Here is a 54,718-nt window from a genome sequence, read left to right as displayed (position 1 = left end):
CTCCTGGCCGTCCCGCCCGACGGCACGTACTACGGCGACTGGGGCACGCGGCTGCGCGCGAAGGCGTTCCCGGACGGCTTCCCGCCCCCGCAGCCTGCCAGCCCGGCCCAGCGTGCGCTGCTGGATCTGATCGCACGGCACTGCTTCGGGCCGGCCGCCCCGCCCGTCTGGTTCGGCAGCGATGTCCGGGCGGCGCTGAGCGAGCTCGTCCCCGGCGGTGCGGTCCTCCTCCGCGCGGCAGCCGCACGCTCTGGGACGGTGCTCCCCTGACCGGCGGGCAGGTCGCCGGCACCGCACCTGGGATGGCGCCGGAACGCGGTGTGGCGATCTGCCCTGAGGCGTCGTCGCAGTTCCTGCGCCGACGGGGTGTTCATCGGTGCGGAAGTGGGCAGTTGCAGGCGTATGAGGACTGCACTGCGTAACGTCCGCGTGTTCGACGGCAGGCAACTTCTCCGGCCCGGCACGGTGTTGCTCGACGGCGACCGCATCGGATCCGACCCCGAGGGGGTCACGGCCGTCGTCGACGGCGCGGGGGCGGTGCTCCTGCCCGGGCTGACCGATGCCCACCTGCACCTCAACGGGCGGTCCGCGCTCGAACGGCTGGTGCGCTTCGGGGTGACCACCGCCCTGGACATGGCCAGCGCCCCGCCGGAGTTCATCGACTCGTTGCGCGCGGTCCGGGGGCTCACCGACATCCGCAGCGCCGGCACCGCCGCGCTCGCTCCGGGCAGCGTCCACTCGCACATCCCGGAGATCGGCCGGCGCGGCCTGATCCGTTCCGCCGGCGAAGCGGAGCGGTTCGTGACCGAACGGTTCGCCGAGGGCTCCAACTACCTGAAGATTCTGATCAATCTGCCCGGGCCAGGCCCCGACCGGGCCACCGTCGACGCGCTCGTCGCCACCGCGCACAGGCTCGGGCGGCTCGTCGTGGCACACGCGTTGTCCTACGAGGCCGCGGAGGTGGCGCAGGCGGCCGGGGTCGACGCGCTCACCCACACGCCGCTGGACCGGCCACTGGACGACGCCGCGGCGGACCGGATGGCGGCCGCGGGCCGGACGCTGATCCCCACGCTCACCATGATGGAGGCGCTGACGGCGACGTCGACGCCCGCGCAGATGCTGGCGCAGTGGGCGACGCCCGGCGCGAGTTACGACAACGCGCGGGCGAGCGTCGCGGCGGCGTACCGGGCCGGTGTAGCGATCCTGGCCGGCACCGACACCAACACCGACGTCGAGTCCGCGGGGAACTTCAGCTTCGGCGACTCCCTGCACCACGAGCTGGAGCTGCTCGTCGACGCTGGTCTCAGCAACCTCGACGCGCTGCGCGCCGCGACGGTCCTGCCCGCCGAACGCTTCGGCCTCACCGACCGGGGCGCCGTCGCGCCCGGCCGCCGGGCCGACCTGGTCCTCGTCGACGGCGACCCGCTGCAGGACATCCGCGCCATCCGGTCGATCAGCCGCGTCTGGTGCGGCGGCGTCGAGCACACCCCTGCCCGCCTGGCCAGACAGTCGTAGCGACCAACTCCATGTCCGAGGCCCGGACAGTCGCGCGTCAGCCGATGACGAGCCGGGCCACCATCACCGTGTCCGCGCCGTCGGGTGTCGTGCTCAGCCCGAACGCCTTGAGCGGGATCCCGAACGCCTCGCCGCCGACGTGGAAGAGCGCGGCCGTCGCCTGCGGGTCCGCGCCGGTCATCGCGGTGCGGAACAGCGGGTCGTCGGCGAGGACGCCCGTCGCGCTGCCGGCGAACGGCCCGGTCCGCATGACGACGTGGGCGTCGCGAGCGGTGACCGTGACGTGGGACCACGCGGCAAGCTTGGCGGTGGCGGACTGGGTCTGTGCCGCCGCGGCGGCGTCGGCGAGCTCGAAGTCGACGAGCATGCCCGGCGGGTCCATGAAGGCGTTCGAGATACTCGGCTGAGGACCGGCGGTGGCGTAGGCGACGGACTTCGCGCCGGCGGCGGCCTGGGCGACCGCGTCGAGGTTGCGCTGGGCCTCGTGGGCCTCGATGGCAGGGCCGTCACTCACGTTCAGGAGGCCGCGCATGTCGCCCAGGTAGCCCGTGTAGATGGTGCCGTAACCGGGGACCATTGAGGCCGTGCCGATGGACTCCGCGTCGCTGGGCAGCGGCGGCAGGCCGGCCCCGTCGAGCAGGCCTTGCATCGAGGAGACCGCAGCGGGAAACAGGATCCACGTCGGGTTGGCGCCGAGGTAGCCGAGGTTGCCGGGCACGACGCCCGCTGCGGTCACGCCGGCGGGCAGCTGACCGAGGCGGCCGGCCGCGGCGGGGGGCCCGGCGGCGAAGTACGGCAGGTCGTGCGCGCCGATGAGGCGGCCCCGCACCTCGATGCCGCCGCCCTCCGCGCGGGCGCCGACGAGGAGCCGGCCGTTGGCGGCGGGCAGCGGATGCTTCGGGTCGTTGAAGAGCCGGGGCAGGCCGACGTCGTCGGCGTCGAGTCCGTAGGAACGCACGTCGCGACCGAAGTCGAACCACCCGAGCACCGGCAGGTCCTCGGGCATACCGGCGCGGGCACCGGCGAACACCGGGTCCGCCGCGAGGGACGGGGCCTTCGCGGCCGCATCGGCGACAGCCTGGGACCCCTTCCCGGCGAACGCGATCAGCGCGTAGTCGTCACGGATGACGATGCCGGCCGCGTCGGGGCCCTTCGCGCGCACGGTGGAGAGGGCCTTGTCCTTGTCCTTCAGCAGCGTGACGAGGAGCGTCGCGGGACCGGAGGGGGACGTCCAGCGCGCGATCCCGAAACGGTCGCCGAGCCAGGGGGCGGCCTCGTCGAGGGTGATCGACGCACCGGACCCGGCAAGCAGGGCCCGCTGGACGCCGGTGAAGGAGTTGCGGGCGCCGGACGCCTTGCCCAGCAGGCCGTCGAACGCCAGCCGCTGCTGCACGCCCGGCCGCAGGTCGAACCGTGCGAACGACGCCACGTCGGCGGGCACCACCTGCTCCGGCAGCATCCCGGACGGCTTCTCCCAGTTCTGGGTCGCCGCGAAGGCACCGCCGCCAGCGAAAGCGGCGAGGACCATGACGGCGGCAACCACCGCTGCGGTACGGCGACGGCGCCGCGAACCATCCACCGTGGCCAGGCTCAACGGCTGCTCGGTGCCCACTCCAGCGAGGGCGACCGGATCGCTCGCGACGGCGGCCTCTACCTCACCGACCGGGTCGCTCTCGGCCACCGGCGCGGCCGGCTCGACGGCATCGGGCCGCGCGGCGGGACCCGACGGCTCGGAAGGAGCAGAGACCGCGGACGGACGGTCGACCCTGACCTCAGGATCGGCACCCCGGTCGCTCTCGGTGGACGATGCAGTCTCGCTGTGCTCGGACAAAGACGAACCCCCGCTAGATGTGGACGCGCGCATCGTAGCGGGGCTGTTGATCCAGGTGCTCCCGGACTACCCGCGCGGTGCCGATCGCATGATCTCGTGGACGGCTGCGGTGAGTCTTGCCCGCACGTCGTCGGAGCTCCAGGCCCGCTTGGACATGGCGTGGAAGCGCAGCTCGACGTAGAGGTTGCCGGTGACGCAGGCGAGCTTCGCATCCACCAGGCCGCCGCCCTCCAGGAGCCGCCGGGTGAAGAACGCCGCGTCGCCGAGATCGGCGATGACGTCGCCGACGAAGCCGTCCCGGTTGCCGAAGTCCGCACCCGCTCTGTTGTACAGCTCCACGGCGTCCTCGACGGCGACGAACACCCGGAGTTCGTTCTCGCCCAGCTCGCCCGCGAGCGAGATGGTGCAGGTGTATCCCAGCTGTTGCCTGCCGCTGACCGGGCCGGCCTGCTCACCCATGTCGCCGATGATCAGGGCGCAGACGTCCTTCGGCTGGCTGTAGTCGCCCTGCGCGGCAATCCCGGGCAGGCTGTCACGGAACACGTAGACGGCCACGACCCCGGCCACGCCGGTGCACAGCACCGCGACCAGGCCGATGATGCCGATGATGAGGCCTGCGCGCGGGCCTCGCCGTTGCGGCCCAGGGAGCGGTGCGGTCATGATCACGGAGTATCGCGGCCGGCTTCCCGCAAGGCAACCAGGTGAGCGTTACGGGCTGATCAGCGTGAGCGTGAGTGTGCTGGTGTAGGTGCCGGTCGGGGCGGTGTCCGGGATCCACAGCGCCATCGCCGCCGACACGTTCTGGGTGCCCAGGCCGCTGCCGGCGGGGGCGCTGGCGAGGGTGTTGCCGGGATCGGCGAGTCCGTTGCTGGTGGCCACCTGCATGCGTGGGATGACGACGGGTCCGGCGGCGGGGGTGCCTTCGGCGTCGCTCGTGGAGGTGACGAGTTCGGGTATCCAGCCGAGGTTGGCGCCGGAGACGGTGGTCGCGCCGGCGACGAAGTCGGTTGCCTGGCCGGTGAGTGTCCAGCCGGGCTGGTCGGGTCGGGTGTCGGAGACGGCGATGCCGGTGAGGTTGCCGGTGAACACCCAGGCGTGGCGGTGTCCGGTCGGGTCGGTGGCCTGCGCGGGGTGGCCACCGGGCGCACCGGGATCGGTCTGCAGCAGGTGCACGGCGGTGCCACCGGCCACCTGCAGCGCGACCGCGCCCTGGTAGGGGGCCGTCTGGTTGTCCCCGTTGATGAGCACTCCGGCCGTGACCGGGCAGGACGTGGCGCTGGCCAGGTCGACCGCCGGATCGGCGTCCCGGAGCCGGCGGATCTGGTCGAATCCGGCCCGCACCAGGTTCTCCGGCAGGTGCGCGTAGCCCTGCACATCCAGGGTGCGCTGGCCGTCGCAGAGCCCGTACGCCAGGAAGTCGGCGAGCGTCTGACGCTTACTGGTGTTCATCCGGCTGTCCTGGTTGTTGGTGCCGGTCGGGATGATCGCGTACGAGTACGACGACAGTGGGTACGCCCGTGGGTCCGGCGCGGTGTAGACCTGGCTCAGGTTGGCCGTGAGGTAGGTGGGCGAGCTGGGGTCGACATCGATCGTGGCGCGGGTCAGCGCGGCCGTGACGTTGTCGTCCGTCGGCGCGGTGAACTGGCCGGCCGCGTTCTGCAGGTTCGCGACGGGGTAGTTCGCGGCCAGGGCGTAGGAGTACTCGTCGTAGCCGATCGCGCCGTTGCTGGAGGCGGCGCTGACGGCGTTCATCACGCCGTCCGAGCCGTTCCGGGCGATCATCCGGCCCTGGACCGGCGGGAAGTACGAGGTCGCCCGCGACAGGCCGGAGAACGCGCTCCAGTCCGCCGGGAACTGACCGGCCAGGTACGCCGTGAGCTGCCACGTCGCGCCGGAGCCCTCCGCGTGCACGACCGGGATGATGTCCAGCGACGGCAGCACCCGACCGCCGTTGTCGGCGGTGACGGCGGGGTCGTTCCAGTTGGTGATCTGGTTCGTGAAGATCTTGGCGAGGGTCCGTCCGGAGAGCCGCAGGTCGCGCACCAGCGTGCCGTTGACGCGGATCTGGTACGGCAACGACGTGCCGCCCGCCACGATCGGCAGGTACGCGAAGGGCCGGCCCTGGCTCGAGTCAATCTGACCGGTCACCGGATCGGTGCCCTGGAACGGGATGTCGCTGACCGCGAAGTCCACCGCGGCCGCCGCGAAGTCCTTGCGCCCCGTCGACGAGCCGGTCGCCGTGTAGTCGACCTGAAGCCCCTGCCGGGCGCTGTCGGCGACCCACTGGTTGATCCCGTTCGCGGCCCACGAGGAGCCCGTTGCCTGGATGCGGGCGTGGTTCGCGGCCCACGCCGGTGGGCTCGCCGCGCCGCCCGCCGCCACCAGCACCATCGTCACGACACCTGTAACCAGCCGCCTGCGACCCATGTGGTCCCCCTCCACCTCAGAAGGGATTGGACCGGGATCGCGCGTCGGGATCGCGCCCCGGCGGCGAACGCCCGGCGAACGCCGGACACCGGCTGCCGGCGAGACGCCCGTCAGGGTGGGGGCGGCACCACGCGGAAGTCCGTGACGAACGCCGTGATCCGCCCGTCGTCCGTGCGGCCGACGTAGGTCGCGTACCTGCCGTCACCCCACCCGGCACCGACGACGTACACGTTGGCACCGGTCGGCTCGTCGACGACCGCGGCAACGACGGCTTCGATCGGGTCCTCCGGGACCTGCGCCGGGATGAACGCCTCGTCCAGCTGGTCGTAGTCCCATTCGTTCACCGCGTCGATCGCGACCTGGTCGGCCAGCGTCGCAGTACCGGCGCCGACCGCGTAACCGAAGAAGTCGTCGTCGCCGAGCGAGGCCGGATCCTGACCCGGCAGCAGCGCCATGGTCCACGACGCGGTCGGCGCGTCCGCCACCACCAGTTGCAGCGCGGCGATCCGGCGATCCTCGGTGCCGTCCCGGCGCACCACCGCAACCCAGGCCCTCAACGCGTAGCGGCCCGGCGCCACCTCCTCGACGAACGGCGTCGTGTGCGGGATCAGCGGGTCGCAGCCCACGACCCGGCCGGTCGGCAGGACCACCGCACCGAGATCGACGGGCTCGACGACATAGGCGATCCCGTCACGCTCCACGCGGTACCCAGCGGTCAGCAACACACGCAGATCCGGCACGTACGGCACGCGGACAGCGTACCGGCGGAAGATCGACTGAGGTCAGACCGGTGCGTGGCTCAGCGTTGCGACGTATCCCGGGACGACGACGGTCAGGTCGCCGGCCGCGAAGAGCGGGGCCAGCGTGTCCCGGCACCAGTCACGGGCCTCCACGGCGCTGTCGACGTTGACGCCGCTGACGGTGTACCGCAGATAGTCCTCGAAGGTCGTCGGCAGGTGGAGCTCGATCCCGGTGTGGTCCAGCAGGCGCAGTCCGCAGGCAGCCAGGGGCAACTCGCGCGGGTCGAGCGGCCGCCAGCCGGCGGGCCAGGGGAACCGCTGCTCGAAGGCGGCGAACCAGTCCGCCAGCGCGTCGCCGCTCGCCGAGCGCCGGCCCTCGGAGAAGTCGTACAGCAGGAATGTCCCGCCGGGTGCCAGCACCCGCGCTATCTCGCGCAGCGCCGGCGGGAGGTCGGCGTAGTTGAGCGAGCCCGCCGCCGTGACCAGGTCGAACACGCCCGTCCCGAACGGCAGCTGCTCGGCCGTGCCGACGACGAACCGGGCCCGCGGCGCGACGGTCCCGCTGTGGGCGAGCATCGCCGGGACGGGCTCCAGCCCGATCACGTGCTGGGCAACCGATGCCAGCGCGGCGGTGGACAGGCCCGCCCCGCATCCGACGTCGAGCGCCCGGTGGGCGGGGCGGTCGAGGCGGGCTGCTCGCAGGATGTGCTGGTGGACCGGCGGCCGGTCGAACGCGTACGCGGCCGCGAGCCGCTCGCTGTCGTAGACACTCGCCACCGCGACGCCTCCCCTACGTCGTAGGGTACGGCGTGACCTCGATCGAGCGGCCCCGCACGGCCGAGCAATGGCGGGCGTACCTTGCCGGTTACAGCGCAGACTTCCTCCGCGTCGCCGACCCCGAGCGGCTGGAAGGGCTCGGGGAGGAGCGGCGGGCCGGTGGGTGGCTCGGGTTCGCCGGGGCGGGCGAGGACGCGCTCGCCGCTGTCGAGGCGCGGCTCGGGGTGACGCTCCCGCCGGGGTACCGGGCGTTTCTCGCGGCGTCCGACGGGTGGCTCGAGCCGGGGCCGTTCGTGTGGACGATGCGGACCACTGCCGACGTCGGGTGGCTGCGAGACCTCGAGCCCGACATGTGCGCCGTGGGTGACGAGGACGACGAGCTGATGGCGCGGGCGTTGCTGGTGTCCGCCGACGCGGACGCCTGCTACTGGCTGCTCGACCCCTCGGACGTCGACGGCGACGGCGAGTGGGCGGCGCACGTCTGGGCCTCGTGGTATCCGGGTCTCGGCGACCGGTACGACTCGTTCGCCGACCTGGTCGCGGCCGAGCGGGAGTCGTTCGAGGAGCTCAACGCCCGCGAGGGACGGGCGGTCGAGCCCGACGGTGCGGCCGCGCTCGTCGCCGAGGGGCGGCGGATGGCGCTGCTGGGCGAGGCCGAGGCGGCGGGCGAGCTGTTCGAGGCGGCGGCGCGCAAGGGTTCCGGAGCGGGCCAGTACCTGGCTGTCGTGGTCGCCGCGTTCCTGCGGCCCGATGTGCAGCACAGGATCCGCAACGACGTGCTCGCGCACCCGCACGTCATCGAGGCGGTCGGTGCCGGTCGGGTACGGGCTGAGCTCGCGCCGCTGTTCCTGCAGCGCGAGTCCGGCGCCTGGGCCCGGCGGATGGTCGACGAGGCACTCGGGGACGCCGGGGACGCGGTGGTCCCGCCGGAGCCGCCCGAGTTCGACCGGGCCCGCGACCTGGTGCGCCGGGGCGACCCCGAGTCGGCATGGGCGATCCTGGCCGAGGCGGTGCCTCGGTGGCACAGCGACGACCCGCTGCGCATCACGCCGTTGGAACTGCTCACCGATCCGGTGCTGGGTCCGCTCGTCACCCCGCAGCGGGCCGCCTGGATCGCCACCACCCCGAAAGGCGGTCACCAGTGATGAAGGAGCCTCAGGCGGAGGAACCCGGGACCGACGCCCAGGCCGGTCCAGCCTGATGCCGCTACCGACCGAGCTGCGAACCCGCCTGGAGGACCCGGACTTCTGGCGGGCCTACTGCTTCGACGTCGGCGCCGACGACGCAGCCGACGAAGACGAGGAGCCCGACGTCGAGGTCGTGCCGTTGGGCGCGGTGTTCCCGGTCGGTGGCGGCTACGCGCTCGTGCTCGACTTCGACACCGGGTTCGGCATCGTCCGCTTGGGGATGCGCACCCCGGACAGCGCGTCGACGTTGGAGCTCGGCTGGGACGACCAGGCACACTGGCATCCCGACGCGCTGCGCTGGACCGAGCTCGACCTGATCGCCCGCGCCGCCGCCGTCGTCGACCCCACGCTGCGGCATCCCGGCCCGGTCCTGGCCCTCGCCGCGCGGTTCGTCGTGCTCGACCACGGCGACGACCTGGACGCGATCACGCCGTTGATGGACGCCGCGTTCGGGTCGCCACCCCCGCCCCGCGTGGAGACCGACCCGATGACACCGACACTGCCCATCGACTTCGGCCCGCCGGTGCCGGTCGCGGTGTGGTGGCCCCGCACCCGGGCCTGGCTGCACCGGGTCGACGGGCGGCACAGCGGCGTGGCATGGCGCCAGGAGGCCGGGACCTGGACCGTCGACCAGGACGACTCGGTCGACGTGGACCGCTACCTGTACACCCTGCGCCGACCGGATGGCGAGTTTCCGTTCGCTGCCTGGCGGGACCTGCTGACCGCCGCCGAAACCACGCTCGCGACCGGTGACCTGCCCGCCGCGAGCGGTCCGGCCGAGCAGTGCTGGATCGACGAGGAGCGTGCCGGGCTGCCGCGCGGGTCCCTCGTCGCGGCACGCTTCGGCGTCAGCCCGCTGCGCGACTCCCGGCTGCACCGGCTCCGGCTCGAACTTCCCGTGGGAGGCCATGCCTATGCGGTGCGCGTCGACCTGCACCGGACGCTGCGCGAGGCCGACCTCGGCTGGGCGGAGACGAGTGGCTCGACGCCGGCGCCCGGAGGCGGGCAGGCCATGACCATCAGCATCGGCGTCGTCGACAGCGTCGAGGCCGGCGTCGCGCTGATCCAGCAGGTGCTGCGGCGGCACCGAACCGGCCCGGAAGCCCGGCTCACCTTCCATCGCGAGCCGATCCCGCTGGACCTCTTGGTACATTCCGCGGATGCCGATCAAGGCCAACTCCGGCGGCTCAGCGCTCCCGGCCGAAACGGCGGGTGACGTCGCGGCGCTGGTGGAGCTGCTCGGGCGGAGTACGTGCGGCACCCATCGGCAACCGCCGTCGTGTGGCACTACCTCTCACTCCGGCTCGCAGACGTCCCCGCAATGCCGGTCTGGCCGGCGGAGCGGGTACACCTCGCGGGCCCGAAAGGCTCCGTGGGCTGGGTGTTGTCGGCGGCGACCGACCCGGACGGCCGCTGGCACGACGAGCGCGTCACCTACGACCGGCCGCCCGATGACGACGAACCGGACGTCTCGGGTATGACCGCTGCTGTGGTGCTCCGGCCGTACGACGACGAGCTCGTCTACGCCAACGGCCACGTCCTGTCGACACCTGACGTCTTCGGCGTGGCCGGCGGCCCGGCGATCGGCCTCTACCCGAACCCGCACTGCCGCTCGTGCGACCGGTTGATGTTCCACGTCACGACGGTGAAGCACACCATCCGCGAGCACGGCCACGGCTGGCGCAGCCTGTGCCTCTGCGAGGACTGCCGGATCACGACCTGCACCGCGACGAACTGGAACTGATGGCCGGTGGATGACCGGGAGGCCCGACGGGAGGTGCTGCGGCTGCTGCCGCAGGCGCAACGAGCACCTGAGCAGGCGTTTCCGGGCGGTGCCGGCGACCGGGAACTCGCCGACCTGCAGCGGCGCCTCGGCGGTCCGCTGCCCGCGGTGCTCACCGACTGGCTACGGGTATGCAAAGGCGAGGCGATCTGCGCCGGCGGCGTGTACGGCGCCCGACCCGACCAGCCGTTCCTCGACATCGCCGAACGCGTGGCGCCGTTCCCGCAGTGGCGGGATCTCGGCTGGCTCCCCGTGGCCGGCGACGGCTGCGGCAACGTCTACGTGCTCCTGACCCGCGGAGACCTTGCCGGTCAGGTCGCCTTCGTCGACACGATGTCCGACCCAGGCAGCATCGAGTCCATCACCGCGGACAGCCTCTGGACGTTCCTGCGTTGGCTGCTGATCCGCGGCTGACCTCGACGGGGGCTGCCTCGACCGCCTCACGCTGTTGCTGGGCCCCGCTCGACGCGGTGGGCGATGCCGTGCTCGGCCGCGGTGGCGGCGATGTGCTGCAACGCGGTGATGTGACCGCCCAGTGCGGAGCGGCCGGTGGTGCTCAGCCGGATCCAGGTGCGCGGACGCTTGCCGACGTAGCCCTTGTCGACCTCGACGAACTCCAGGTTGGCAAGCGTCGTGACCTGCTTGGACAGAGCCGAGTCGGACAGCCCGACGGTGTCGCGGACGAAGCCGAACTCGGCCCAATCGGTGGCCGCCAACAAGGACACGATCGAGAAGCGGGTTGGATCGAGCAGCGTCTGCTGCAGTCCCTCAGTTCAGCGGCGGCCGGCGAGGACGTCGCGGGCGATGGCGTCGCGGCGGGCTGTCTCCTGTTCCTGGGCTTTGCGTTCTTCGGCTTCGCGGATGTCGTACGCCGCGCGGGCGGCCGCGATCTCGTTCTGGTGCCCCTCGGTCCAGTCGACGAGCGCGCGGATCGTTGCGTGCAGGGTCGCGCCGAGCGGCGTCAGCTCGTAGTCGACCCGCGGTGGGACGACGGCGTGGACCGTGCGGTGCACCAGGCCGTCGCGTTCCAACTGGCGCAGGGTGCGCGCGAGCATGCGCTGGCTGACCCCGTCGACCGCGCGACGCAGCTCGGTGAAGCGCAGGCTGCGCCGGTCGAGCAGGGCGATCACGAGCAGTGACCACTTGTCGGCGATCCGGTCGAGGATCTGCCGGACCTCGCAGTCCTCCCTGGTGTCCCACTGGCGGACGTCGTAGTCCTCGGTATCCCGGCAGTAACCGGGTGACTGGGAAGTGCCTTCTTCCATACCTCCCGATGGTGCCCAACGATGCCGTTAGTTACAAGAAGGAACCGGCAGGCCTCGCGGATACCGGTTCGGTAGGAGGGGAATTCCTGATGTTCACACCGCGCGCGTGGGGCGTGCTGTTCGTGTTGTGCGGCGCGATCTTCCTCGAAGGCATCGACGTTGCGATGGTCAACATCGCGCTGCCGGAGATCCGGGCCGACCTCGGGCTGTCGACGGGGGCACTCAGCGGCGTGGTCAGCGCCTACGTCCTCGGCTACGGCGGCTTCATGCTGCTCGGCGGGCGGGCCGCCGACCTGCTCGGCCACCGGCGCATGTTCCTGCTCTGGCTGGTCGTCTTCCTGCTCTTCTCCGGGATCGGCGGCGTGGCGACCACCGGCTGGATGCTGCTGCTGGCCCGGTTCGTCACCGGGGTCGCGGCGGCGTTCATGACACCGGCCGGCCTGGCGCTGATCACCAGCAACTTCCCGGCCGGGCCGCAACGGACGAAGGCGCTCGGCGTCTACGCCGGTGCGGCGGCCGGCGGGTTCTCCCTCGGCCTGGTCGCCGGGGGGCTGCTCACGTCGATCGGCTGGCGGTGGGTCTTCTTCGCACCGGTCATCGTGGCCGCGCTGACCCTGATGGCAGCCGTACCCCTGCTGAAGGAGCACAACGGCGACGCCGTCGCGTTCCGATGGATGCGCTTCGACCTTGCCGGCGCGGTGTCCAGCACCGCCGCGATGCTCCTGACCGTCTACGGCGTGATCCGCCTCGAGCGCCCCGGCGACGGCACGGCCGTGACGGTGGCCGTGTTCGCGGCCGCGCTCGCGTCGCTGCTGACGTTCATCACGGTCGAGCGGCGGTCGGCGGCACCGCTGGTGCGCCTGGGCGTCCTGCGGTCGGCTCCCCTGGTGCGGGCGAACCTCGTCGCCCTGCTGTTTCTGGCGGCATTCGCCGGGTTTCAGTTCCTGATGACGCTGTACCTGCAGGAACTGCGCGGCTGGACGACCCTGCAGACCGGTCTCGCGCTGCTGGTCGTCGCGCTCGACACGGTGCTCGCGCCGACCCTGACACCCAGACTCGTCGAGCGGTTCGGCAACGTGCGGGTCCTGTTCGGCGGCCTGGTGTCGGCGGCGCTCGCGTACGCCGCGTTCCTGCCGGTCGGCCTCGACTGGACGTACGCGATGATGCTTCCCACGCTGATCCTGCTCGGGTTGGGCTTCTCGCTGGCCTACGGGCCGCTGACCATGGCCGCCACCGACGACGTCGACGAGGACGAGCACGGCCTCGCCGCCGGCCTGCTGTACACGGCCCTACAGTTCGGCACGGCGCTCGGCCTGTCCGCGGTGACGGCGGTGAGCGTGGCCGCCCTGGACGGCGGATCCGGCGCCTTCACCGGCGACCCGGGGCTCGCCGCGGTGCGGGTGGCGTTGTGGGTCCCGCTGGCCGCGACGGTGGCAGCCGTGGCAGTGACCGCCTTCGGCCTCCGGGCACGTCAACCCGTTGCAACCAGGTCGGCCACGGTGGTCGGATCGGGATCGCGCCGTTCGTAGGTCGACCACCGACGCCGGCTGCAGGTCCGTGCCCGCGGGTGAGGATGACGACGGACGTACGGTAACTCCCGTGACCTTCGTCGTGGAGCTCGTAGACAGGTGTACTCCCGACGTGGTCGACGCGTTCTGCCGGTATGAGCCGCGCCTGTCGAGCCGGCCGAGCCCGCTGAAACCGGAGGTGCTGGCCAGGATGGTCGAATCGCACGCGTATCAGCTGCTGGTCGCCCGGAACGATGGCGTCATCCGCGCGACGCTCACGGCTGCGGTGTACCAAGCTCTCCGCGGCGTCACGGCCCGCATCGACGACGTCGTGGCCGAACAGGACCAGGAGGGTCAGGCGGCTGCGGTCGCCCTGGTCGAGGAAGCCATCCGGCGCGCGGGGGTGGGCGGTGCCGACAGCGTCCAGCTTGTCTCCAAGCCGGCGCTGCCGGTGGCGAACGGCACCTACGAGCGACTCGGGTTCGTCCAGGAAGGCCCTGGGCTCTACCGCCGTGCGATACCAGGGCGATCGTGAGCAGGCGACCACGAGTGCACGTGGTTGTCGGATCGGGGTCGTGCTGTTCGTAGTTGAGGTGAGAGTCGCCCACAACGGGCACCCATACCCGCGGAGGAGCACATCATGACTGTCACCTATACCTTCGATGTCTTCTGTACCCTCGACGGCTTCGGCTCCTACGACAGCAACGGCGACTGGGGCGGCTACTGGGGTAAGCAGGGGCCCGAGTTCCTCGACCGCCGCCTCGCCCAGTTCAACGAGGAGCAGCGGCTGGTCATCGGGGCCGACACGTTCCGGGAGTTCGTGCACTTCCTCGGGCCGGCCTCCGAGGAGTCGCCGTTGAGCGACCCGATCAACGCCCGGATGAAGACCATGCCGACCACGGTGATCTCCTCCACGCTGCGCGGGCCCCTCGACTGGCCGGACGCGACCCTCGCCAGCGGCGACGCCGTCGACATCGTCGCCCGCCTCAAGAAGGAGTCGACGGTGCCGCTGCGCTCGCACGGCAGCCTCCAGCTGAACCGCGCGTTGATGGCCGCCGGCCTGGTCGACCGCGTCCAGGTCACCATCTTCCCGGTGATCAGCGGCCGGACCGGCACCGACCCGATCTTCGGCGGAGCGGCCGACTTCGACCTCGAACTGCTCGAGAGCCGGACGCTCGACGGCCGTACCCAGGAGCTCATCTACCGACCGACGCTGCATGACTGAACCCGTCCGCGGGTATCAGGTGGCGTGGATCGTCACTTCGTCAAGGCGCTGCTCTACGCCTGGGACCGGCCCGAGTTTCGGGCCGGTCTGCGGCAGCTCATCGACCTCGACGAGGTGACCCGCCTGCTCGCCGCGCTCTCCGTCGAGGACCACGACCACGAGGTCGAACTGCGGGCCATGGACCTGCTCCGTTCGGCCCTGGACACGGCGGAGATCCGGCGGGCGACGCTGCTGCTCGTCGAGGACGACGACGTGCGGCACCACCTCGCGGCGGGCATCACCGGCGGCATGGCCGACCGCCCGGACCTGGCCCGGTCGATCCGTGCCGCGCTGGACGACCCGGAGGTCCGCACCGAACTGCGCGCCGCCCTCGAGTCCGCGCCGCTGCGCGCGGTCATCTGGAAGGTGGCCGAGAACCAGTTCCAGGGGCGGCGTTGGGCGTTGATCCGTGCCGCCGCGGTCCTGTTGGTACGCCACCGCCACGCCCGCCGTCTCGCCTTTGCCCTGCGCCGCCACGGCATGCTCCGCGCACTGCGTAGTTAGGTTTCCCGCTGTCCGGCGTACCAGACCGCCGCGCCGTAGAGGACGCCGCCGAGGAGGAAGTACGCGTCGATCGTTCGGGCGGACCACAGCGTGTACGCCGACGGTTCGGATGATCCACGGAACGGCATCGTCCGAACACCTGGTGTCACTTCGACGCCCGGTGTGGATGGATGAATGCCGGTGGTACTCCTGCCCGGATGGGAGACGCATGACGGAGTTGCTGCGGGTAGTCGGCTCGGTCGCCGGCCTTGCAGGGATCGGGTTCGGGGCGCTGCTGCTCATCTACCGTGACTTCGTCCGGCAGTTCCTGCAGCGCCGCGCGTTTCGGACGCTGTCCGCGACCCAGGCCACCACGCTGCTCATCGCGGTCGTGGTGCTGACGTTCGCCATCGCCGTCGCCGGCGTCTTCGCCGGCCTGGTGCCCAACGCCGGCCCGGTCACGTTCCTGATCCTCATCGGCCTGTTGCTCTGCTTCACCGTCGTTGTGCTGGTGCTGATCGGGCCGCAGCGCGAGGGGCGCGCCGCGCCGGCCGTCGTCCCACGTGCGGACGACCTGGAGCGGTTGATCGATCGGGGTGCCCTCGACGCCGCCGAGCAGGACCTTGGCCGTCTGTTCAGCGCCGGCCACGACGAGCCACCGGTGTGGTACTGGCGGGCCCGGATCGCGGCGGCCCGGGACAATCTGCCGGTCGCGCTCGCGTACGCCGACGAGGCACTGAAACGCGAGCCGCACCACGTCGCCGCCAGTGCGCTGAAGGTCCGCCTGCTGCTGCTGAGCCCGGGCCGGGGCGATCGTACCCGCGCCAAGCGCCTGGCCGAATCCTTGCGCGGTGTCGATGGCCGGCTCGACAGCTGGCTGGACCTCGTGACCGCCTCCGGCCTGTTCCGTCCCGGCGTGACCACCGCCGCCGAGATCGACGCCCGCTGCCCGCTCCCGGCCGAGCTCCGGCTCCCGGTTCCGACCGCTCAGGATGGTTGATCCCGTGTCCGATGACCAATCCGCGCTCGCCCTGCTCGTGCTGTCCGGCCGGGCAGGCAGCCCCGGATCTGACGCCGCCCTGGCGATGTGCAACGACCGCGCCGCCGTCGCCGGCGTGACCATCTCGCGGGTGGTGGCACTTGACGTGTCCGACCCACGTTGGATGGAGGCCGACAGGGTGTCGTATGTGTTCGGAGGTCAACCGTTCCCGGCCGTCGTGGTCTACTTCGATCCGCTGGTTACGGTGGTGCCCGACCAGCTGCGGCTGATCCTCCGCAGTTGGGTCAACGCGGGCTCGCACCTGCTGGTCCCGTTCGGCAAGCTCTCGGCCAACGAGGTGCGCCAGCGGCTGCTGGGCGACAGCCTCCCCGTGCCGCCGGGCCTTCCACCCGCGCTACTCACGGCGATACCCGACCCCGACGACGCGGATATTGACCTGCTCCCGCCGAGTCCGCCCCGGCAACGGCGGCTGCACAGGATCGCTCCACCGCCGCCCATGGCTCCTCCGCCGTCTCTGCCGCCCGTGGATCCTCCGCCGCCTCCGCCGCTGCCTATGGCTCCTCCGCCGGTGTACGACCGCCGGGCAGTCAGCCCGCAGCCGCTGCGCATCGCACCTGGTCCGGCCGATCGGATCTGGGGCAACCAGATGGCGGTTGGCTCCAGGCAGGCCCAGTCGGCGGCGCCGAGCTGGGAGCCGATGCGGGAGCCGCGGAGCGGGCCGTTGCCGCACGACGGGCTGTTCGTGCGGCGGAACAACGCGTTCGGCACGCGGTCGACGGTGAGCATTCGCGACCTCATCAACAACGGCGTGCTCATCGAGCAGACGCAGGTCCGCTTCGACGACTTCGTCAGCGACGACGGCGGCGTACCGCTGCCGCTGCCCGGGCAGGCGCTCTCCGTCAGTTACGGGGCCACGCCGGTCGCCGGGGACGCCAAGGCCGAGCCGGCCAGCACGCACTTCGTGGAGATCGCGCTGCGGGCCGGCGACGAGCCGCCGGCCGGCCGAGGGCTGCAGGAGCAGTTGCCGGTGAACTTCGTGTTCGTCGTCGACGTCAGCGCGTCGATGGGCGGGCAGAAGCTGGACATGGTCAAGATGGCGGTGCGGGAGCTGTACCGCAAGCTGCGCCCGGACGACATCCTCGGCATCGTGACGTTCTCCACCAGCGCGGCCACCGTGCTGCCGGCCACCCCTCGGCGGCTGCTCTCCGAGGAGGACTTCGCGGCGCGGGTCGGCGGGATGCGCGCGAGCGGGGGCACCGACCTGAACCTGGGCCTGCAGTACGGCATCGCCGAGATCCGCCGGCATCACGACGACGGCGGCCACGGCGCGGTCAGCTGCGTGTACCTGTTCTCCGACGGGGAGCCCAACTCGGGCGAGTCGAACTGGATCAACATCCGGCACAACGCCGCCGGGCAGCTTCGCGGCGACGTGACGCTGTCGTGCTTCGGGTTCGGCACGGACGCGCGGATGGGGGAACTGGATGCGCTCGCCGGGCTCGCCGGCGGGCACTCGACGTTCGTGACGGATCCGATGGACGTGCGCCTCAGCCTCGACGAGGACCTGCAGCGGCGGGACCTGCTCGCCGCGATGAACATCCAGCTGCGCATCGACCTGGACCCCGACGTCACGCTGTGGCGGGTCTACGGCCACGATCTCGTCGACGAACCCGCCGCCCGTCAGGCGATCCTGCGCGACGCCGACGACCTGCGGGAACGGGCCCGTGACCGCTACGGCGTCAGCCCGGTCCAGCATCTCATCGACACCGAGGGCGGAGTGCGCATCTTCGCACCCGACCTGGCGTTCGGCGAGACGTACTGGGTCGTGCTCGAGGTCCAGATCCCGCCGGGCGGCGACGCGTCGTTCGGCGACGCCACCGTCCAGTACGCCGACACCGTGGCGCACGAGCCGGTCCGCCGGTCGCTGCAGCTGTCCGGCAGCGGTTCGCTCACCGCCGAGACGGTGCTGGCACACGGCATCGGTCTCTGGACGAGCGAGGTGACCTTCGCCGCGCTCGACGACCTGCACGCCAGCGACCGCGCGACGGCAACGACGCGCATCCAACGGCACATCGACAGTCTGCGGATGGTGCACCGGACGGTTCCGCTGCCGCAGTTCCGCGACGATCAGGTGACGCTGACGAAGTTCCTGTCCCTGGCGGGGAACCTCGGCCGGGTACAGATGACCAGTGACAGCGGCGGCCAGTACATGATCCACAGCATGAGCGAGTTCGGCCGGGTCCGCAGTGGTCTCCTGCGTGGCACCTCCACCGTCTGAACGATCCCAGGGTGACATCCGGAACTTCGTTCCGATCATCCGACATTGGCGCATCCGATTCGGCGACCCGTTCGCCTGAAGGGATGGAATCCCCGGCAGCCCGTTGACCGGTGTTTGATCGCTGTGCGAATGTCCGTCCGAGTACGCGTCCGGCGAGAGGTGGGCTTCGCTTCCCATGGGCGGCCATCGCGGATCAGGCCGCCGCGCTTTGTGCATCGGCCTGGCCGACTTCGGCCGTTATGAGGGCGAGCCGCCCGCAAACGCTTTGCCGGCGCTGCCGTTCGCGCATATCCGGACGCGGGACGTCGCCCGATCACTGGCGAGGCTCGGCTACGACTGCGATGTCGTCGCGCCGGAAGCCCTGCCGGATTCGAACGCGGTCGGCGGCCAGGTGCGGGCCGCCATCACCGGCGGAGCAGCCGCCGACGTCCTCGTCGTGTACGTCGTCAGTCACGGCCATCTGGCGGCCAGCGGCGTGTACGTCATCGGTCCCGACGGCGAGTACGAGGAATCGACCAATGTAGCGGGATGGGTCGCGGCCATCGAGGACTTCCCGCACAAGCCCCGGCCGACGACGCTGTTCCTGGTGGACACCTGCCACGCGGGTGCGGCGGCGCGGCTCGAGTGGTTGCGGGCCGCCGGCCAAGGAACGCGTGCCTGGGTGATCGCGGCAACGTCGGGCGAAGGGCTCGCCTATGACGGCATCTTCAGCGTCGCCGCGGGCCGGGTGCTGCAGCAGATCGGCGACGGCGAGATCGACTTCTATCCGGCCCAGGATTACGTGCCGTTCGGGCATGTTGTGGAGCACATCCGTCGCGAGGTGGCCCGGCTGGGCGGTGCCGCTCAGACGGTCTGCAGCACGCCGGTGGACGGCAGCCCGTCACCGCCGTTCTTCCCGAACCGCCGCCCGCCGCTGGCCGGATCGCTGAGCCCGGCACGACGCAACGCGGACCGTGCCGCGCTGCCGTTCCTGGACCTCGACGTGGCGCTGGACCCGGCGCACTTCCTCGACCGGGCATCGGGCCTGCGAGCCGTCGACGACCGGATCTCCGCCGGTTGCTTCACCGGCCGCAGCAACCAGCTGCTGCACCTGAACCGCTGGCTGGCCGGCGGAACGGGCTCGATCTGTGTCGTGACCGGCGGCCCCGGCTCCGGCAAGTCGGCGCTGCTCGGCATCGTGGTCTGCGCCGGGCACGGTCACCTGCGGGAGGAGACTCGGCCGCTGTGGGAGCACCTCGGCGAGCTCGCGCCGCACCGCGTCGCCGACATGGCGGCGATCCATCTGCGAGAACGGACCGTCGCCGAGACGGTGGCCTCGCTGGTCCGCCAGCTCGGCCTGTCGGCATCGGTGACCACGGCCCCGGACGCCGTCGACGCGGTCCTGCGGCGAGCGGCCGCCCCGCTGATCGTCGTGGACGCGCTGGATGAGGCCGTGGGCCAGCTGGGGATCATCGAGGACCTGCTCCTGCCGCTCGCGCGGAGCCGCCGGCCCGATGGCCGCCAGGGCTGCCGGCTGCTGGTGGGCATGCGGCCCTGGGACCAGTTCGCGCCGCTGCGCGATCTGGCCGCCGACAGCGACGGGCTCCTCGATCTGGACCGGATCCCGATCGACGAGCTCCGGACGGACCTGGCGGTCTACCTCGACGACGTCCTGGCGTTCGCGCCCGCGTACGGCTCGAACCAGGTCCGCGCGCTGCGGCGGGAGCTGGCGCAGCACGTCGCCGCCGCGCTGACCGATGCGGACCGGGACCGGGGCGGTGAGTTCCTGTCGGCCGCGATGTTCGCCAACTGGCTCGTGCAGCACCATCCCGACGGCATCGGCCAGGCCGGCATCGCCGCGGTCGCGGCCCGGGTCCCGCGCGGCGTCCCGGAAATGCTGGAGATGGACCTGTCCGACCGGACGGACGAGCCGTGGCTGCGCCCGGTCCTGGTCGCCATCGCGCACGCCCAGGGCGCGGGCATGCCGGCCAGCGTGATCCGCCGGCTCGCCCCGATCTACACCGACTCGGCAGAGCAGGTCGACCACCTGACCGCCGGCGAGTTCGACGTCGTGCTGAAGCAGGTCCGGTTCTATCTGCGGTCGAGCCCGGACGACGACGGCACGACGCTGTACCGGATCTTCCACCAGGGCCTCATCGATCAACTGCGGCGGGACGACGACTCTCTCGACGCGCTGGTCGACCGGTTGCTGGTCGGCGCGCCGCAGGACGAGTCCGGCGCCCGGCGGTGGGACGCGGCCGAGCCTTACGTGCGCCGGCACCTGGCTCGCCACGCCGTCGACGCGGGCCGGCTCGACGAGCTCCTGGACCAGGGACCCACGGAGCTGGAGCCGCTGTTCAACTCCGCCCGGACCGCTCGCGCCGCATCCGTCGCCGCCGTCACCCGCGAATCGGCTCGGTGGGGCGCGTCGCCCGAGCGCGCGGCGTCGTGGCGCGACGCCCAAGCGATCAACGCCGTGCGCTACGGTCAGCCGCAACTCGCTCGCCGGCTGAGCAGGGTCGCCAACCTGCCGCGGCCTGTGTGGTGGCCGCAGTGGTCGACCGGCAGCGAGGTGTCCCCGGCGGCCCGCGCGGTGTTCACGAACCCCGACGGGGTCGTGACGAGCGTGGATGTCGCGCAAGTGGAGGGCCATCCGGTGGCCGTGGCCGGGACGGACAGCGGCTGGATCAGAGTGTGGGACATGCGCACCGCGCAACTCGTGTCCTCGATACAAGTGAGCATACCGAGCATCGGCCGGTTGGTCTGCGGACACGTTGACGGTCGGCCGGTTGCGGTCGCGAGCGGCACAGCGGGACTGGTCGTCATCCACGACCTGACCGATGGACGGCCGCTCATCGAAGTGAACGCCACGTCGTACTACCGATCGCCGTGCATCGCGCTGGCCCAGGTCCAGGGGCGTCCGGTGCTGGTCGTCGGCTATCGCGGCGCTGCCGTGGTCTGGGACATCCGCAGTCGAGAGCGAACCGACCTGCGACTCGGCAACGACGCGCGCATCGTCACGGCGATCAGCTGTCTGACGTTGGCCGGCGTACCCATCGCGGTGGTGGCATCAGAAGGCCGCCAAACTTCGCAAGGGACGATCAGCAAATGGGATTTGCGCACGTGCAGCCGGATCGGCGACGAGTTCGATATTGATGAGGTCAAGGACATCACCTGTGCCGAACTCAACGGTCGGCAGGTCGTCATCTGCTGCAGCCACGACCGGGTATGGATGTGGGATCTCCATGACAACCGGCCGACCGGGCCGGCGGGAACCGGCCATAGGGGCTCACTCGAGTGTCTGGCGTACACCTATCTCGACGGAGTTCCGGTCGCCATCACCGGCGACAGCTACGCGGTCCGGCTGTGGGACGTGGCGGCAGGAAAGCAGATCACCGCGGCGATGACGGGCCACGTCGGCGCAGTTTCGGCGGTGGCGGCGGCACAGCTCGACGGATTCCCCATCGCGGTCAGTGCCGGTGACCGGACCGTGCGTCTGTGGAGTACATCGCCGACCGAGACGGACCAGTCGGTCCGCGTGGGACATGAGCGTCCGCTGCGTGCCGTCGCCGTCGTCCCCGGGCCGGACGCAGGGACGGCCGTCACAGCCGGCGTAGACCGAAGGATTCACCGGTGGAGCCTGGACATCGGTCTCCCGGTGGGTGATTTGCTCCCGGACCACGACTCAACCGTCCGGGCGATGACCAGCACCCGGTTCGAAGGCAAGCCAGTCCTCGTCACGGGCTCGGAGGACAACTCTTTACGGGTGTGGGACCTCCAGTCCGGTGTGATGACCGGACAGCTGGCGGGCATCGGCGGACTGGTGCGCGCGGTGACCTGTGTTCACCACAGCGGGCGGACGCTGGTTGCTGCCGCAGTCGGCGACACGATCGGAATCTTGGATCTGGCCACCCTTCGCCTCGCCGGCTCGTCGCTGCGCGGTCATAGAAGCTGGATTCACGCCCTGTTGTGCGTCGAACTCCCGGACGGGCCGATCGTCGTCTCCGGCAGCGACGACGGCACAGTCCGGCTCTGGGACATTGCCACCCGCAGCCAGATCGGCGAGCCGCTCACCGGCCACCGAGGCGTGGTGAACGCGCTCGCCGGCGTGGTCATCAACGGTCGGCAGATGATCCTCAGCGGCGGCACCGACGGAACGGCCCGGCTCTGGGACATCCGGCCGGACCAGATGCGGGAGGTCCGTGTCGTGGCACAGCACAAATCGGCGATCTACGCGGTCGCGAGCACCACGCTGGCCGGTCGGCCCGTCGCGGTGATCGGCGACAACGGACTGTGGACCTACCATCTGGACCGGCCCGGACCGGCCAACGTGTTCTCGCTGCCGCACCAGGTGCGGGCCGTCACCGCGACCGACACCGGCGACATCGTCGTGGCGTACGGCAACGAGGTCGCCCTGTTCACGAAGGAGCAGCGCGAATGAGCATGACCATCCTCGGCGTCCACGGGGTGGGCAACCACCAGCCGGGCGTCGACCCGGACCAGGCCGCGGCCACCATCGCCGGATGGTGGACCGCAGCCCTCGGCGACATTCCGGCCAAGACGGTCATGGCGTACTACGCGCACCGTCTCCGACCGTCGCGCGTCGCTCAGGGCGGCGCCGACGAGCCGGACTCCGAACTGGAGCCGGACATCTACGCCTGGGCGCGGGAGCTCGGCTGGCCGGACCGGACCCCGCAGGGCATGGTCACCGCACCGATCCGCGCCGTCGTGAGCTGGGTGGCCACCACGTACGGCCTGGACCAGCGGCTGACCCAGATGTTCGTCGAGCGGTTCTTTCGCGAGCTCCACCGCTACTTCACCGACGCGGAGCGGCGGGACGCCATCGTGACCGGCGTCGCCGATCTCGTCGATCAGCATCAACCCCGTGTCGTCGTCGCCCATTCGTTGGGCTCGGTCGTGGCGTACGAAGCATTGTGGCGGCGCGACGGCCACCCGATCGACCTGTTCATCACCATCGGCTCGCCGCTCGCCATGCCCAGCGTGGTCCACGACCGGCTGGTCGTCCGCGACGGCGGGCACCGCCGTCCACCCAGGGTGCGCCGCTGGCTCAACATCGCCGACCCAGGGGACGTCGTGGCCATTCCGCGGCATGGGCTCGGCCAGAGCTTCGCCGGCGTCGAAGCCGACATCACGACCGCGATCCACGCGTTCGACTTCCACCGCGCCACCAACTACCTGCGATCCGCTAAGGTTCGCGAACCCATTGCCGCGTGCGGCTGAATCGGTGGGCCGTACACTTCGGCAGCCGACGCCGGGGAGGAGATCGTATGCAGGACGCGATGGAGATCGCCGAGCCTGACGAGGACGGCTCGGACGTCGACCCGGCGGCGACCGTTCTGGCGGAGGTGCTCCCGGGTATTGCCGTGGTCTTCGGCAAGGTGCCGCCGGAGCTCCAGCTCGACCTGATCGATTTCGGGCTCGTGCCGGCCGGTGACCGTGAGCAGATCTCCGCCTTCCTCGCCTCGATCGGCAACACGGCGACCGTGACCGGCAACCTCGGCAACGCGTTCGCCAGCGTGCAGGGGCTGTACCGGATCAGCGACGCGACCCAGGCCATGCTGAGAGCCGGCGCGACGCTTGCCGTCAAGGACGGCGCGAACCTCGGCGCGGTGATGGTGCCCGGTCGGATCGTCGGGCAGGCCCGCTGGATCCCGTTGTCCCGGGTGAGCGCGGCGCAGAGCGCGGCTGCGATCGGGCCGGCGCTGGCCATGGTCGCCCTGCAGATGCTGTTGAACGAGGTGGCGGGCCTCGTCAAGACCAACGTCGCGATGACCGGCCAGGTGCTCACGACCATCCGTCACGGGCAGTGGGCCGAGCTGACGGCGCTCGTCGCCACCATCGATCACGTGGTCGACCAGGCGCGCGAGGTCGGGTCGGTCCCGACGTCGCTGTGGGACACCGTCGCGGGGAAGAAGACGGAGCTGCGCACGCAGGTCGACCTGTACCAGTTGAACGTCGGCGCGCACATCCGGCAGCTGCATCAGCTCGACGCGCGTGGCCGCCGCGAATATCTCGAGTCGAACGCCGAGGCGATCGTGTTCGACGCGAACGCCCTGCTGTCCTCGGTCAAGGCGTGGACCGGTTATCAGGCGCTGCATGCCGCGCGGGCGAGAGCCGCCGCTGCCGATGACGCGGGCGAGGCCCTGCTGGTCGACTCCATCGCGCGGCACACCGGCAAGGAGCTGGACACCGCGCTCGCCGAGACGACGAGTCTCGTCGACGCGCTGACCCGGGAGCTGCGCATCATCGCCGAGCTCCCCGGACGCGACACGCTGACACTGCCGGGGATGCGGAAGGACTCGACCGCGGCCCGCCAGACCTCCGCCCGGCTGCTCGAGGCGATCGAGCCGCTCGCCGACGCGCTGCATCCGCCGGCCCCGCCGCTCGTGGCGCCGGACGTGGTCTGCGCGCCGAAGTCACTGGTGCTGGAGCCGTACCTGCGCATCCTGCGCTGGTTCCTCGACGACGGCGAGACCATCCGCGTCCTCGGATTCCCGGAGCAGGTCGAAGGACCGGGGACGATCTCGGCGATCTTCAGCGGGGCCAAGGACATGCTGGGGGGATCCAAGGACAGGACGCTGGTCGTCGTCACGGATCGCCGCGTCATCGCGACCGGCACGAACGCGTTCCTCGAGCAGGCCGAGATCCGCCAGGACATCCCGGTCGACCTGGTGCGCTACGTCCGGGCGGCAACCACGCAGGACAAGAACGGGCGTCTGGCGATCGACCTCATCACCCGCGACGAGAACATCCGCTGGCTGTTCCCGGCCGACATCGACGGTACGCAGGTGGACGCGCTCGCCGCCGTGCTGGCCGAGTCGATGACGATCCCGGACGCCGAACGCGACGAGTTGCAGCGACGGCGCCAGCCCAAAGCGCTGACCGGCGCAGAAGCCACCTGAAAAACGCACGCTCAACCTGTTCGCCGCGGGAGGCGTCTTACCTTCCATGGACGATGACGGGTTCCGGGCGTTCGTCACGGCGCAGTGGGAGCCGCTGACCCGCACCGCGTACCTGCTGACCGGGGACCGGGGCGCCGCCGAGGATCTCGTGCAGTCGGTGCTGGAGAAGTCGCACCGGCGGTGGGGGCGGATCGTGCGGTCCGACGCCCCTGAGATCTACGTGCGCCGGGCCATGGTCAACACCGCGATCTCGTGGCGGCGGCGCAGGAGGGTCGTCGAGGTGCCGTTGCTGGCGGCCGACGCGGCGCCGGCGGCGGACCAGTACGACCGGGCGGACACCAGGCAGCAGCTGCTGGTGGCGTTGCGGAAGCTGCCCCCGCGGACCCGGGCCATCCTCGTGCTGCGCTACTTCGAGGACCTCAGCGAGGCCGACATCGCCCAGGTGCTCGGCTGCTCGACCGGGTCGGTGAAGAGCCAGGCGTCGCGAGGACTGGCCCGGTTGCGCGACCACGTCGACCCGTACCCGGGGAACGCCCCGGCCCGCCTGCAGGGAGAAACGGCATGACCGAGCATGTTGCGGCCGCTCTGCGCGCGGCCCTGACCGACGAGGCCGCCAAGGCCATCACGGCGGAGGACCCGTGGCCGCGGTTCGCCGCCCGGGAGACCCGCCACCGGCGGCAGCGCCGGATCCGCCGGTCCGCCGTCGCCGGGCTGCTCCTGGTCGCGGTCGGCATCCAGAGCAACGTGGTGCCGCTGCCGGGCTGGATGCCGGGCGTCGCGGTCGCCGCCGCCCCGTCGCGGCTGTCGGCGGGCCCGCCCAGAGGCGGCCTCGCCGGTGACGTCGCCTGGCAGGACGGGCTGCGGCGGCAGGTCAAGGACATGCAGGACCCGGAGGGGTGGTGGCGGGTCGGTGACCGGGGCACGATCCGCGTCGTGTACGCCGGCGACGTCCCCGGCATGCGCCTCGCGCTGGTCCTGGTGCCGCTGCACTTCGGGGTGATCAGGAGCTGGACGCTGGTCTGGTACGCGGGACCGACCGGCGCCGCGCCCGAGCAGATGGAGCAGCACTCGAACACGAACGCGGACACTCCGGTCGCGACGCTGCTGCACGGCTCGGCCGACCGTGGCGGTGTGGCGGTCGTCGTCGGACCTCCGGGGTCGACGGTGACGATCAGCGGCGGCGCCACGTACTCCGCGGCGGGCACCGTGGACCGCAAGCTCCTCGCGACCTCCGCCGACGGCAGCGGCGTGGCCGTGGCCGAGCTGCCGGCCGGCGGACCGCCGCGGCTCGCGACCCGGATCACCGTCGACGGCGCCGTCTCCTTCGAGGGCGGCCTGGACGGCGGCTGGTCGGGCCGCTTCGGCAGCGGAACGGATCCGAGCCCCGAGATGCTCGACGCCGCTGCCCGCGACGCGCGGGGGCCGGGCCTGGACCGGGACAGGTTCCTCAGGTTCGCATCGACGGCGCTGAACGACAGCCGCCTCGAGGTCGAGGACGTGACCCTCAGGCTGCTGTGGACCGGCACCGTCAACGGCCAACCCGCCGCCCTGCTGAGCGTCCAACCGCACGGTGGTGGTGTCATCGTGTACGCCATGCACGGCGGCGTCGACTGGCTGCGGTTCGACCTGCGGCTGCTCCTGCCCGCCGCCGGCGCCTTCGAGCGGCCGATCGGGTGGCGGCTGCGCGCCGAGGGCAAGGACACCCAGACCGACCAGGTCGTCGTGGTGGCACCGCCGGGCGCCGCGTCGGTCACCGTCACTGCCGGTGGCAGCTCCCCCGCGCCGGTGCCACTGGACGCGTCCGGAGCCGGCACGACCACCGTCCCACCGGGCAACCCAGCCGTCGTCACCGCGTACACCTCCGGCGGCGTGACGATCGCGAGCACTCCCCTGCACGTCCTGGACACCGACATGGGCCAGCTGCCGGGCGACACGCCGGGGACCAGGGTCGTCGGATGACCGCCGTTATCCGGGCGGCTGACGCACCAGCTCGGCGACCACGGTCGCCCGGCGGACGGACTCGCGCAGCTCGTCGTGGAAGTCCGCCCGGCGCTGCCGCACCTCTGGGGTGCCCGCGTCCAGGAGCCCGCGGTGCCGGGCCAGCTGCAGCGCCGGTTTGAACAGCTCCAGCGACACCGACTCCTCGCTGGCCAGCCGCCCCTGCAACGCCCACTGCCGGCCGACGCGCAGGCACTCGTCGAGGAACCGGGACTCGTCGAACGTCTCGTCCTCCCAGGCGGCGAGCCGGTCGGCCACCAGGTGGTAGGCGTCCAGGAACGGCCGCAGCACCAGCGGGGCGACCAGCGGCCGGCCCTGTTGCAGCCACTGGCGTGCGTCGTCCGGCGTGAACTCGCGCAACGTGTCGGCGTCGCCCGGCTCGATGATGGCCAGCTCCAGCCCCATCTGCTCGGCGAAGGCGCGGCGACTGGCGAAGAAGAAGTCGAACTTCAGCAGGTCCCGCAGCCGCAGCGCCTCCCCGGTCGCCGTCTCCAGGCCGTCCGGGCCGCCTTCGGCCGCGGCGACCAGGGCCAGCTCCCCGATCGCCCGGTCGACCAGCAGGTGGATCGCGGTGTTGCGGTAGAACGCGGCCACCAGGTGCTGACCCGGGCCGATCACCCACACCGGCTCGGTGCCGCCGTCGTAGCTCGTCAGCACCCCCGAGGCGACCAGCTCCCGCAGCGTGCGGCCGACCGTGTCCCGGTCGGTGAGGTCCGCCGCCCCCGCCACCGGCCAGCGCCGGGATGCGATGTAGGTCGCCATCGGCGCGACGGTCTGCAACACCCCGTCCAGGGTCAGCGCCCGGTCGGCGGCCAGCATCGCGAGGCAGACGACGGCGGTGACGGTGACCGGGGTCGCCTGGTTGATGCGGTGCGACGCGTCCAGGGCGATCCGCTCGACGACGTGCCGCCCCTGCTGGTCGTCGCGCAGCTCGGCCATCCGCTCGCGCAGCGGGACGGGCTCACCGAAGTCCAGGTATGCCCGGCCCAGCCGGTGCTTCTGCAGCCGGGCGAAGTTGACCAGCCAGCGCACGTCCTCGGGCCGTTTCCGCGCCCCGCGCGCCTCCGCGGTCATCGCGCCGACCTCGTGCAGCTGCTCGTAGACGATGGACACCGGCACGATGAGCGCCTCGGTGTCCGGGGCGGCGTCGATCGCGTCCACCACGTAGCGCAGGATGCCGTAGGTCGGCGGACGCAGCTTGCCCGTGCGGGTCCGGCCACCCTCGATGGACCAGCTGAGGTTCTGCCGGTTGCGGATCAGTTGGCCGATGTACGCGCGCAGCGTCAGCCTGTAGACCGGCAGGTCCTGCGTCGACCGGCGGATGTAGACGATCCCCGAGCGGCGCGCGAGATGGTTGACGGGAAAGAAGCTCAGGTTGGCCCCGCCCAGCGTGAACGCCGGGCTGAGCCCGTGCCGCTCCAACGCCACCGGCACCGCCGCACCGTCCAGGTAGGACCGGTGGGAGAACAGGAACAACAGCGAGTACTTCTGGTCCAGCCCCTGCAGTCGGCGCGCGGCCTCCTCGTCCACGAGCAGCTCGTGCGCGCGGAACATCCACGTCGTGAACTTCGACCAGGTGCGCATCGCCTGCGCGCTGTGCATCGCGCCCATCTCGCGCAGGTAGCCGGCGGCCTCGGCGGTCACCTCGCCCCGGTCCCGCCCGAGCGAACCCGCCAGCTCGGCCAGCCGTCCGGCGAAGCCGTCGTCGGCGAGCAGCTGGGCCACCTCAGGGGTGTCCGATGACATCGACCACCTCGCTGTCGAGCAGTGTGCCGTCGCCAGTCTGCTGGCACGGACCGGATTCCGTCAAACACCACGCCGGCAACGCCGCCGGCCGCGCCGTGCGATCATCGGCGCATGCAGCTCTTCGGCAACCGGATCACCGCTCCGAAGGCCCTGATGATCCGGGAGATCATGGTCAACGACAGCTGCGTCGTGGTCACGCTCGACCGCGCGCTCTTCCTCCGCGCCGGCGAGCAGCTCTGGTTCGAGGGCACCCAGCCGGTGGTCGAGCGCCTCGACGGCTCGAGGGTCCGGCCGCCGCGGACATGGTGCACCGTCACGTGGGCGTACAAACTCCTGTAACGCCGGTTCTGCGAGATCACGTGGGTCGGCTGGACCTCGACCTGAGCCATGGCCTGAGCCGCCATGGCCGGCTCAGCACCAAACCGACGACGAACACCCCCGTGAGGCCGGCGAGGAATTGACCGTCTCCCCGAAGCTCTCGGTGTCGTCGAGCTGGTAGATCTGCCCGGGGGTCCCGACGTCCCGGGCGCGCAGCGTCTCCCCGGCCTTCGCACCCTTCGGCAGCCCTCCGACCAACCGCTGGCGGCTGTCGACGACGGTGCCGTCATCGCTGACGAAGTCGCCGTACCACCCACACCGCTGCTTCGGTGGCTCGAACCGGTTGCATCCCTTGAACTCGGTGAGCGTGAGGGTTCCGGTCCGGCCACCGCCGTGCGTCGCCTGCCACGACGGCACAACCGACGCCATCAGGACGAGCATGCCGATCGCGCCGAACACCAGGAAACAGATCCCCACGAAGAGCCGAAGGGCCGGCGGCGAGTACCAGCGCACCAGCACCGAACGGGCGGCGGCTACGTGGTGACCCGCAGGGTGTTGAGGGACGGGTCGGCGGCGTAGGCGATCCTGACGCCGGCGAGGCGGGCGTGGTTGAGGGCGGCGAGGGCGTCGGCGGTGATCTGCTCGCCGGGGGCGAGGACCGGGATGCCGGGTGGGTACGGTGCGATGAGCTCGGCGCAGACCCGTCCGACGGCCCGGTCGATCGGGACCGTCTCGGCGGTGGCGAAGAACGCCTGCCGCGGTGGCATCGCGACGACCGGTTCGACCCGGTACGCGGCCGGGCCGATGACCGGTCGTGGTGTGCCGCGGTGTCGCCGGATCGAGTCGGTCAGGGCCGTGGTCAGGCGGGTAAGAGAGTCCGGGGTGTCGGCGAGCGAGACGACGGCGACGAGGACGTCGCGATCGGCGGACTCGACCGGAAGGCCGGCGGCCAGGAGGTCCTGCTCGACGCGGTTGCCGTCGGCGCCGGTGCCGAACAGGAGCAGGGTCAGTTTGAGCGGGTCGACCGCGGTGCCGTCGAGGACGGTGAGGCCGTCGATGCCGCGGAGCCGGTCGCGCGCCTCTCGGGTGGCGGTGATGGCGTCGCCGAGCAGGGCGTGGCCGTCGCGGTCGAGCAGTGCGCGGGCGGCGTCGATGCTGGCGAGGACGGCGCCCGCGGGGCTGGTGGTCGCGGTCGCCTCCACCCCGGCGTCGAGGCGGGCCGGGTCGACGCGGTCGGTGCGGGCCAGCACGAGCGCCGCCTGGCTCCAGGCCGGCAGCGTCTTGTGGGCGCTGGTCACCATCACGTCGGCGCCGAGCTGGAGCGGGTGTCGGGGCAGCGCGGGATGGAAGCCGAAGTGGGCGGCCCACGCCGCGTCGACGACCAGGGGCACACCGAAGTCGTGCGCCGCGTCGGCCAGGCCGGCGATGTCACCGACCGTGCCGACGTAGGACGGGTCACCGACGAACACCGCCCGCACGCCGGGGTTGGCGGACAGGGCACGCCGGACGGTCGCGGGTGCGACGCCCAGTGGGAGGCCGGTGGCGGGGTCGACGTCGGGGCGCACCCACACGGGGGTCAGGCCGGCGAGCACGAGCCCGAGCAGGAGCGAACGGTGCAGGGTGCGGCTCACGACGACCCGGTCGCCGTCGCCGGCCAGCGCCAGGGCGACGGCCTGGTTGGCGTGGGTCGCGCCGCCGGTGGAGAAGCGGCAGAAGTCGGCACCCCACAGCCGCGCCGCGCGGGCCTCGGCGTCGGTGAGGACGCCGGCGCTGAGTTTCATGGTGTCGAGGCCGGCGTAGAGCGGGACGTCACCGGCGACCACGTCGCCGACGAGGTCGCTGCGCTGCTTGTGGCCGGGGATGGTGAACGGTGTCGGCGGGTGCTCGGTGAAGCGCAGCCAGGCATCGAGCAGCGGCGCGTCGCCGCGGAGCCCGCGCGGGTCAGTCGCCATCGGGCCGCCAGCCGGGAAGGACCGTTGTCAGTGCGGTGGGGAGGACCGTTGTCAGTGCGGCGGCAAGGGCCCGCACCTGGCGCAGGTCGACCCACTCGTCGACGGCGTGCAGCCCACCGCCGGACGGTCCGCACACCAGGGTGGGGCAGAGCCGCTGCCACAGCGGTGCTTCCATCCAATAGGGCGCATCGAAGGTCGGTCCGGTGCCGAGCGCGTCGCCGAGCCGGCGGGACAGGTCGGCGGCCGGCCCCGCGTCGTCGAGCCGCCAGCCGTCGCGGTGGGCGACCAGTTCGGCGGTGGCGTCCCAGTCAGGCTGGAGCAGGGCGCGCACCTCGTCCAGCGCCGCGGCGCTCGACCGGCCCGCGGGTGTGCGCAGCTCGACCAGGCACTCGGCGTGGTCGGGCACCACGAACGGTGACCCACCGCCACGTACGACCGTCACCATCAGGTCGCCGCCGACGGCCCGTACCGCAGCCGCGTGTTCGTCGACCGCGTGCAGCAGCCGACCGAGGTGGGTGACGGCGTTGACGCCGAGGTCCGCCTGCGAGCTGTGCGCGGCGCGACCCGTGAAGGTCACCCGCACAACCGCGAACCCGCGCAGCGACCTGGTCAGGGCGAGGTCGGTCGGCTCCGCGATCAGGCACGCGTCGGGCCGGACCCCGAGCCCGGGGAGCGCGGCGATCACGGCCTCGCTGCCCAGGCTCGCGTCCTCCTCGTCGGCCACCAACGCGAGCACCGGGCGGACCGGTGCCTTCTTCGCCGCGACCAGATACTCCGCGGCGGCGACGATCGCCGCGACGCCGCCCTTCATGTCCGCGGCGCCGCGGCCGTGGAGCCGGTCCCCGTCGCGCCGGGGCGTGAACGGCGCCGGCATCCCGGCCACCCCCACGGTGTCGAGGTGGCCGTTCAGCACGACCGTCGGCCACTGCGCCGGTCCCGGCGGTACGGCTATCAGGCTGGGGCGATCCTCGTGGCCGGGTGCCGTCACCACCGTGGTGGCGAAGCCCGATTTGTGCAGCCGTGCGCGGAGGTGCTCGACGATCTCCGCCTCGCCCGCGGCGCCCGGAACCAGGCCCGGGTTGACGCTGTCGATGCCCACGAGGTCGGACAGCAGGTGCAGCGCTTCGGCGGCCACGTCTCGCATGATCCGAGCGTAGCCAAGGTCGGGATGTCAGGTCGTCGGCGGCTCGAGGTCGATCTCGAGGCGGTCGCCGCGCTCCGCCGCCGCCACGTCCGGGTGGAACGGTCCGAGGGCGCGGCGGAGCCCGTCGAGCGAGTTGGCCATCAGTCGCGCGGCCGGCTCGGTGTCGCCGAGGTCCTTGGCCAGGTTGACCCTGAAACGCAGCACATCCGGGTGCTCCCCGCCCGCCCTGGCCTCGTGCCCGCCACCCATGACCATCCGGAACCGGTCGAACGCCGTTTCCGACAACTGGCGGGCGGCGGCGTGCTCGCCGGCCAGGGCGAGGTCGGTCGCCACGGCGGCGGCGGCGCACAGGGTCACCGGGTGGTCCGGGCCCAGCACGAGGTCGAGATCGCCCCGGCACCGCTCGTCGATCGCCCTGGCCTGGTCGGGATCACCGGCCGCGCGGTAGATGACGGCCTCGTTGACCTCGGCGATGAGGGTCAGCGGATGCCGCGTGCCGTAGTGGCTGCGGTACAGGTCCACGGCCTCGCCGATCTGCTCGCCGGCCACGTTGACGTCGCCGAGTTGGCGCAGGGCGTTGGCGAGGCTGACCTGCGCGGCGAGGGTGTACTCGTGGTACGGCCCGAAACGTTGCGTGGTCAGCGCGCTGGTCTCTCGCAGGCTGTCGAACGCGGCGGCCGATTGTCCCGTCTTGCGCAGCAGTACCCCCCGGAGGCAGCGCGCTGCCAGCACGGCGCCGTGGCGCGGAGCGAGGGTGTTCTGCAGCGTCGGTAGCCCGCGCTCGACCAGGTCCAGGCCGTCCTGATACGCGCCGAGGTCGAGCAGGTCACGGGCGACCTGCAGCTGCGCCACCAGCGTTCGCCAGCCGGCGGAGCCCATGTCGGCCCGCGCGTCGGCGATCTCCTGGTCGATGCGCAGCGCCTCGGCGAAGTCGCCGACCAGGCGATGATCGGTGGCCAGGCCGGCCATCGCGCGCAGCGTGTACTGGTCGCGCGGACCGAACACCTCGACGAACCTCTCGACGGACTCCCGGTCGAACCGCAGCGCCTCGTGGTACAGGCCGGAGATGCGCAGGTCGTGGCCGATCTGGATGCCGGTGATGAGCGTGAATTCGTGCCCAGGACCGAGGGTCGGGCTGTCCCGCATCCGGTTGAAGATGTCGATGGTGAGCTCCGCGGCCGCACTGCTGTCGCCCAGCGCCCGGCGGGCCTCGGCGAGGCGCGCCTGCGCCCGAAGCGTCAGCGGGTCGTCCGGACCGAGGCGGGCGTCGGCGCTCCATGCCTGCGCTGTCCGCTGCGCAAGATATCGGCTGTTCTCGTAGTCACCGATGAGGAACAGGTAGCGGATGTGGTCGAGGACGACCTGCCGCGCATGCATGTCGTCCGCGTTGATCAGGTCGGCGGGCTCGATGTGCGGGCCGAGGGCCGCCTGCCGGGCGAAATCACCGATCTCGTCGGGGTCGCCGGGGTTTGCGGCGGCCAGGAGCAGCCGCACGTTGCGCAGTGTTGCCTCGCTCGTCTCCGGGGTCATCTGGTCTCGCATCACCCGCCGGATCAGGCCGTGGACCTGGATGCGCTGGCTCGCGTCGACCTTCACCAGCCCATACCGGTTCAGCTCCCGGATCGCACGGTTCATCGGGATCAGCTCGCCCAGCAGGGACCTGAGCGGCTCGGTGAGCCCAGGCCGCTGACCGGACCGCAGGAGGGAGACCGCGACTGGTTCGCTGCCGAGGAAGGCGAACAGTTCCAGCAGCTGCGCCGTCGCGGGCGTATCGGACCGCAATCGCTCGGCGGCGAGCGCGACGAAGGCGGCGACCGTCAGCGGATAGCTCGCGGGTTTGCCCTCGGACAACAGCTGGTCCACTCGGCCGTCGAGCAGTTCGATGTATTCCCGCACCGGCATGGCGGTCGCCGTGAGCCAGGCCGCCGCCTGTTCCAGGGCAAGCGGCAGGTCGCCGAGCTTCTCGGCGAGTTCGCCGGCCTCGGCCGCGCTGAAGCTGTTGGTGCCATTGTTGCGGCGGGTGCGCCTGTGGAGCAGTTCGATGCTTTCGGCCCGATCGAGGACGTCGACCTCGATGGCCGTGCCGATCGATGCCCAATCCTGGTTGCGGCTCGTGATCAGGACGTGGCCACCGACGGACGGAATGAACTGGTCCAAGACGGCCGGATCATCGGCGTTGTCGTAGACGAGCAGCCAGGCCAGGTGCTCGTCGGCCAACGCGTCGAGCACCGTGCGGGCGTCACGCTGCAGGTCCTCCGATCTGGGCAGGCCGAGTCGCTGGGCCAGCTCGCCGAGCGAGTGGAGCACCGTCGCGGTCTGCTCGGCCGGAATCCACCAGACGATGTCGTACTCGTCGAGGTGGCGGTAGACGTACTCGACGACGACCTGGGTCTTGCCCACGCCACCCATGCCGTGCAGGGTGTGCGGGAGGATGGACGCCCGGCTGCCGATGCGCAGCGCGTCTTCCATCCGGGCGAGGACGGCGTGGCGGCCGGTGAAGTTGCGGGAGCGCACCGGGAGACCGCCGATGATCGGGGCGCTCAAGTCAGAGCCCAAGCGGGCGGGCGGCGTCGGCGGTGTGCGCGCCGTGGCTGATGAAGAACCGCACCAAGCTCCCTTCACTGTGCCGCGTCCTGCTCCTTCCGAGCCTGCCGACGACGGGGGTGGACGTCAATACGCCGATCGAACCGACGCCCGGCCCGCCACGGACGTCGATTCCGGCTGAGGTCGCGTCACCGCTGGTGATCCGCACCGGCAACCTCCCGGGACGTTCGCGCACGCGCGGCAAGCACCGCGACCGGGATCAGCATGATCAGCCAGCCCTGCCAGCCGCTGAGCCCCGTCAACCAGCCGTCAATCCTCGGCTCGGCCGCTTTGTCGGCGACCACGACCTGCACGAACCCGAAGACGACGGTGTTGTTGACCGCGTGTCCTACCACCGCGGGCCAGATCGACCCGGCGGCCAGCCGCAGCCACCCGAGCACCATTACGAAGAACACACAGAAGATCGTGAACGGCAGCAGGGAGCGCAGCGCGCCCCCGCTCATTGAGAACCACGGCCCGACGTAGAACGGCAGGTGCCACACTCCGCAGATCACGCCGATCAGGACGAGTGCGGGCCACGTGCCCATCCGCTCGCGAAGCCGGTTCAGCAGATAGCCACGCCAGCCCCACTCTTCGCAGAACGCCAGCGGCAGGATCAACGCGAACTGCGCCAGGTTGGCGGCGAAAGCCTGCCCGATCAGTTCCCACGGGACACCGGCCTGACCGACGGTCTCCGGGCCGTAGACGTCGCGCAGCGCCGACAATCCGTCCAGGTCGGCCGGATACAACCCGGTCACCGCATTGAGTGCGACAGCCATCGCCGACATCGCGATGAACAGCACGAAGGCGAGCAGGCAGTACCCGATCGTCCGCCGGATCGGATGGACCGGAACCAACGCGGTCGCCTCGGCGACGTTCGCCGGCCGCCACACATAGCGGGCCGCTGCCCAGGTCGCGACCGCGACCGAAAGCATCGCCGCGAAGAAGAGCACCCGCACGCCGGTGACCTGCTCGAACACCCACAGTACCCACGGCAGCCCGAACACGATCCCCAGAAACACCCGGACGTCGGCATTCACTCTTGTCGTCCCATCTTCGTGTCGGACCGCCGTCCCGAAAGCCGATGGCGGCGGATGAGGAGTTCGACCAGGGCCAGGTTGATGATCCAGCCAAGGGTCTGACCGATCGGGATCATCAACGGGGCGTCCTCGCCGATCGAGCCGACGCCCGGCCCACCGAACGGGATCCGCGACAGCAGCAGCAACGGCACGAGAACGCGGGACGTCACCGCCAGGAACGTCAGGGCGTAGTTGCGCAGCATCCACCGCCGGTGGGCGGCGAAGTCGCGGCGGCGGGCGGCACGGTACGCGAGTGCGCCCGTCACCAGCCAGAGCGCGGCCGCGGTGGTCAGGCTGACCTGCGTCAGCAGGTGGCCCGACCACAGGGCCACCGGGATCGCGGTCACCCCGGCCGGCAGCACCCCGCCGAGGAGGTAGATCCGGCCGAGCGTCCGGTGCACCCGGCGACGCGCCCGGATCCGGGCGATGAACTGGGCGGGCCCGACGATCAGCGCCACCGTCGCGGTGAGGACGTGCGCGACCAGCACCCAGTAGTGGGGCCCGCCGGGCACGTCGAGGCGGCTGCCTCCGGTCAGGTACGGGAAGCTGAGCACCAGACCGAAAATGATCGCCACGAACAGCAGGACCCAGGCCGCTCGTCTCCGCATGCCTGCAGCGTTGCGGATTCGGGGTGCAGGAACATCCGCCTGCGGGCGAATCCGGAGTACGTAGATCTTCGTACGGCGCATCAGCGCGCACGTGGACGCGGCCGGGCGCCGCGGCGGCAAGGCTGCGGTACATGACTATGACTTCGCGGGCGGTGACGGTCGGTGGCCTCATCCTCGGGGCGGCCGGGATTGCGGTGTTGTGGGCGGCGGGGGTGGAGTTCCCGGTGGCCGTGCCGCCGGGAGTCGTAATCCTCCTGGCGGGTGCGGTGTTCGTGAGCGTGGCCCGGTGGCGTTGGGCGCCCGCCGTCGGGGTGTTCCTCGGGTTGTTCGTCGCCGTCGGGTGGGCGATCAGCCCGACCGGCTGGCCGAACCTCACCGGGCAGCACGGGGCGAGCGTCGCCGCCGGTCAGGCGATCCAGCTGGCCGGGGTGCTGATCGCGATCGGCGCCGGGTCGGTGGCGGTCAGGCGCGCGGGATCGTCAGGCCGGCCCGGACCGCGAACACCACCAGCTGGGCACGGTCCCGGGCGCTGAGCTTCAGCATCGCCCGGCCCACGTGGGTGCGGACCGTCGCCGGGCTGATGAACAGCTCGGCGGCGATCTCGTCGTTGGAGCGGCCGGTCGCGACCCAGGCGACGATCTCCCGTTCCCGCTCGGTCAGCGTGTCCATGGCCGGCACGTCGGCGCTGCTGCCCGGGACGCGCCGGCCGACCAGTTCGACCAGGCGGCGGGTCACCGACGGGGACAGCAGCGCGTCGCCGTTGGCGGCGGCCCGGATCGCGCGGACCAGGTCGGCGGGCTCGGCGTCCTTGAGCACGAAGCCGCTGGCGCCGTCGCGGACCGCGTCCAGGACGTATTCGTCGGTCTCGAACGTCGTCACGATGACCACGTGGGTGGCGGCCAGCGACGGGTCGCCGGTGATGTCGCGCAGCACCCGCAGCCCGTCCGGGCCGGGCATCCGGATGTCGAGCAGCACCACGTCGGGGTGTGTCCGGCGGACGAGGGCGAGGGCTTCGTGGCCGTCAGCTGCCTCGCCGACGAGGGCCAGATCCGGTTCGCGGGAGATCAGCACCCGCAGGCCCATGCGGACGAGTGCCTGGTCGTCCGCGAGCGCGACGCGGATCATGCGGGCTCTCCGTTCAATGGGAGTTTCGCGTGTACTTCGAAGCCTCCTGCCTCGAGTCCCGCCGCCGTGAACGATCCTCCGGCGGCCTCGACCCGCGAACGCAGCCCTGCCAGTCCGCGCCCCGGCACGACGTCCGCCGGGCCGGTGCCGCGGTCGGTGACGGTGACGGTGACGGCGCCCGGTTCGCGGGCGACGACCACGGCGGCGGTGGTCGGGCCGGCGTGCCGGATGACATTCGTCAGGGACTCGCGGACCACCTGGTAGACGATGTCCTGCACGGCGGCGGGCAGGTCACCGGCGGTGCTGGTCAGCTCGACCGGGAGTCCGGCGGCCCTGGCCCGGGCCACCAACGCCGCCAGGTCCGGGGCCACCGCAGACCGGCGTTCGTCGAGGACCTGGCGCAGGTCGCCGAGCGCGGCGGTCGCCGTGGCGCGGATGCCTTCCAGGGACGCGCGGGCCTGCTCCGGCTGCTCGTCGAGCACGACGAGGGCGACGCCGGCCTGCATGGCGATCACCGCGAACCCGTGGCCGGCGACGTCGTGGACCTCGCGGGAGATCCGGACCCGTTCCTCGAGGGCCACCCGGGCCAGCAGCTCCGCCCGGGCGGCGGCCCGCACGTGCAGCAGCGCGCCCAGCGACCACGGCACCGCCAGCCAGCACGCACCCCACAGCACCAGGCCGAGGGCGAGGATGTCCAGCTCGCCGACGAGCCGGGGCAGCACGGCGGCCACCGACGTCACGGCGGCCACGGCAGCGAGGAGTGCGGACCGGCGGATCGGGCGGCGCCACGCGACCTCGAACATCGCCCAGCCGACGCAGAGCAGGCTCGGGCCGTACGGATACCCGGCGAGCAGGTACGCGGCGTTCGCCGCCACGCTGACGGCCAGAGCGGTGACGGGGGCCGCGCGCCGCCATGCCAGTACACCCGCCGCAAGGACGACGAGCGCGTAACCCCAGACGTCCAGGGTCCGGGCGTCGCCCTGCGAGGTGCCCGCCTGCACGGAGAGCAGGACCGCGACCGCCACCGCGCCGAGAGCCGTGACGGCGTCGCGACCGGCGGGCAGCCTCACGGATGCTGTCCGTCGTCGTCGGTGAGGGCCGCCGCGTAGCGCCGCAGCGCCCACTGGTAGCGGCGCAGGCCCGGGTCGTCGATCCGGTCGAGGGCCAGGTCGACCAGCCGCCGGACGGCCTCGCCGGACTGGTCGGCGCTGAGCAGGGCGAGGGCGAGGTAGACGGTGACGGCGGCGTCGCCGGGGAAGCGACGGTCCGCGTCGAACAGCGCCGAGGTCGCCTCGTCGAGGCGGCCGAGGTTGCGCAGGGTGCTGCCGTACTGCAACAGCCCGGCCTTCAGCTCCGCTCCGGTCAGGCCGGCGGCGAAGGCACGCTCGTAGGCTGGAGCGGCTTCGGCCGGGTGACCGGCGAAGTCCAGGGCGCAGGCATGGGCATAGAGGGCGGCGACGTCGTCCGGGTGCTCGTCGAGCAGCGCGCGGAACCGGGTCAGGGTCGGCTCCGGTGCGTCGCGGTCCGCCTCGGCCCAGGTCGCCTCGATGCGCTCCGCCAGCCCCACGGCCCCACCTTAACCGGCGCAGGCGTCGCAGTGGACGTCGGCGGGCTTCTTGCCGTCGACCAGCGCGGTGATCCAGTCGACCAGCCGGATGCCCTTCACCTTCAGGGTGTAGAACCGGTCCGGCTCGAAGATCTGGTGGTCGGCGCCGGGCGCGGTGTAGCTGTGCAGGCGCACCCCGGTGGCCTCGATGGCCGCCTCGTTGCGGTCGATCGTGGCGAGCAGGTCCCCGTCGGACCACCTGGTCAGCTCCGATGTGGCGTGCGGGTCGTAGGCGAAGTCGAACCGGGCGAGCACCAGGTCCGGGTGGTGCGCGGCGGCCCGGGTCCAGAACTTGGGGACGCCCCAGTCCCGGACGGCGAGACCCTGCTTCGGCCAGTCGGGCATGGCGGCGTAGGCGCCCCACCGGGCGCCGAGGATGTCGGTGTTGAAGTCGGGGTGGTCCGGCCACGCGCCGGACTGGGCGCCGAGGACGGTGACCTTCGCGTTGGGAAGCCGGTCGGCGACGAGACCGCCGTAGAGCGGCGCGGCGACCGACCCGGCGGTCTTGCCGACGACGACCACCTGCGCGGCGCCGGGATACTGCGCGGCCAGGTAGGTGAGCGCCGCCGTGCCGTTGACGAAGCCGCGATGCTCGACGGTGAGGGTCGGCGAGTAGACCTGCGACGTGTTGCCCAGATGGGCGTCGCCCGTGCAGGAGCTCAGGTAGATGAACGAGAATCCGGCGAACGGGTTGTCGGACCTGGTGACGTCGAACATGCCGCTGCGGTTCTCTGGTTCGGTGCCCCGCAGGCTCCAGTCGTAGAAGTCGTTCTCGCCGTGGTCGCCGGTCAACGCGCAGGTCGTCGCGTCCCAGCAGACACCGCCGCCGTTGAGGAAGAGCACGACCTTGGCCAGGTCGGCGCGCCGTTCCCAGACGGCGAACTCGCTGCCGTCCGCGCAGCGGCACTCCCCCGCGAGCGCGACCCTGGTCCATTCCAGGCCCTGCGCCCGGCCGGTGAGCACGACGACGATTCCCGCGCAGGCCAAGGCCACGGCCAGGACGGCCAGTGCTTTCTTCATGCGTCACAGGGTCGATGCGGGCGGGCCGGGCGCGCACCTGTCCGCGGTCATGTCCCGGACCATGACTTCCGACGGGTTCCGGGCGGTCGCGTCCAGGCCCTATGGTGCTGCCTGGTATGAAGACTGCCTTCCGGAGACCAGACGTCCAGGACGCCTTCCTCGCCGTCCTGCTGTTGGTCGTCGCTGTGATGGGGTACGACCCGTCGAACTGGATCCTGGGCGGGGTGTGCGCGGCGGCCGTGGCGGTGCGTCGCAGGTGGCCGATCCCCGCGTTCGCCGTGGCCCTGCTCGCGGCCGCGGTGTCGCCGGCCGACCTGGCGCTCCCGTTGGTCCTGTACACGGTCGCCGCGCACCGGCGGCGCGGCGTGTCCCTGCCGCTGCTCGGCGCCGGTCTGCTCGTGGCGACGGCCCGGTCCGTGTACGGCACCGGCGGCGGGTGGCAGTACACCGGGCCGTTCGGCTCCGGTGGGCAGACCCTCGAACCGCAGGAGGGCACGGCCGGGATCCCGGTGCTCGGGGCGCTGCTGATCGTCGCGTGGGCGATCGGGTGGGGCGTGCGGAGCCGGCGGGCATACCTCGATGAGCTGGCCCGCTCCGCCGCGCTCGCGGTGGCCGCCGAGCGGGCCCGGATCGCCCGGGAGGTGCACGACGTGGTCGCGCACGGGCTCGCGGTCATCGTCATGCAGGCGCAGGGCGGCGCGGCGGCGTTCGCGAAGCGGCCCGCCGACACCCTGGCCGCGCTGGACACCATCATGGCGACCGGCCGCGCGTCGCTGGCCGACATGCGGCAGGTGCTGTCGTCGCCCGATCAGGTCGCGGACGCCGCGCCGGTGCCCGGCCTCGCGGACCTGCCGCGCCTCGTCGACCGGGTGCGGCGGGCCGGGACCCCGGTGGAACTGCGCGTCGACGGTGCCGCTCGGGCGGTGCCGACGGCGGTGGACGTGTCGGCGTACCGCATCATCCAGGAGGCGCTGACGAACACCATGAAGCACGCCGGTCCCGGCGCCCGCGCCCGGGTTTCGGTGACCTACGGCGCCACCGAGCTGGTCCTCTCGTCCGTGGACGACGGCAGGTCTGCTACTGCGGGGACCGGCAACGGGCAGCGGGGCATGCGGGAACGCGCGACGCTGCTCGGCGGGTCGGTGACCGCGGGGCCGGGGCCGGACGGCGGATATGTCGTGCGGGCCCGCATCCCCCTCGAACCGGACGGGCCCGCATGATCCGGGTGCTGCTGGTCGACGATCAGACGCTGCTGCGGGCCGGTCTGCGGATGATCCTCGACAACGCCGACGACATGGACGTCGTCGGCGAGGCGGACGACGGTGCCACGGCCGTCACCCTGGCGGTCGGTGCCGCGCCCGACGTGATCCTGATGGACATCCGGATGCCCGAGGTCGACGGCCTCGAGGCGACCCGCCGCATCCGGGCCGCACTGCCGGACGGGCCGCGCATCCTGATCCTCACCACGTTCGACCTGGATGAATACGTGTATTCGGCGCTGCGCTCCGGCGCGAGCGGGTTCCTGCTCAAGGACGCCCTCGCCGCCGACCTGCTGTCCGCGATCCGCGTGGTGGCCAGGGGCGACGCGATCGTCGCGCCACCGATCACCCGCCGGCTCATCGAACGGCACATCGGCACGTCCGGCGATCCGCTCCCCCGTACCCAAGCCGAACTGCGGGTCCTGACCGACCGGGAACGCGAGGTGCTCGAGCTGATCGCGCGGGGGCTGTCGAACGCCGAGATCGCCGGCCGGCTGTTCCTCACCGAGGGCACCGTGAAGGGCCACGTCAGCCGCATCCTGACGAAACTCGGCCTCCGCGACCGGGTGCAGGCCGTCATCTTCTCCTACGAGTGCGGCCTGGTCCGCCCCGGCGCGTAACGGGCCCGTTGGTGCATCATGGGGGCATGGGGATTGGGCCGGTTGTCGCGTTCTGTTTCGGGCTGCTCGTCTTCGGTGTTGGCTGCGCGCTGGCCATGAACTACCGGGGATTCGCCGTCATCTACGCCCGGCGTGCGGAGCGGTCGGCCCGCGCGGTAGGAGTCGGGCGTAACCGCGTGCCCCACCCCATGGACGAACACGACCGGATCGTCTTCTTCCGGACCGTGGGTGGGTTCGTCGCGTTGGTCGGCGTGGTCATGATGGTGGTCGTCGTCGGTGGCCTGCTCGGCTTCATGGACGTGACGTACGGCGGCTGATCGACGTCCTGCACCGGCTGACCGTCATCCGGCTGTCCTGCGCAGGTAGGTTTCCGCCAGCCGACGCAGACGGGTCCGGTCGAAGCTGCGCCCGTGGCCGGGGTGCACGACGGACACGTCGAGGTCGGCGAGGAACTGCATACTTCGCCGGTACGCCGTCACGTCGGAGTTCGGCAGGTCGTCGATCAGGCCACCGTCGTAGATGATGTCGCCGGAGTACAGGGTCCCGGTGCGCTCCTCCAGCAGCGCGATGCTGCCCGGGGTGTGGCCGGGCAGGTGCAGCACCGTCAGCTCCCACCCGCCCAGGTCGACCCGGTCCCCGTCGTCGAGCGTGCGGTGCACGGTCATGGGCTCGATGCGGTAGGTGGCCGGGTCGTAGCCGGGATCGGGCAGGACGTCGAGCATGAGCTCCGGGACTGGTTCGCCGGCTGCGTCGATCCCGAGTTTGTCGTAGAGCTCCGCGCCGTACAGGCTCGCCGGTACACCAGCCTCCAGGAGCCCTGCCTCGGCGGGGTGGGCGGCCCGGTCGCCGAACTCGGGCGCCCCGCCGACGTGATCCAGGTGCGCGTGGGTGAGCACGACCAGCGGGTCGCGCTCGAACAGGCCCGGAATCGCGTCCCGCAGGGCGACGACCCCGAGCCCGGCGTCGACCACGATGTCCCGGTCGCTGCCGCGCAACCACCAGAAGTTCGCCGACAGCAGCTCGTTGACGTGCGGCTCCGAGATCCGCACGACGTCGGCACCGACCTGGGCCTGCGCAAACCACTCGACCATGCCCCCAAGTCTGCCAGCGCGGGCACCGTCCCAACGTGTTCGCAGTCCACGGCACGCCCGACCCGCTCAGTCGTCCCAGCCGAGTTCGCCGTCGTGGGCGACGACCGGGCGCAGACCGGGATGGGCGGCACTGCCGGACATCCGACCACCGGTGAGCAGGGCGGTGGCCAGGTCGGCGACCTCGCTTGCCAGGTTCGGCCACGGCGGGACCTGCTGGTTTCGCGTGTCCACGTGGTCCCAGTAGAAGACCTCGCCGGTGGCGCCGGGGCTGTGGTCGACCATGAGACTGGCAAGTCCTTCATCGGTGGTCAGCGGCAGCCAGGTCGGCCGCCAGAGGTCGGGCCACTCGACGCGAGAGTCCCGCGTGACGTCGTTGATGGTGCGCCACCGCTCGGCGATCTGCCTCGTGTCGAGCATGCGGTGCACCGGGGCGAGCGGAAACGCGCCGTCGAATCCGGTCGAGCCGTTGTGCCAGCGCAGCAGAGCCTCGACCTCGGGCCGCAGCCGGAACCCCAGGACCTCTTCCAGCGTGGCGATCTCGGCGGCGGTCACCGGCGGCGCGAGCAGCGCGGCGGTCGTGGGTGTGTGTTGCTGTAACCATTGTTCGATCTGCTCCAGCGAGGTTGCGAGGCTCATGCCGACCATCCTGGCCGGCCGGGCCGACCTTCGGGCCAGAGACGGGCGGGCCCGCCTTGTTTGTGGCATGTCCGGACGCCGAACCTGTGCCGTCAGCGGGCCGGCTGAGGCAGCAGGCGGCGGAAGCGCGCCGGTGCGTGACTCAACTGCCGGTGTCGAGCGCGATGCCGAAGTTCTGCCCCTTCTTGCGCACGATCCAGGTGCCGGACACGACGCCGCGGCTCACTGTGACCAGGGGCAGCATCGTCGTGAGGTCTGAGATGAACATCGGATAGTGGTGGCCGCCGGTGTCGCGCCAGACCAGGTACTTGGCGGATCGCCCGGTTCGCATGGAGTCCAGGGTCAGCGTCGCGGTGAACGCGACGTTGGGTCGCATGCTGTACGGCACGACGTACGCATCGTCGTCGAGGTAGGAGTAGCCGCGCGAGCCTTCGACGTAGAAGAGCAGGTTCCCGCGTTTGTCGTAGGGCACCTCGGTGATGGAGGTCTTCCGGGTTGCCATGACCGTCTCCTTGACCTGACGTCTTCCTCTATTGCGCGAAGATCATGCCCGGCCGTCGGGGGTCGCGCCAACTCGGCTGGATCCGATGTCCCGGTCGCTGCCGCGCAACCACCAGAAGTTCGCCGACAGCAGCTTGCAGGCTCGCCCGGCGCCGTCCGACTCACCGTCTCGCCATGGGAACCCGTGCTCGAACTGCACCGACGGCTGATCGCAGCGACCTCCGCGGGTCAGACCAACGACGCGATGGCATTCCGCCCTCACATCGGCGTCGCGTACTGCAACAGCAACGAGCTGGCCGGGCCGCTGATCACGAAGGTAGATCCGCTCCGTGAGCTGCCGACCGTTGACCTGTGCACGGTGTCGGCTGAACTCGTGCTCCTTCGTCGCGAAGGAGCCGCCTACAGGTGGTCCACCTGCGCATCCGTACCGCTGGGCGGGCAACGCCACGGGAATTGTTGAACGAGTTCACCAACCCGATACCGCACGCTGTCGCTTGGAGCCGCCACGGCTGTGCAGGGACAACGTTCCGGATGTGGTGACGACGGATCTGTTTCCGGGTTGCACCCGGCGGTGGCGATCTTCCGTCATACCTTCGCAGCCGATATATTGGCTCGCGTGGAGACCCCGCTGCGAGAACCCACGTTCCTGATCCTCACGGCCCTGGCCGGCGAGCCCTTGCACGGATACGGCCTGATCGCCGAGGTGGACCGGCTGTCCGGCGGCCGCGTCTCGCTGCGGCCCGGCACGCTGTACGGGGCACTCGACCGGCTGGTCGACGCCGGCCTGGTGCGCGTTGACCACGAGGAGATCGTCGAAGGCCGGCTGCGCCGCTACTACCAGCTCACCGAGCCCGGCGGCGAGGTGCTGGCCACCGAAACCGAACGCATGCGCCGCAACGTCGATGCTGCAACCGCCCGATTGCGCGCCATCAAGGCTGCGCCCCGCCTCAGTGGAGGGGTCGCATGAGCCCGGCGGAACGCCGGCATGACCGCCCGGAAGGGCAGGGCCAGGGAGGCTCGACCATGACCGATCTGGAACGCCGCTATGCGCGCTGGACGGCGCTGTTCTATCCGGCCGGCTATCGGCGGGAGCGTGGTTCGGAGTTGGTGGACACCTACCTGTCCCTGGCCGCGCCCGACCGCAAGCGACCCTCGGCCGCCGACGTCGCGGACCTCGCGGTCGGTGGGCTGCGCCAGCATCTGCGGATCGCGCAGGGCCTCGGTCCCGGTTTCCGGCTCGCCGGCGTGCTCGCGCTGGCCACGCTGGCCGCGTGCGCGACCGGGTGGGCGATCTTCGAGGCGGTGGTGCCCTGGGCGCCGTGGTTTCCGCAGCGCGGGCCTTTCCTCTCGTCGCTCGGCGTCCCGGTGTGGGCAGCCTGGTTGGTGGCCGTCGTCGTGTACGTCGCCGCGCCCGGCCGGTGGTTCCGGGGGGCGGTCGGTCTCGCCGTGCTGGTGACTGCGGGAAGCGTCGTGCTGGCTGCGATGGTGCCCGGAGTGCATCGGCCGCCGCTGTTCGTGCTGCTGCCCCAGGTCGTGCTCGGGATCGTCGCGCTCGGCGCGGCCGGACGGCAACCCCGGTGGGTTCGGCAGCTACCGCTTGCCGCTGCGGCAGCGATCGTGCCGGTCGCTGTCAGCACCGCGCCTCGCTTCGTCTTCTCCGGCGACTTCTACTACGAAGCCGGCGCGACGGCATTGCCTGCCGCTGCGGTGACGCTGCTGATCGGCGGGGCGTTGCTCGCGTTCGGCCTGGCCGCCCGGCACGACCACCGCGGCGTCTGGGCGCTGCTGATCCTGCTCACGCCGATCGGCATGCTGGCACTGAACCCGCTCAGTGCGATGCTCGACGACACGGGCCCCGGCAGGTCCATCATCCCGGTGTGGTCACACATGGTGGGCGCGTCAGTGCTGGTGTTGATGGTCGGCCTGGTTTCGATGCCGCTGGCCATCGCGGCGCGGGGCCGACTGCCGTCGGGCGGCCGGCCGGTCCACACCGACGCGGTTCGTTGCCCAACCTGCGGCGCGCCCTCAGCGTCGGTCAGGTGAGGGCGCCGGTCATGGCCACGACGATGGGGCCGAGCAGGGGCAGCACGACGTTGGACATGGCGTAGACGACGGTGTAGCTCATCAGTGGGGTGGTGTTGCCGGCCGCCTGCTGGACCGCGGTGGCGGCCGGGGTGGAGCACTGCTGTCCCCGTTCACCTCACCCCTCACCCACCGCCCGGATCATCGCGGCTGCTGCAGCCACCGCCACGCCTGGTGCAGCCGCTCACGGATCGTTCCGCCCGCCGGGCCCTCCGCGGCCTCGGCCGCGACCGGGTCCTCACCCGGATCGTGCAGCTCGGCACCGGGGACGGTGAGGGTGACGCCATGCTCGTACAACCCGTCGACCTGGTCACGGTCGGCGAACACGGCGCCCTTCAGCAGATACTGGGGCCGCACGATCAGGCCGTGGAAGACGTCGCTGTCCACGTCGGCCAGCACGTGCTCCACGACGCCGACCCCGGTCCCGTCGCGATCGAACACCGGCACCCCGACCGGCAGGGCCGAACACGGCACCGGCGCACCGAGATCCTCCATGCCGACGACATACCCACGCGTGCCGCCGGGTCACAGGCCGAACGCGCCACCTTCGACGAGGATGAGCACGCCGATCCCGATCAGGACGGCCGGCATCAGGATGTGCCCCCACCGGCTGAGCGCCCTGGCGATCACGGGGCGGGTGGCGAAGTACCGGCCGGCGGCGACCCAGACGCCGACCAGGACGAGGAAGACGGCGACGTAGACGCTCATGCCGCCGGTTCCCGCGGTGGCGAACACCGGCACGTAGACGCCGATGTTGTCGCCGCCGTTGGCGAACGTGACCGTGGCCACCTCGAGGACCTTCGGCCCGTCCGACCCGGCCCGGGTCTCCTCGTCGGCGTCGCCGCGGTGCCGCCACGCCTGCACGGCGGCCTTGACGCCCAGGCCGAGCGGGAGGAGCCCGAGATACGGGATGACGCTCTCGGGCAGGAACGTCGCGCCGAACGCGGCCGCCACGGCGGCGACCAGGATCGCGGCGAAGCCGAGGTACTGCCCGACGGCGATGTTCCTTGTCGCGCCCCGGTGGCCGGCGCCCTGGGAGAAGAACAGGGCGAGGACGAGCAGGTCGTCGATGTTCGTGACGGCGAACAGGCCGGCCGCCTGACCGATGATGCCGAGGTGCATGCGCCTAACCGCTGATGAGGTCGAGGAAGTCGGCGGCGTCCGGGAACGGGGCATTCTCCGGGAAGCCGCCCAGGTAGACGACGGCCTCCTCGTCCTGACAGTAGGAAAAGCCATCCAGGGCCGGGCCGACGACGATGATGTTGCCGCCGCGTCGCCAGGCGGCGTACCGCCATGAGTACCGGCCGATGGAGATCCGCGTGCCCTCGGTCCTGGCGTCACACTGCGGTGCACCGAGCCGTTCGGCGAGCCGGTCGATGGCGACGTCCACGTGTGCCGCGAACTCCTCGCGGCCTGCCCCCCGCTGGCTGGTCCAGCCGGGCAGGGAGCCCCAGAAGTCATCTGGCCACAGCTCTCCGCCCACACGGTAGGAGTGAGCGAACGGCAGGTAGAGGCAACGGTCGCCATGGACCACGTGACCGGTGGTGGTGACGAAGCGGGCGTCGTCGATCGGGATGTCCTCGTCGGACCATCCGAGGTGGCGCATCGCCCGATCGGTGACATCCGGATCGTCCCACGGCAGGTCCGCCAGCTCGATGAGCTGCCCAGCCAGCTCCGGACCGATCGGACACCCGGCGACATAGCTCTCGATGACCGTCTCGTCCTCGCCGCCGTCGGGCGGATGCTGTGCTGACACGACCGCGATCCTCCCGTCCCGAGTCGAGGTCTGACAACTATGGTGCCTGGATGGGTGGGCTTGGTGATCGGGTGCCGATGAACCTCGTCGCGTACGAGCGGCAGGTTCGCTCGGGACCGTGCTTCATCTGCGCGTTCCTCGACGGTGCGGCGGGGTTCGAGCACGAGCTGCTCCACGACGACGGCGCCCATGTGGCGTTCCTCAGCCGGTATCCGACGTTGCCGGGCTACGCACTTGTTGTGCCACGCCGGCATGTCGAGGACGTGGTCCGGGATCTCACGCCGGAGGAGTACCTGGGCCTGCAGGCCGTGGTGCACCGGGTCGCCCGGGCCGTCGGTGAGGTGCTCCAGCCGGAGCGCACCTACCTGCTGTCGCTCGGCAGCATGCAGGGCAACGCGCATGTGCACTGGCACGTCGCGCCGTTGCCGCCGGGCGTGCCGTACGAGCGGCAGCAGTATCACGCGCTCATGGCCGAGCACGGCGTCCTGCCGTACGCACCGCAGCAGTTCGCCGAGCTGGGGGCCCGAATCCGGGCGGTGCTGGCGCGGCAGTGACGACGGCCGGCGGTCACGACGGGTCCGAGCGGGCCATGCCGGTCAGGCCGAGGACGGCGAGCAGGCCGAAGGCGGCCGGGATCGCGACTTGATCGGCTCGCCGGCGTACACCAGGACGTAGAGCGTCGTGAAGGCCAGCAGTGGCAGCCTCGCCCGCAGTCCTGGGCCGCCGATCAGTTCGAGTGTTGACAGTTAGAGTTCTAACGGTTAGCTTTTGAACCATGGACGACGCGCCGAAGTTCACCAGCCCGCTGGACCTGGTCCGCTGGATCGGGTGGGCGCAGCAGAAGGCCGGCGAGGACTGGATCCGGGCCCGCGAGCTCAGCCACCCGCAGGCCTTCGTGCTCGGCTACCTGGCGAAGCGCCCCGGTGCGATCCAGCGGGACATCGCGGAGATCACCCGCACCAGCGCGGCGAGCGTCACCAGCCTGCTGCAGGGCCTCGAACGCCGCGAGCTCGTCGAGCGCCGCACCGAGAGCGGCGACGATCGCAGCAAACGCGTCTACGCGACCCCGGCGGGCGTCGAACTGATCGCCGGGTTCGACACCGCGATGGCCGCCACGGAGGAGACCATCCTCGCCCCACTGAGCCAGGCCGAGCGGGACACGCTGCACACCCTGCTCTCCAAGATAACCGCGGAGCTGCCGCAACCGACGCGGTCGTAACCGCAGCCCGACCCCTCCCGCACCGGCGAGCCGCCGGCGCGCGCTGAACCCTGCCCTCTGCCGTGCCGGCGACCGCCGGCACCCGATGCCACCCACCGCCGTGCCGGCGTCCCGTCGGCGCGCGATGCCACCCGCCCCACAGCCGTGCCGGCGTACCGCCGGCGCGCGATGCCACCTGCCCTGGAAAGGAACAGTCATGACCACAAGCCTCGAATCGCCGGTGCAGACGGACGCCGTCGGCACCAACCGCTGGTACCTCTCGGCCGCGCCCATCGTCCGCGCCCTCGTGCACCTGTGCGTGCCGATGGCCGCCGCGATGATCGTCGGCGCCGTGTACAACGTCATCAACGCGGGCTTCATCGGCTCGCTGCACGACCCGGCGCTCCTCGCCGCGATCACCCTCGGGGCGCCGATCCTCGGCCTGGTCATGGCCGTCGGCGGGGTGTTCGGCGTCGGCGGCGGCGCGCTCATCTCACGGCTGCTCGGCGCGGCGGAACACGACCCGGCGAAGGCCGGCGAGATCAAGCACGTCTCGTCGTTCGCCGTCTGGGGCGCGGTCATCGCCGGCACCGTGTTCGGCGGCACCGGACTGCTCCTGCTGCACCCCCTGGTCACGGCGCTCGGAGCGGACGCCGCCGCCGTACCCCCGACAACCGCCTACGTCGCGGTCATGCTCGCCTTCGTCCCGGTGCTCGCCGCCGCGTTCTGCCTCGAACAGATCGTGCGGGCGGAAGGCGCCGCCCGCCAGGTGATGATCGGGCTCATCGCGTCCACGGTCGGCAACGTCGTCTTCGACGTCCTGTTCATCCTCGTGCTGCACTGGGGCGTCGCCGGCGCCGCGCTGGCGATGGGCCTGGCCAACCTCGGCGTCGTCGCGTACTTCGTCGCCTGGCTGCAGCGCAACAGCGAGCACGTCAGCCTCGCACCGCGCTGGTTCACGCTCTCCCCCGCCGTGCTGAAGCCCGTCTTCGGCGTCGGCGTCGGCGAGCTGCTCCAGTCCGCGTTCCTGATCGTCACGTCCCTGGTGCTCAACAACCTCGCGGTCGCCTACGGCGACAGCCCCCTCGCCGCCATGGGCGTCGCGGTCCGCATCGCCCAGGTGCCGGAGTTCCTGGTCATGGGCGTCACGATCGGGGTGCTGCCGCTGCTGGCGTACTCCTACGGCAAAGGCGACCGCAACCGCCTCATGGCGGCACTGCGCGGCTCCGCGCTCGCGGTCGGCGGCATCGTGCTGATCTTCTCCACGACCGTGTTCGTGTTCCGCGAGCAGGTGTTCGCCGCGTTCGTCGCGGACCGCACGGTCCTGTCCATCGGCGTCACGATCCTCACCGCGCAGCTCGTCGCGATGATCGTCAACGGGTTCCGGGGCCTGATCACGTCGCTGTTCCAGGCGACCGGACGCTCGGTGCCGGCGATGGTGATGTCGGTGTCGCAGGGCGTGCTGTTCATCCCGATCGTGTTCCTCGGCAACCTGTGGTTCGGGCTGCCCGGCATCATCTGGGCGCTGACCGTCACCGAGGGCATCGTGTTCCTCGTCGGCGCCGTGATGTGGCTGGCGTCCCGGCACGCGATCGACCGCGGCCTCGCCGAGGGTAGCCCGGAACGCGCCGAAGAAGTGCTCGCCTGAGGCCGCCGTGTCGAGAACGCGGAGCCGGCTCCGTCCCAGGGACACCAACCGACGAAGGAGCACCCAGATGACGCAGTTGCAGGGCATCGCCCGCTTCACGTTCCACCCGGGCCGGGTCGAGGAGTTCAAGCGCCTGTCCGCGCAATGCATGCAGATCGTGCGGACCAAGGACACCGGTACGCTGCAGTACGAGATCTACCTCAACGACGACGAGTCCGAGGCCATCGTGCTGGAGCGGTACCGCGACTCACAAGCGCTGATCGAGCACCTGCAGCACGTCGCCGACCTGATGGAGCCGATCCTCGCCACGGCAACCGTCACCGGCGAGATCCTCGGCTCGCCGGACGCCGAGCTCCGGGCGAACCTGGCCGGCGGCGCGGTCCGGCTCTACGCTCCCGCCGTTTTCTAGGGAACATTGCCGATGCCCGATCGGCATCGCCGGGCCACAACCTTGGTAGATCCACCGATGCCCATCGGGGCCGGTTCGCCGACGCTCGAGGACATGAAAAACCTCTGGAAAGTCTCGGGCGCCGTCGCGCTCGGCCTGGTCGCGGCGGTGGCGACCTCGGCACCGTCATACGCCGTCATCGGCGGTGCACCGCCGGCCCCGGGCGCCTACCCGTCCTACTTCGGTGCGGTCACCGCGTTCTACGACAACGGCACCGCGAAGTGCGGCGGATCCCTGATCGCAGCCGACGTGATCCTCACCGCCGCGCACTGCGTCCACGGCTCCTCCGGAGCCCGCGTGGTGATCGGCGCCGGCGACAACCTCGCGTTCGGCTTCACCGAGCACCCGCTCTACGACGGCGACACCAGCGACGGCCACGACCTCGCACTGATCTACCTGGCGCCGGGTGCCACCGGCACGGTCACGCCGATCCAGGCCGGTGCGCCCTGGGACGCCGGCGCGTACTTCGCGAACACGCCGGCCACGATCATGGGCAAAGGCGTCACGTCCACCGACGGGGCGCCGAACGCGCAGCTGCTGCTTGCCCAGACGACGCTGCGCAGCGACAGCGACATGAGCGACCTGTTCGACCCGTGGTGGGGCTTCGATCACTGGAACGAGCCGCTGATGATCGGTGCCGGCACCAGCGCGCACACGGTCTGCAACGGCGACAGCGGCGGTCCGCTCGTCGTCGACCGGGGCCACCCGGTGCAGGTCGGCGTCGCGAGCTTCGCCCACGTGTCGTTCTTCGGCACCGAGTGCGACGACGCGGCCGGGTTCGCCGAGCTGGCCAACGCACAGCTGGCCTGGCTGGCCCAGACGGTCCCATCGATCGTGCCCGGCTGGGGGTCCTGCCTTTCCCCGACCGGCTCGCCCGGCACACCGCACGCGCTGTACGGCACGACCTCGTTCCCTGGTGCCAAGCAGGACGGCAACCGCTGGTGGAGCATCTGGTGCGAGGGTGCCCCGGCCACGGTGAAGGTGCCGGACCTGCGTGGCGAGTCGGTGACGGAGGCGAAGGATGACCTCGCGGCGCTCGGCCTGCACGTCGGCGGCGTCGGGTTGGCCGTCGACAACAGCTGCGAGCTGATCAACCTGGTCATGGCGCAGTCCCCGGCGCCGGGCACCGTCGTGTCGCCCGGTTCAGGGGTGAACCTGACCGTCGGGAAGCGGCCGAAGAACCCCTGCCCGTAAGCCCGGCGCCTGCGGAGCCCTCCAACGAGGGCTCCGCAGGCGCGTTTCAGACGTTGTGGCCCCCGCGACCCGGGTCGGTACACTAAACTGTAACTTCACAACTTCTGTAACAGGCGTTACATTCTCGGAGACCACTCTTCGGGAGGACGAGCACATGCGCATCAGGCTTTTGGCAATTCCGGCGGTGATGGCGGTCCTGGCCCTGGCCGCCGGCTGCGGCGCATCCGACGGTGCATCCGGCAGCGGCAGCGACGCCTCGGCGACGCCGAAGACGGTCAGCGTGACCGTCGAGGGCGCCGGCACCGTGAGCACCGACGCCAAGGTCGCCGCGAAGCTGCCCAAGGACATCCGCGACAAGGGCAGCCTGACGGTCGCTACCAACGCCCCCTACCAGCCGTTCATCGACTTCATCGCCGAGGGCAAGACCGACGCGTTCAAGGGCCTGGACTACGACCTGTTCACGGCGGCCTCGGCGCGGCTCGGCATCACCGCGAAGTTCTCCCAGCAGCCGTTCGACGGTCTCGTGCCGGGCCTGCAGGCGGCGAAGTACGACGCGATCGCCGGCGGCATCACCGACAAGAAGGAGCGCCAGCAGGTCGCCACGTTCGTCGACTACTCGGCGTCGGGCACCGGGTTCCTGGTCAAGGCCGGCAACCCCGGTGGCGTGAAGACCGTCGCGGAGCTGTGCGGCAAGAAGGTCGCGGTGCAGAAGGCCAGCAACCAGGCGAAGCACCTGGCGGCCTACAGCAAGGACAGCTGCGGCGGCAGCGCGATCGCGGTGCAGGAGTACCCGGAGAACCCGCAGGCGGTGCAGGCGCTGCTGGCCGGCAACGTCGACGCGGTCGCCGCCACCAAGGTCAACCTCGTGGAGACCGCGGCGTCGCTGACCGGCAAGGCGGAGCTGATCGAGGACGCGGCCGCGCCGAACGGCTGGCTCGCCTCCCCCAACGGTTTCGGGTTCCTCAAGTCGCGCAAGGACCTCGCCGAGGCGTACCAGGTGGCGCTGCAGTCGCTCGTCGACGACGGCACCTACGGAAAGATCCTGGAGCACTGGAAGCAGCAGCCGATCGGGCTCAAGCAGATCACCGTCGACAAGGCCATTGATTGATCGCTGGTTGATCGCTGCTTGATCGCCGTCTGACCGCCGGCGCGACCGGCCCGAGACCCGCGATCGCTGGGTGCCGCACCGTCTGCTTGAGAGGGCGGACCGCTGCCGGCACCCGGCGATCGCGCCATCTTCAGTGACGAAGGAACACCGCCATGGATCCCACCAGTGTGCGTGCCGTACCGGTGCGTCACTACGGCCGATGGGCCGGCGCCGCCGTGCTGGTCGTCATCGCCGTGCTGTTCTTCAGGGCCCTGCTGGACAGCCCCAACCTCGAGCCGGCGACGATCGGCCAATACCTGTTCAAGGACTACGTGCTGCACGGCGTCGGCGTGACGCTGCTGCTGACCGCGGTCGCGATGGTGCTCGGCACCGCCGGCGCGGTCGTGCTGGCCGTGCTGCGGCTGTCGGCGAACCCGGTGCTGCGCGGCGGCGCCTGGGCGTTCATCTGGTTCTTCCGCGGCACGCCGCTGCTCGTGCAGATCATCTTCTGGGGGTTCCTCGGCGCGTTGTTCCCCCGGATCACCCTGTCGGTGCCGTTCGTGGGGACGCTGTTCGACCAGCCGACGAGCGTCGTGGTGTCCGGCACGACGGCCGCGATCCTGGCGTTGTCGCTCAACGAGATGGCGTACGCGGCGGAGATCGTGCGTGGCGGCATCCTCTCGGTGGACCGGGGGCAGACCGAGGCGGCGCACGCGCTCGGGATGAGCCCGGCGTTGACGATGCGCCGCATCGTGCTGCCGCAGGCGATGCGGGTCATCATCCCGCCGATGGGCAACGAGACCATCACCATGCTCAAGTCCACCGCGTTGGTGTCGGTGATCGCCGGGCACGACCTCATGACGGTCGTGCAGGGCGTGTACGGCAACAACTACAAGGTGATCCCGCTGCTGGTGGTGGCGGCGCTGTGGTATCTGGCGCTGGTCAGCGTGCTGTCGGTGGCCCAGTTCTTCGTGGAGCGGCGGTTCGGCCGTGGCTTCGCCGCACCGAGAGGTGGTCTGCGATGAGCGAGCCGAAGGGTGGTGCGGTGAGCGAGCCGAAGGG

The 54,718-nt window shown here is 71.4% G+C and carries 57 protein-coding genes (1 of these 57 cut by a window edge); 32 read left to right on the top strand and 25 right to left on the bottom strand.

Going from position 1 to position 54,718, the window contains the following annotated elements; all coding sequences use genetic code 11:
- Positions 1-270, top strand: the 3' portion of a protein-coding gene (locus Dsi01nite_RS42110; RefSeq protein ID WP_203852019.1) for a hypothetical protein. 840 nt of this gene lie to the left of the window's left edge; 270 of the gene's 1,110 nt are visible here — the last part of the coding sequence; the start codon falls outside the window, past its left edge; its stop codon occupies positions 268-270.
- Between the two features lie 132 nt (positions 271-402).
- On the top strand, positions 403-1,515 hold the full coding sequence (locus Dsi01nite_RS42105) for an amidohydrolase family protein (protein ID WP_203852018.1): 1,113 nt from the start codon (positions 403-405) through the stop codon (positions 1,513-1,515).
- A 37-nt stretch (positions 1,516-1,552) separates the two neighbouring features.
- Here the strand turns inward: Dsi01nite_RS42105 and Dsi01nite_RS42100 are convergent, their stop codons facing one another.
- The 5 genes from Dsi01nite_RS42100 to Dsi01nite_RS42080 form a co-directional block, all read right to left on the bottom strand.
- Entirely contained in the window at positions 1,553-3,346 is a 1,794-nt protein-coding gene (locus tag Dsi01nite_RS42100; RefSeq protein WP_203852017.1) for a hypothetical protein, read from the bottom strand.
- A 66-nt stretch (positions 3,347-3,412) separates the two neighbouring features.
- Complete coding sequence (locus tag Dsi01nite_RS42095; protein WP_203852016.1) at positions 3,413-4,006, bottom strand: hypothetical protein; 594 nt, start codon at positions 4,004-4,006, stop codon at positions 3,413-3,415.
- 48 nt (positions 4,007-4,054) lie between these two features.
- Positions 4,055-5,737, bottom strand: coding sequence for a substrate-binding domain-containing protein (locus Dsi01nite_RS42090; protein WP_239136575.1), 1,683 nt, complete (start codon positions 5,735-5,737; stop codon positions 4,055-4,057).
- 146 nt (positions 5,738-5,883) lie between these two features.
- Complete coding sequence (locus Dsi01nite_RS42085) at positions 5,884-6,522, bottom strand: DUF4241 domain-containing protein (protein WP_203852014.1); 639 nt, start codon at positions 6,520-6,522, stop codon at positions 5,884-5,886.
- Positions 6,523-6,555: 33 nt separating this feature from the next.
- Positions 6,556-7,290, bottom strand: coding sequence for a class I SAM-dependent methyltransferase (locus tag Dsi01nite_RS42080; RefSeq protein ID WP_203852013.1), 735 nt, complete (start codon positions 7,288-7,290; stop codon positions 6,556-6,558).
- Between the two features lie 32 nt (positions 7,291-7,322).
- Here Dsi01nite_RS42080 and Dsi01nite_RS42075 point away from each other — a divergent pair, with 32 nt between their 5' ends.
- From Dsi01nite_RS42075 to Dsi01nite_RS42060, 4 genes are all read left to right on the top strand, one after another.
- Positions 7,323-8,435 carry an SMI1/KNR4 family protein gene (locus Dsi01nite_RS42075; protein ID WP_203852012.1) on the top strand — a complete coding sequence of 371 codons (1,113 nt, stop codon included), beginning with the start codon at positions 7,323-7,325 and terminating at the stop codon, positions 8,433-8,435.
- Between the two features lie 55 nt (positions 8,436-8,490).
- Positions 8,491-9,693 (top strand): hypothetical protein, encoded by a 1,203-nt coding sequence (locus Dsi01nite_RS42070; protein WP_203852011.1) that lies wholly within the window; start codon positions 8,491-8,493, stop codon positions 9,691-9,693.
- 105 nt (positions 9,694-9,798) lie between these two features.
- Entirely contained in the window at positions 9,799-10,221 is a 423-nt protein-coding gene (locus Dsi01nite_RS42065; protein WP_203852010.1) for a hypothetical protein, read from the top strand.
- A gap of 6 nt (positions 10,222-10,227) precedes the next feature.
- A complete protein-coding gene (locus Dsi01nite_RS42060; RefSeq protein ID WP_203852009.1) occupies positions 10,228-10,674 on the top strand; it encodes an SMI1/KNR4 family protein in 447 nt (148 codons plus the stop codon).
- A gap of 26 nt (positions 10,675-10,700) precedes the next feature.
- Here Dsi01nite_RS42060 and Dsi01nite_RS42055 read toward each other — a convergent pair whose 3' ends face one another.
- Together Dsi01nite_RS42055 and Dsi01nite_RS42050 are read right to left on the bottom strand one after the other, a co-directional pair.
- Positions 10,701-10,985 carry a transcriptional regulator gene (locus Dsi01nite_RS42055; RefSeq protein WP_239136571.1) on the bottom strand — a complete coding sequence of 95 codons (285 nt, stop codon included), beginning with the start codon at positions 10,983-10,985 and terminating at the stop codon, positions 10,701-10,703.
- A gap of 48 nt (positions 10,986-11,033) precedes the next feature.
- Positions 11,034-11,525 carry a winged helix-turn-helix transcriptional regulator gene (locus Dsi01nite_RS42050; protein WP_203852008.1) on the bottom strand — a complete coding sequence of 164 codons (492 nt, stop codon included), beginning with the start codon at positions 11,523-11,525 and terminating at the stop codon, positions 11,034-11,036.
- An 89-nt stretch (positions 11,526-11,614) separates the two neighbouring features.
- On the opposite strand from Dsi01nite_RS42050, the gene Dsi01nite_RS42045 reads away from it, so the two are divergent.
- From Dsi01nite_RS42045 to Dsi01nite_RS42030, 4 genes are all read left to right on the top strand, one after another.
- Positions 11,615-13,054 carry an MFS transporter gene (locus Dsi01nite_RS42045; RefSeq protein WP_239136570.1) on the top strand — a complete coding sequence of 480 codons (1,440 nt, stop codon included), beginning with the start codon at positions 11,615-11,617 and terminating at the stop codon, positions 13,052-13,054.
- 70 nt (positions 13,055-13,124) lie between these two features.
- Positions 13,125-13,568, top strand: coding sequence for a GNAT family N-acetyltransferase (locus Dsi01nite_RS42040; protein ID WP_203852007.1), 444 nt, complete (start codon positions 13,125-13,127; stop codon positions 13,566-13,568).
- A 105-nt stretch (positions 13,569-13,673) separates the two neighbouring features.
- On the top strand, positions 13,674-14,258 hold the full coding sequence (locus Dsi01nite_RS42035; RefSeq protein WP_203852006.1) for a dihydrofolate reductase family protein: 585 nt from the start codon (positions 13,674-13,676) through the stop codon (positions 14,256-14,258).
- Positions 14,259-14,282: 24 nt separating this feature from the next.
- Positions 14,283-14,801 (top strand): hypothetical protein, encoded by a 519-nt coding sequence (locus Dsi01nite_RS42030; RefSeq protein ID WP_203852005.1) that lies wholly within the window; start codon positions 14,283-14,285, stop codon positions 14,799-14,801.
- On the opposite strand, the gene Dsi01nite_RS58525 is transcribed toward Dsi01nite_RS42030, so the two are convergent.
- Positions 14,798-14,929, bottom strand: a complete 132-nt coding sequence (locus Dsi01nite_RS58525; protein WP_275423456.1) for a hypothetical protein — start codon at positions 14,927-14,929, stop codon at positions 14,798-14,800. The genes Dsi01nite_RS42030 and Dsi01nite_RS58525 overlap by 4 nt on opposite strands.
- 80 nt (positions 14,930-15,009) lie before the next feature.
- On the opposite strand from Dsi01nite_RS58525, the gene Dsi01nite_RS42025 reads away from it, so the two are divergent.
- From Dsi01nite_RS42025 to Dsi01nite_RS41995, 7 genes are all read left to right on the top strand, one after another.
- Entirely contained in the window at positions 15,010-15,780 is a 771-nt protein-coding gene (locus tag Dsi01nite_RS42025) for a tetratricopeptide repeat protein (RefSeq protein ID WP_203852004.1), read from the top strand.
- Between the two features lie 4 nt (positions 15,781-15,784).
- Entirely contained in the window at positions 15,785-18,055 is a 2,271-nt protein-coding gene (locus Dsi01nite_RS58520; protein WP_203852003.1) for a VWA domain-containing protein, read from the top strand.
- A 265-nt stretch (positions 18,056-18,320) separates the two neighbouring features.
- Positions 18,321-22,475 carry a hypothetical protein gene (locus Dsi01nite_RS42015; protein ID WP_203852002.1) on the top strand — a complete coding sequence of 1,385 codons (4,155 nt, stop codon included), beginning with the start codon at positions 18,321-18,323 and terminating at the stop codon, positions 22,473-22,475.
- Complete coding sequence (locus tag Dsi01nite_RS42010) at positions 22,472-23,275, top strand: alpha/beta hydrolase family protein (RefSeq protein ID WP_203852001.1); 804 nt, start codon at positions 22,472-22,474, stop codon at positions 23,273-23,275. Before Dsi01nite_RS42015 ends, Dsi01nite_RS42010 begins: the two co-directional genes overlap by 4 nt.
- Before the next feature lie 47 nt (positions 23,276-23,322).
- Positions 23,323-24,957, top strand: coding sequence for a hypothetical protein (locus tag Dsi01nite_RS42005; RefSeq protein WP_203852000.1), 1,635 nt, complete (start codon positions 23,323-23,325; stop codon positions 24,955-24,957).
- A gap of 46 nt (positions 24,958-25,003) precedes the next feature.
- Positions 25,004-25,522 (top strand): SigE family RNA polymerase sigma factor, encoded by a 519-nt coding sequence (locus Dsi01nite_RS42000; RefSeq protein ID WP_203851999.1) that lies wholly within the window; start codon positions 25,004-25,006, stop codon positions 25,520-25,522.
- Positions 25,519-26,916, top strand: a complete 1,398-nt coding sequence (locus Dsi01nite_RS41995) for a hypothetical protein (RefSeq protein ID WP_203851998.1) — start codon at positions 25,519-25,521, stop codon at positions 26,914-26,916. The genes Dsi01nite_RS42000 and Dsi01nite_RS41995 overlap by 4 nt, the downstream gene beginning before the upstream one ends.
- 6 nt (positions 26,917-26,922) lie before the next feature.
- Here Dsi01nite_RS41995 and Dsi01nite_RS41990 read toward each other — a convergent pair whose 3' ends face one another.
- Entirely contained in the window at positions 26,923-28,701 is a 1,779-nt protein-coding gene (locus Dsi01nite_RS41990; protein WP_203851997.1) for a lysophospholipid acyltransferase, read from the bottom strand.
- Positions 28,702-28,812: 111 nt separating this feature from the next.
- Between Dsi01nite_RS41990 and Dsi01nite_RS41985 the strand changes: the two genes are divergently transcribed.
- The gene (locus tag Dsi01nite_RS41985) at positions 28,813-29,040 is read left to right on the top strand and encodes a hypothetical protein (RefSeq protein ID WP_203851996.1); all 228 of its coding nucleotides are present in this window, start codon (positions 28,813-28,815) and stop codon (positions 29,038-29,040) included.
- A gap of 72 nt (positions 29,041-29,112) precedes the next feature.
- Here Dsi01nite_RS41985 and Dsi01nite_RS41980 read toward each other — a convergent pair whose 3' ends face one another.
- The 6 genes from Dsi01nite_RS41980 to Dsi01nite_RS41955 form a co-directional block, all read right to left on the bottom strand.
- Positions 29,113-29,538: a hypothetical protein gene (locus tag Dsi01nite_RS41980; protein ID WP_203851995.1), complete on the bottom strand. Its 426-nt coding sequence runs from the start codon at positions 29,536-29,538 to the stop codon at positions 29,113-29,115.
- A 14-nt stretch (positions 29,539-29,552) separates the two neighbouring features.
- Positions 29,553-30,971, bottom strand: a complete 1,419-nt coding sequence (locus Dsi01nite_RS41975) for an aminotransferase class I/II-fold pyridoxal phosphate-dependent enzyme (protein WP_203851994.1) — start codon at positions 30,969-30,971, stop codon at positions 29,553-29,555.
- Positions 30,961-32,115, bottom strand: coding sequence for a M20 family metallopeptidase (locus Dsi01nite_RS41970; RefSeq protein ID WP_203851993.1), 1,155 nt, complete (start codon positions 32,113-32,115; stop codon positions 30,961-30,963). The genes Dsi01nite_RS41975 and Dsi01nite_RS41970 overlap by 11 nt, the downstream gene beginning before the upstream one ends.
- Before the next feature lie 27 nt (positions 32,116-32,142).
- Positions 32,143-34,659: an FxSxx-COOH system tetratricopeptide repeat protein gene (gene fxsT / locus Dsi01nite_RS41965; RefSeq protein WP_203851992.1), complete on the bottom strand. Its 2,517-nt coding sequence runs from the start codon at positions 34,657-34,659 to the stop codon at positions 32,143-32,145.
- 188 nt (positions 34,660-34,847) lie between these two features.
- On the bottom strand, positions 34,848-35,738 hold the full coding sequence (locus Dsi01nite_RS41960) for a CPBP family intramembrane glutamic endopeptidase (RefSeq protein ID WP_203851991.1): 891 nt from the start codon (positions 35,736-35,738) through the stop codon (positions 34,848-34,850).
- Positions 35,735-36,385: a DUF2306 domain-containing protein gene (locus Dsi01nite_RS41955; RefSeq protein WP_203851990.1), complete on the bottom strand. Its 651-nt coding sequence runs from the start codon at positions 36,383-36,385 to the stop codon at positions 35,735-35,737. Before Dsi01nite_RS41955 ends, Dsi01nite_RS41960 begins: the two co-directional genes overlap by 4 nt.
- Before the next feature lie 131 nt (positions 36,386-36,516).
- Here Dsi01nite_RS41955 and Dsi01nite_RS41950 point away from each other — a divergent pair, with 131 nt between their 5' ends.
- Positions 36,517-36,918, top strand: a complete 402-nt coding sequence (locus tag Dsi01nite_RS41950) for a hypothetical protein (RefSeq protein ID WP_203851989.1) — start codon at positions 36,517-36,519, stop codon at positions 36,916-36,918.
- On the opposite strand, the gene Dsi01nite_RS41945 is transcribed toward Dsi01nite_RS41950, so the two are convergent.
- The 4 genes from Dsi01nite_RS41945 to Dsi01nite_RS41930 are packed head-to-tail and all read right to left on the bottom strand — an operon-like array spanning position 36,848 to position 40,136.
- The gene (locus Dsi01nite_RS41945; protein ID WP_203851988.1) at positions 36,848-37,510 is read right to left on the bottom strand and encodes a response regulator; all 663 of its coding nucleotides are present in this window, start codon (positions 37,508-37,510) and stop codon (positions 36,848-36,850) included. The two genes, Dsi01nite_RS41950 and Dsi01nite_RS41945, sit on opposite strands and share 71 nt — an antisense overlap.
- Positions 37,507-38,580 (bottom strand): sensor histidine kinase, encoded by a 1,074-nt coding sequence (locus tag Dsi01nite_RS41940; protein ID WP_203851987.1) that lies wholly within the window; start codon positions 38,578-38,580, stop codon positions 37,507-37,509. The genes Dsi01nite_RS41945 and Dsi01nite_RS41940 overlap by 4 nt, the downstream gene beginning before the upstream one ends.
- Positions 38,577-39,077, bottom strand: coding sequence for a tetratricopeptide repeat protein (locus Dsi01nite_RS41935; protein WP_203851986.1), 501 nt, complete (start codon positions 39,075-39,077; stop codon positions 38,577-38,579). The genes Dsi01nite_RS41940 and Dsi01nite_RS41935 overlap by 4 nt, the downstream gene beginning before the upstream one ends.
- A 9-nt stretch (positions 39,078-39,086) precedes the next feature.
- Positions 39,087-40,136, bottom strand: a complete 1,050-nt coding sequence (locus Dsi01nite_RS41930) for a pectin acetylesterase-family hydrolase (protein WP_203851985.1) — start codon at positions 40,134-40,136, stop codon at positions 39,087-39,089.
- A gap of 116 nt (positions 40,137-40,252) precedes the next feature.
- Between Dsi01nite_RS41930 and Dsi01nite_RS41925 the strand changes: the two genes are divergently transcribed.
- The 3 genes from Dsi01nite_RS41925 to Dsi01nite_RS41915 are packed head-to-tail and all read left to right on the top strand — an operon-like array spanning position 40,253 to position 42,332.
- On the top strand, positions 40,253-41,356 hold the full coding sequence (locus Dsi01nite_RS41925) for a sensor histidine kinase (protein WP_203851984.1): 1,104 nt from the start codon (positions 40,253-40,255) through the stop codon (positions 41,354-41,356).
- Positions 41,353-42,015, top strand: coding sequence for a response regulator (locus tag Dsi01nite_RS41920; protein WP_203851983.1), 663 nt, complete (start codon positions 41,353-41,355; stop codon positions 42,013-42,015). Before Dsi01nite_RS41925 ends, Dsi01nite_RS41920 begins: the two co-directional genes overlap by 4 nt.
- 26 nt (positions 42,016-42,041) lie before the next feature.
- Positions 42,042-42,332, top strand: coding sequence for a hypothetical protein (locus Dsi01nite_RS41915; RefSeq protein ID WP_203851982.1), 291 nt, complete (start codon positions 42,042-42,044; stop codon positions 42,330-42,332).
- A gap of 24 nt (positions 42,333-42,356) precedes the next feature.
- Here Dsi01nite_RS41915 and Dsi01nite_RS41910 read toward each other — a convergent pair whose 3' ends face one another.
- The 3 genes from Dsi01nite_RS41910 to Dsi01nite_RS57805 all read right to left on the bottom strand — a co-directional run bounded on the left by Dsi01nite_RS41910 (position 42,357) and on the right by Dsi01nite_RS57805 (position 44,244).
- Positions 42,357-43,106 carry an MBL fold metallo-hydrolase gene (locus Dsi01nite_RS41910; protein ID WP_203851981.1) on the bottom strand — a complete coding sequence of 250 codons (750 nt, stop codon included), beginning with the start codon at positions 43,104-43,106 and terminating at the stop codon, positions 42,357-42,359.
- Between the two features lie 66 nt (positions 43,107-43,172).
- Positions 43,173-43,742 carry an SMI1/KNR4 family protein gene (locus Dsi01nite_RS41905; RefSeq protein ID WP_203851980.1) on the bottom strand — a complete coding sequence of 190 codons (570 nt, stop codon included), beginning with the start codon at positions 43,740-43,742 and terminating at the stop codon, positions 43,173-43,175.
- A 142-nt stretch (positions 43,743-43,884) separates the two neighbouring features.
- Positions 43,885-44,244 carry a hypothetical protein gene (locus Dsi01nite_RS57805; protein WP_239136569.1) on the bottom strand — a complete coding sequence of 120 codons (360 nt, stop codon included), beginning with the start codon at positions 44,242-44,244 and terminating at the stop codon, positions 43,885-43,887.
- On the opposite strand from Dsi01nite_RS57805, the gene Dsi01nite_RS58515 reads away from it, so the two are divergent.
- From Dsi01nite_RS58515 to Dsi01nite_RS41890, 3 genes are all read left to right on the top strand, one after another.
- Positions 44,140-44,703, top strand: coding sequence for a 2'-5' RNA ligase family protein (locus tag Dsi01nite_RS58515; RefSeq protein ID WP_275423457.1), 564 nt, complete (start codon positions 44,140-44,142; stop codon positions 44,701-44,703). The two genes, Dsi01nite_RS57805 and Dsi01nite_RS58515, sit on opposite strands and share 105 nt — an antisense overlap.
- A 156-nt stretch (positions 44,704-44,859) precedes the next feature.
- On the top strand, positions 44,860-45,210 hold the full coding sequence (locus Dsi01nite_RS41895; protein ID WP_203851978.1) for a PadR family transcriptional regulator: 351 nt from the start codon (positions 44,860-44,862) through the stop codon (positions 45,208-45,210).
- Between the two features lie 56 nt (positions 45,211-45,266).
- The gene (locus tag Dsi01nite_RS41890; RefSeq protein ID WP_203851977.1) at positions 45,267-46,286 is read left to right on the top strand and encodes a hypothetical protein; all 1,020 of its coding nucleotides are present in this window, start codon (positions 45,267-45,269) and stop codon (positions 46,284-46,286) included.
- Positions 46,287-46,466: 180 nt separating this feature from the next.
- Here Dsi01nite_RS41890 and Dsi01nite_RS41885 read toward each other — a convergent pair whose 3' ends face one another.
- Genes Dsi01nite_RS41885 through Dsi01nite_RS41875 form a run of 3 tightly spaced genes read right to left on the bottom strand, consistent with a single transcriptional unit; the run spans position 46,467 to position 48,081 of the window.
- Positions 46,467-46,820 (bottom strand): hypothetical protein, encoded by a 354-nt coding sequence (locus Dsi01nite_RS41885; RefSeq protein ID WP_203851976.1) that lies wholly within the window; start codon positions 46,818-46,820, stop codon positions 46,467-46,469.
- 30 nt (positions 46,821-46,850) lie between these two features.
- Positions 46,851-47,447, bottom strand: coding sequence for a cadmium resistance transporter (locus tag Dsi01nite_RS41880; protein ID WP_203851975.1), 597 nt, complete (start codon positions 47,445-47,447; stop codon positions 46,851-46,853).
- Positions 47,448-47,451: 4 nt separating this feature from the next.
- A complete protein-coding gene (locus tag Dsi01nite_RS41875) occupies positions 47,452-48,081 on the bottom strand; it encodes a hypothetical protein (RefSeq protein WP_203851974.1) in 630 nt (209 codons plus the stop codon).
- A gap of 50 nt (positions 48,082-48,131) precedes the next feature.
- Between Dsi01nite_RS41875 and Dsi01nite_RS41870 the strand changes: the two genes are divergently transcribed.
- The 7 genes from Dsi01nite_RS41870 to Dsi01nite_RS41840 all read left to right on the top strand — a co-directional run bounded on the left by Dsi01nite_RS41870 (position 48,132) and on the right by Dsi01nite_RS41840 (position 54,681).
- Positions 48,132-48,635, top strand: coding sequence for an HIT family protein (locus tag Dsi01nite_RS41870; RefSeq protein ID WP_203851973.1), 504 nt, complete (start codon positions 48,132-48,134; stop codon positions 48,633-48,635).
- 221 nt (positions 48,636-48,856) lie between these two features.
- Positions 48,857-49,300 (top strand): MarR family winged helix-turn-helix transcriptional regulator, encoded by a 444-nt coding sequence (locus Dsi01nite_RS41865; protein WP_203851972.1) that lies wholly within the window; start codon positions 48,857-48,859, stop codon positions 49,298-49,300.
- A 196-nt stretch (positions 49,301-49,496) separates the two neighbouring features.
- Positions 49,497-50,927: an MATE family efflux transporter gene (locus tag Dsi01nite_RS41860; protein ID WP_203851971.1), complete on the top strand. Its 1,431-nt coding sequence runs from the start codon at positions 49,497-49,499 to the stop codon at positions 50,925-50,927.
- Between the two features lie 67 nt (positions 50,928-50,994).
- On the top strand, positions 50,995-51,336 hold the full coding sequence (locus Dsi01nite_RS41855) for a putative quinol monooxygenase (RefSeq protein ID WP_203851970.1): 342 nt from the start codon (positions 50,995-50,997) through the stop codon (positions 51,334-51,336).
- 93 nt (positions 51,337-51,429) lie between these two features.
- The gene (locus Dsi01nite_RS41850; RefSeq protein WP_203851969.1) at positions 51,430-52,569 is read left to right on the top strand and encodes a trypsin-like serine protease; all 1,140 of its coding nucleotides are present in this window, start codon (positions 51,430-51,432) and stop codon (positions 52,567-52,569) included.
- A 154-nt stretch (positions 52,570-52,723) separates the two neighbouring features.
- Positions 52,724-53,677 (top strand): transporter substrate-binding domain-containing protein, encoded by a 954-nt coding sequence (locus Dsi01nite_RS41845; RefSeq protein WP_203851968.1) that lies wholly within the window; start codon positions 52,724-52,726, stop codon positions 53,675-53,677.
- 152 nt (positions 53,678-53,829) lie between these two features.
- Positions 53,830-54,681, top strand: a complete 852-nt coding sequence (locus tag Dsi01nite_RS41840; protein ID WP_203851967.1) for an amino acid ABC transporter permease — start codon at positions 53,830-53,832, stop codon at positions 54,679-54,681.
- Positions 54,682-54,718: the final 37 nt, after the last annotated feature.

Origin of the sequence: Dactylosporangium siamense (assembly GCF_016862795.1) — a bacterium.
Lineage (GTDB): Bacteria > Actinomycetota > Actinomycetes > Mycobacteriales > Micromonosporaceae > Dactylosporangium > Dactylosporangium siamense.
Note: the sequence above shows the minus strand (reverse complement) of the source record. Positions and strands in the feature narration are given on the sequence as shown.

What these genes read in the sequence shown, in the direction of transcription:
- Dsi01nite_RS42105 (WP_203852018.1), top strand. Translation starts at nt 403, where the DNA reads ATGAGGACTGCACTGCGTAACGTCCGCGTGTTCGACGGCAGGCAACTT.
- Dsi01nite_RS42095 (WP_203852016.1), bottom strand. Translation starts at nt 4,006, where the DNA reads ATGACCGCACCGCTCCCTGGGCCGCAACGGCGAGGCCCGCGCGCAGGC.
- Dsi01nite_RS42090 (WP_239136575.1), bottom strand. Translation starts at nt 5,737, where the DNA reads ATGGTGCTGGTGGCGGCGGGCGGCGCGGCGAGCCCACCGGCGTGGGCC.
- Dsi01nite_RS42070 (WP_203852011.1), top strand. Translation starts at nt 8,491, where the DNA reads ATGCCGCTACCGACCGAGCTGCGAACCCGCCTGGAGGACCCGGACTTC.
- Dsi01nite_RS42065 (WP_203852010.1), top strand. Translation starts at nt 9,799, where the DNA reads ATGCCGGTCTGGCCGGCGGAGCGGGTACACCTCGCGGGCCCGAAAGGC.
- Dsi01nite_RS42050 (WP_203852008.1), bottom strand. Translation starts at nt 11,525, where the DNA reads ATGGAAGAAGGCACTTCCCAGTCACCCGGTTACTGCCGGGATACCGAG.
- Dsi01nite_RS42045 (WP_239136570.1), top strand. Translation starts at nt 11,615, where the DNA reads ATGTTCACACCGCGCGCGTGGGGCGTGCTGTTCGTGTTGTGCGGCGCG.
- Dsi01nite_RS42035 (WP_203852006.1), top strand. Translation starts at nt 13,674, where the DNA reads ATGACTGTCACCTATACCTTCGATGTCTTCTGTACCCTCGACGGCTTC.
- Dsi01nite_RS58525 (WP_275423456.1), bottom strand. Translation starts at nt 14,929, where the DNA reads ATGCCGTTCCGTGGATCATCCGAACCGTCGGCGTACACGCTGTGGTCC.
- Dsi01nite_RS42025 (WP_203852004.1), top strand. Translation starts at nt 15,010, where the DNA reads ATGACGGAGTTGCTGCGGGTAGTCGGCTCGGTCGCCGGCCTTGCAGGG.
- Dsi01nite_RS42010 (WP_203852001.1), top strand. Translation starts at nt 22,472, where the DNA reads ATGAGCATGACCATCCTCGGCGTCCACGGGGTGGGCAACCACCAGCCG.
- Dsi01nite_RS42005 (WP_203852000.1), top strand. Translation starts at nt 23,323, where the DNA reads ATGCAGGACGCGATGGAGATCGCCGAGCCTGACGAGGACGGCTCGGAC.
- Dsi01nite_RS42000 (WP_203851999.1), top strand. Translation starts at nt 25,004, where the DNA reads ATGGACGATGACGGGTTCCGGGCGTTCGTCACGGCGCAGTGGGAGCCG.
- Dsi01nite_RS41995 (WP_203851998.1), top strand. Translation starts at nt 25,519, where the DNA reads ATGACCGAGCATGTTGCGGCCGCTCTGCGCGCGGCCCTGACCGACGAG.
- Dsi01nite_RS41990 (WP_203851997.1), bottom strand. Translation starts at nt 28,701, where the DNA reads ATGTCATCGGACACCCCTGAGGTGGCCCAGCTGCTCGCCGACGACGGC.
- Dsi01nite_RS41985 (WP_203851996.1), top strand. Translation starts at nt 28,813, where the DNA reads ATGCAGCTCTTCGGCAACCGGATCACCGCTCCGAAGGCCCTGATGATC.
- Dsi01nite_RS41975 (WP_203851994.1), bottom strand. Translation starts at nt 30,971, where the DNA reads ATGGCGACTGACCCGCGCGGGCTCCGCGGCGACGCGCCGCTGCTCGAT.
- Dsi01nite_RS41970 (WP_203851993.1), bottom strand. Translation starts at nt 32,115, where the DNA reads ATGCGAGACGTGGCCGCCGAAGCGCTGCACCTGCTGTCCGACCTCGTG.
- Dsi01nite_RS41955 (WP_203851990.1), bottom strand. Translation starts at nt 36,385, where the DNA reads ATGCGGAGACGAGCGGCCTGGGTCCTGCTGTTCGTGGCGATCATTTTC.
- Dsi01nite_RS41950 (WP_203851989.1), top strand. Translation starts at nt 36,517, where the DNA reads ATGACTATGACTTCGCGGGCGGTGACGGTCGGTGGCCTCATCCTCGGG.
- Dsi01nite_RS41945 (WP_203851988.1), bottom strand. Translation starts at nt 37,510, where the DNA reads ATGATCCGCGTCGCGCTCGCGGACGACCAGGCACTCGTCCGCATGGGC.
- Dsi01nite_RS41930 (WP_203851985.1), bottom strand. Translation starts at nt 40,136, where the DNA reads ATGAAGAAAGCACTGGCCGTCCTGGCCGTGGCCTTGGCCTGCGCGGGA.
- Dsi01nite_RS41925 (WP_203851984.1), top strand. Translation starts at nt 40,253, where the DNA reads ATGAAGACTGCCTTCCGGAGACCAGACGTCCAGGACGCCTTCCTCGCC.
- Dsi01nite_RS41920 (WP_203851983.1), top strand. Translation starts at nt 41,353, where the DNA reads ATGATCCGGGTGCTGCTGGTCGACGATCAGACGCTGCTGCGGGCCGGT.
- Dsi01nite_RS41915 (WP_203851982.1), top strand. Translation starts at nt 42,042, where the DNA reads ATGGGGATTGGGCCGGTTGTCGCGTTCTGTTTCGGGCTGCTCGTCTTC.
- Dsi01nite_RS41910 (WP_203851981.1), bottom strand. Translation starts at nt 43,106, where the DNA reads ATGGTCGAGTGGTTTGCGCAGGCCCAGGTCGGTGCCGACGTCGTGCGG.
- Dsi01nite_RS41905 (WP_203851980.1), bottom strand. Translation starts at nt 43,742, where the DNA reads ATGAGCCTCGCAACCTCGCTGGAGCAGATCGAACAATGGTTACAGCAA.
- Dsi01nite_RS57805 (WP_239136569.1), bottom strand. Translation starts at nt 44,244, where the DNA reads ATGGCAACCCGGAAGACCTCCATCACCGAGGTGCCCTACGACAAACGC.
- Dsi01nite_RS41890 (WP_203851977.1), top strand. Translation starts at nt 45,267, where the DNA reads ATGACCGATCTGGAACGCCGCTATGCGCGCTGGACGGCGCTGTTCTAT.
- Dsi01nite_RS41885 (WP_203851976.1), bottom strand. Translation starts at nt 46,820, where the DNA reads ATGGAGGATCTCGGTGCGCCGGTGCCGTGTTCGGCCCTGCCGGTCGGG.
- Dsi01nite_RS41880 (WP_203851975.1), bottom strand. Translation starts at nt 47,447, where the DNA reads ATGCACCTCGGCATCATCGGTCAGGCGGCCGGCCTGTTCGCCGTCACG.
- Dsi01nite_RS41870 (WP_203851973.1), top strand. Translation starts at nt 48,132, where the DNA reads ATGGGTGGGCTTGGTGATCGGGTGCCGATGAACCTCGTCGCGTACGAG.
- Dsi01nite_RS41865 (WP_203851972.1), top strand. Translation starts at nt 48,857, where the DNA reads ATGGACGACGCGCCGAAGTTCACCAGCCCGCTGGACCTGGTCCGCTGG.
- Dsi01nite_RS41860 (WP_203851971.1), top strand. Translation starts at nt 49,497, where the DNA reads ATGACCACAAGCCTCGAATCGCCGGTGCAGACGGACGCCGTCGGCACC.
- Dsi01nite_RS41855 (WP_203851970.1), top strand. Translation starts at nt 50,995, where the DNA reads ATGACGCAGTTGCAGGGCATCGCCCGCTTCACGTTCCACCCGGGCCGG.
- Dsi01nite_RS41850 (WP_203851969.1), top strand. Translation starts at nt 51,430, where the DNA reads ATGAAAAACCTCTGGAAAGTCTCGGGCGCCGTCGCGCTCGGCCTGGTC.
- Dsi01nite_RS41845 (WP_203851968.1), top strand. Translation starts at nt 52,724, where the DNA reads ATGCGCATCAGGCTTTTGGCAATTCCGGCGGTGATGGCGGTCCTGGCC.
- Dsi01nite_RS41840 (WP_203851967.1), top strand. Translation starts at nt 53,830, where the DNA reads ATGGATCCCACCAGTGTGCGTGCCGTACCGGTGCGTCACTACGGCCGA.